The sequence below is a fragment of the Burkholderia sp. F1 genome (genome assembly GCF_050813845.1).
In the GTDB taxonomy this organism is placed as follows: Bacteria; Pseudomonadota; Gammaproteobacteria; order Burkholderiales; family Burkholderiaceae; genus Burkholderia; species Burkholderia ubonensis.
Map to the genome: position 1 here is coordinate 1,336,408 of NZ_CP172421.1, position 56,671 is coordinate 1,393,078.

General features: G+C 68.8%; 47 protein-coding genes, 1 pseudogene and 1 riboswitch (1 of these 49 cut by a window edge). Of the genes and pseudogenes, 24 read left to right on the forward strand and 24 right to left on the reverse strand.

Translation table 11 applies throughout. The features are described from left to right. A protein-coding gene (locus ACFIMZ_RS06510; RefSeq protein WP_431821905.1) for an amino acid permease crosses the window boundary here: on the reverse strand, positions 1-1,323 show its 5' portion. The gene continues 45 nt to the left of window position 1, outside the view; only the first 1,323 of its 1,368 coding nucleotides appear in the window; it begins with the start codon at positions 1,321-1,323; its stop codon lies off the left edge, out of view. A 296-nt stretch (positions 1,324-1,619) separates the two neighbouring features. Further along, positions 1,620-3,911, reverse strand: coding sequence for an FUSC family protein (locus ACFIMZ_RS06515; protein ID WP_431821906.1), 2,292 nt, complete (start codon positions 3,909-3,911; stop codon positions 1,620-1,622). A 180-nt stretch (positions 3,912-4,091) separates the two neighbouring features. On the opposite strand from ACFIMZ_RS06515, the gene recC reads away from it, so the two are divergent. The 4 genes from recC to arfB are packed head-to-tail and all read left to right on the forward strand — an operon-like array spanning position 4,092 to position 13,739. After that, positions 4,092-7,430 (forward strand): exodeoxyribonuclease V subunit gamma, encoded by a 3,339-nt coding sequence (gene recC, locus ACFIMZ_RS06520; protein WP_431821907.1) that lies wholly within the window; start codon positions 4,092-4,094, stop codon positions 7,428-7,430. Continuing rightward, positions 7,427-11,134, forward strand: coding sequence for an exodeoxyribonuclease V subunit beta (gene recB / locus ACFIMZ_RS06525; protein ID WP_431821908.1), 3,708 nt, complete (start codon positions 7,427-7,429; stop codon positions 11,132-11,134). The genes recC and recB overlap by 4 nt, the downstream gene beginning before the upstream one ends. Further along, the gene (locus ACFIMZ_RS06530) at positions 11,131-13,338 is read left to right on the forward strand and encodes an AAA family ATPase (protein WP_431821909.1); all 2,208 of its coding nucleotides are present in this window, start codon (positions 11,131-11,133) and stop codon (positions 13,336-13,338) included. Before recB ends, ACFIMZ_RS06530 begins: the two co-directional genes overlap by 4 nt. After that, on the forward strand, positions 13,335-13,739 hold the full coding sequence (gene arfB, locus ACFIMZ_RS06535) for an alternative ribosome rescue aminoacyl-tRNA hydrolase ArfB (RefSeq protein WP_431821910.1): 405 nt from the start codon (positions 13,335-13,337) through the stop codon (positions 13,737-13,739). Before ACFIMZ_RS06530 ends, arfB begins: the two co-directional genes overlap by 4 nt. A 9-nt stretch (positions 13,740-13,748) precedes the next feature. On the opposite strand, the gene ACFIMZ_RS06540 is transcribed toward arfB, so the two are convergent. The 5 genes from ACFIMZ_RS06540 to thiC form a co-directional block, all read right to left on the reverse strand. Further along, on the reverse strand, positions 13,749-15,029 hold the full coding sequence (locus tag ACFIMZ_RS06540) for an EAL domain-containing protein (RefSeq protein WP_431821911.1): 1,281 nt from the start codon (positions 15,027-15,029) through the stop codon (positions 13,749-13,751). A gap of 346 nt (positions 15,030-15,375) precedes the next feature. Then, positions 15,376-16,290 (reverse strand): DMT family transporter, encoded by a 915-nt coding sequence (locus ACFIMZ_RS06545; protein ID WP_431821912.1) that lies wholly within the window; start codon positions 16,288-16,290, stop codon positions 15,376-15,378. Positions 16,291-16,410: 120 nt separating this feature from the next. Continuing rightward, on the reverse strand, positions 16,411-16,659 hold the full coding sequence (locus ACFIMZ_RS06550) for a hypothetical protein (RefSeq protein WP_431821913.1): 249 nt from the start codon (positions 16,657-16,659) through the stop codon (positions 16,411-16,413). Positions 16,660-16,928: 269 nt separating this feature from the next. Continuing rightward, positions 16,929-17,141 carry a glycine zipper 2TM domain-containing protein gene (locus tag ACFIMZ_RS06555; protein ID WP_084901875.1) on the reverse strand — a complete coding sequence of 71 codons (213 nt, stop codon included), beginning with the start codon at positions 17,139-17,141 and terminating at the stop codon, positions 16,929-16,931. Between the two features lie 217 nt (positions 17,142-17,358). Continuing rightward, positions 17,359-19,290 carry a phosphomethylpyrimidine synthase ThiC gene (thiC, locus tag ACFIMZ_RS06560; protein WP_431821914.1) on the reverse strand — a complete coding sequence of 644 codons (1,932 nt, stop codon included), beginning with the start codon at positions 19,288-19,290 and terminating at the stop codon, positions 17,359-17,361. Between the two features lie 75 nt (positions 19,291-19,365). After that, positions 19,366-19,483, reverse strand: a riboswitch (TPP riboswitch). A 259-nt stretch (positions 19,484-19,742) separates the two neighbouring features. On the opposite strand from thiC, the gene ACFIMZ_RS06565 reads away from it, so the two are divergent. From ACFIMZ_RS06565 to ACFIMZ_RS06575, 3 genes are all read left to right on the forward strand, one after another. Further along, positions 19,743-20,009, forward strand: a complete 267-nt coding sequence (locus ACFIMZ_RS06565) for a pentapeptide MXKDX repeat protein (protein WP_431821915.1) — start codon at positions 19,743-19,745, stop codon at positions 20,007-20,009. 105 nt (positions 20,010-20,114) lie between these two features. After that, entirely contained in the window at positions 20,115-20,747 is a 633-nt protein-coding gene (locus ACFIMZ_RS06570; protein ID WP_431821916.1) for a cytochrome b/b6 domain-containing protein, read from the forward strand. 27 nt (positions 20,748-20,774) lie between these two features. Further along, positions 20,775-21,563, forward strand: a complete 789-nt coding sequence (locus tag ACFIMZ_RS06575; protein ID WP_431821917.1) for a molybdopterin-dependent oxidoreductase — start codon at positions 20,775-20,777, stop codon at positions 21,561-21,563. A gap of 49 nt (positions 21,564-21,612) precedes the next feature. Here ACFIMZ_RS06575 and ACFIMZ_RS06580 read toward each other — a convergent pair whose 3' ends face one another. Further along, positions 21,613-23,334 (reverse strand): methyl-accepting chemotaxis protein, encoded by a 1,722-nt coding sequence (locus ACFIMZ_RS06580; protein WP_431821918.1) that lies wholly within the window; start codon positions 23,332-23,334, stop codon positions 21,613-21,615. A 441-nt stretch (positions 23,335-23,775) separates the two neighbouring features. On the opposite strand from ACFIMZ_RS06580, the gene ACFIMZ_RS06585 reads away from it, so the two are divergent. After that, positions 23,776-24,894 carry an EamA family transporter gene (locus ACFIMZ_RS06585; protein WP_431821919.1) on the forward strand — a complete coding sequence of 373 codons (1,119 nt, stop codon included), beginning with the start codon at positions 23,776-23,778 and terminating at the stop codon, positions 24,892-24,894. A 25-nt stretch (positions 24,895-24,919) separates the two neighbouring features. Here ACFIMZ_RS06585 and ACFIMZ_RS06590 read toward each other — a convergent pair whose 3' ends face one another. The 7 genes from ACFIMZ_RS06590 to ACFIMZ_RS06620 form a co-directional block, all read right to left on the reverse strand. Beyond that, on the reverse strand, positions 24,920-26,122 hold the full coding sequence (locus ACFIMZ_RS06590; protein WP_431821920.1) for an MFS transporter: 1,203 nt from the start codon (positions 26,120-26,122) through the stop codon (positions 24,920-24,922). Between the two features lie 218 nt (positions 26,123-26,340). Beyond that, on the reverse strand, positions 26,341-27,165 hold the full coding sequence (locus ACFIMZ_RS06595) for a phosphodiesterase (protein ID WP_431821921.1): 825 nt from the start codon (positions 27,163-27,165) through the stop codon (positions 26,341-26,343). 41 nt (positions 27,166-27,206) lie between these two features. Beyond that, entirely contained in the window at positions 27,207-28,238 is a 1,032-nt protein-coding gene (locus ACFIMZ_RS06600; RefSeq protein ID WP_431821922.1) for an ABC transporter ATP-binding protein, read from the reverse strand. A gap of 13 nt (positions 28,239-28,251) precedes the next feature. After that, positions 28,252-29,142: an ABC transporter permease gene (locus ACFIMZ_RS06605; RefSeq protein ID WP_431821923.1), complete on the reverse strand. Its 891-nt coding sequence runs from the start codon at positions 29,140-29,142 to the stop codon at positions 28,252-28,254. Positions 29,143-29,152: 10 nt separating this feature from the next. Continuing rightward, a complete protein-coding gene (locus ACFIMZ_RS06610) occupies positions 29,153-29,977 on the reverse strand; it encodes an ABC transporter permease (RefSeq protein ID WP_431821924.1) in 825 nt (274 codons plus the stop codon). Between the two features lie 16 nt (positions 29,978-29,993). After that, positions 29,994-31,022, reverse strand: a complete 1,029-nt coding sequence (locus ACFIMZ_RS06615) for an ABC transporter substrate-binding protein (protein WP_431821925.1) — start codon at positions 31,020-31,022, stop codon at positions 29,994-29,996. 61 nt (positions 31,023-31,083) lie between these two features. Next, on the reverse strand, positions 31,084-32,103 hold the full coding sequence (locus ACFIMZ_RS06620; RefSeq protein ID WP_431821926.1) for a LacI family DNA-binding transcriptional regulator: 1,020 nt from the start codon (positions 32,101-32,103) through the stop codon (positions 31,084-31,086). Between the two features lie 769 nt (positions 32,104-32,872). Here ACFIMZ_RS06620 and ACFIMZ_RS06625 point away from each other — a divergent pair. The 5 genes and pseudogenes from ACFIMZ_RS06625 to ACFIMZ_RS06645 all read left to right on the forward strand — a co-directional run. Continuing rightward, positions 32,873-32,989 (forward strand): annotated as a pseudogene (locus tag ACFIMZ_RS06625) (Arm DNA-binding domain-containing protein); the annotation flags it as partial. 249 nt (positions 32,990-33,238) lie between these two features. Beyond that, entirely contained in the window at positions 33,239-33,649 is a 411-nt protein-coding gene (locus ACFIMZ_RS06630) for a DUF3592 domain-containing protein (RefSeq protein ID WP_431821927.1), read from the forward strand. Next, entirely contained in the window at positions 33,640-33,990 is a 351-nt protein-coding gene (locus tag ACFIMZ_RS06635) for a hypothetical protein (RefSeq protein WP_431821928.1), read from the forward strand. Before ACFIMZ_RS06630 ends, ACFIMZ_RS06635 begins: the two co-directional genes overlap by 10 nt. Positions 33,991-34,040: 50 nt before the next feature. Further along, entirely contained in the window at positions 34,041-34,361 is a 321-nt protein-coding gene (locus ACFIMZ_RS06640; RefSeq protein ID WP_431821929.1) for a hypothetical protein, read from the forward strand. Next, positions 34,358-34,672 carry a hypothetical protein gene (locus ACFIMZ_RS06645; RefSeq protein WP_431821930.1) on the forward strand — a complete coding sequence of 105 codons (315 nt, stop codon included), beginning with the start codon at positions 34,358-34,360 and terminating at the stop codon, positions 34,670-34,672. The genes ACFIMZ_RS06640 and ACFIMZ_RS06645 overlap by 4 nt, the downstream gene beginning before the upstream one ends. 289 nt (positions 34,673-34,961) lie before the next feature. Here the strand turns inward: ACFIMZ_RS06645 and ACFIMZ_RS06650 are convergent, their stop codons facing one another. Both ACFIMZ_RS06650 and ACFIMZ_RS06655 read right to left on the reverse strand, forming a co-directional pair. Then, positions 34,962-35,741, reverse strand: coding sequence for a glycine betaine ABC transporter substrate-binding protein (locus tag ACFIMZ_RS06650; RefSeq protein ID WP_431821931.1), 780 nt, complete (start codon positions 35,739-35,741; stop codon positions 34,962-34,964). A 103-nt stretch (positions 35,742-35,844) separates the two neighbouring features. Then, a complete protein-coding gene (locus ACFIMZ_RS06655; RefSeq protein ID WP_431821932.1) occupies positions 35,845-36,960 on the reverse strand; it encodes an L-dopachrome tautomerase-related protein in 1,116 nt (371 codons plus the stop codon). 243 nt (positions 36,961-37,203) lie between these two features. On the opposite strand from ACFIMZ_RS06655, the gene ACFIMZ_RS06660 reads away from it, so the two are divergent. After that, on the forward strand, positions 37,204-38,103 hold the full coding sequence (locus ACFIMZ_RS06660) for a LysR family transcriptional regulator (RefSeq protein WP_431822437.1): 900 nt from the start codon (positions 37,204-37,206) through the stop codon (positions 38,101-38,103). A gap of 328 nt (positions 38,104-38,431) precedes the next feature. Next, positions 38,432-39,544: a S1/P1 nuclease gene (locus ACFIMZ_RS06665; protein ID WP_431821933.1), complete on the forward strand. Its 1,113-nt coding sequence runs from the start codon at positions 38,432-38,434 to the stop codon at positions 39,542-39,544. A 52-nt stretch (positions 39,545-39,596) separates the two neighbouring features. On the opposite strand, the gene ACFIMZ_RS06670 is transcribed toward ACFIMZ_RS06665, so the two are convergent. Both ACFIMZ_RS06670 and ACFIMZ_RS06675 read right to left on the reverse strand, forming a co-directional pair. Next, the gene (locus ACFIMZ_RS06670; protein ID WP_431821934.1) at positions 39,597-40,238 is read right to left on the reverse strand and encodes an ankyrin repeat domain-containing protein; all 642 of its coding nucleotides are present in this window, start codon (positions 40,236-40,238) and stop codon (positions 39,597-39,599) included. A 98-nt stretch (positions 40,239-40,336) separates the two neighbouring features. Then, entirely contained in the window at positions 40,337-41,872 is a 1,536-nt protein-coding gene (locus ACFIMZ_RS06675; RefSeq protein WP_431821935.1) for a catalase, read from the reverse strand. A 275-nt stretch (positions 41,873-42,147) separates the two neighbouring features. Here ACFIMZ_RS06675 and ACFIMZ_RS06680 point away from each other — a divergent pair, with 275 nt between their 5' ends. Then, positions 42,148-43,716 (forward strand): methyl-accepting chemotaxis protein, encoded by a 1,569-nt coding sequence (locus ACFIMZ_RS06680; RefSeq protein ID WP_431821936.1) that lies wholly within the window; start codon positions 42,148-42,150, stop codon positions 43,714-43,716. A 12-nt stretch (positions 43,717-43,728) separates the two neighbouring features. Here ACFIMZ_RS06680 and ACFIMZ_RS06685 read toward each other — a convergent pair whose 3' ends face one another. Together ACFIMZ_RS06685 and ACFIMZ_RS06690 are read right to left on the reverse strand one after the other, a co-directional pair. Next, on the reverse strand, positions 43,729-44,460 hold the full coding sequence (locus tag ACFIMZ_RS06685; RefSeq protein ID WP_431821937.1) for a GNAT family N-acetyltransferase: 732 nt from the start codon (positions 44,458-44,460) through the stop codon (positions 43,729-43,731). Between the two features lie 162 nt (positions 44,461-44,622). After that, positions 44,623-45,540: a LysR family transcriptional regulator gene (locus tag ACFIMZ_RS06690; RefSeq protein ID WP_431821938.1), complete on the reverse strand. Its 918-nt coding sequence runs from the start codon at positions 45,538-45,540 to the stop codon at positions 44,623-44,625. A 129-nt stretch (positions 45,541-45,669) separates the two neighbouring features. Between ACFIMZ_RS06690 and speB the strand changes: the two genes are divergently transcribed. From speB to ACFIMZ_RS06715, 5 genes are all read left to right on the forward strand, one after another. Continuing rightward, the gene (gene speB / locus ACFIMZ_RS06695; RefSeq protein WP_431821939.1) at positions 45,670-46,629 is read left to right on the forward strand and encodes an agmatinase; all 960 of its coding nucleotides are present in this window, start codon (positions 45,670-45,672) and stop codon (positions 46,627-46,629) included. Between the two features lie 4 nt (positions 46,630-46,633). Beyond that, positions 46,634-47,089 (forward strand): N-acetyltransferase family protein, encoded by a 456-nt coding sequence (locus ACFIMZ_RS06700; protein ID WP_431821940.1) that lies wholly within the window; start codon positions 46,634-46,636, stop codon positions 47,087-47,089. Between the two features lie 108 nt (positions 47,090-47,197). Continuing rightward, positions 47,198-47,860 (forward strand): SOS response-associated peptidase family protein, encoded by a 663-nt coding sequence (locus tag ACFIMZ_RS06705; protein WP_431821941.1) that lies wholly within the window; start codon positions 47,198-47,200, stop codon positions 47,858-47,860. A 287-nt stretch (positions 47,861-48,147) separates the two neighbouring features. Further along, positions 48,148-49,581: a purine-cytosine permease family protein gene (locus ACFIMZ_RS06710; RefSeq protein ID WP_431821942.1), complete on the forward strand. Its 1,434-nt coding sequence runs from the start codon at positions 48,148-48,150 to the stop codon at positions 49,579-49,581. A gap of 157 nt (positions 49,582-49,738) precedes the next feature. Further along, entirely contained in the window at positions 49,739-50,809 is a 1,071-nt protein-coding gene (locus tag ACFIMZ_RS06715; RefSeq protein ID WP_431821943.1) for a porin, read from the forward strand. Between the two features lie 119 nt (positions 50,810-50,928). On the opposite strand, the gene ACFIMZ_RS06720 is transcribed toward ACFIMZ_RS06715, so the two are convergent. Next, a complete protein-coding gene (locus tag ACFIMZ_RS06720; RefSeq protein WP_431821944.1) occupies positions 50,929-52,134 on the reverse strand; it encodes an MFS transporter in 1,206 nt (401 codons plus the stop codon). Positions 52,135-52,444: 310 nt separating this feature from the next. Here ACFIMZ_RS06720 and ACFIMZ_RS06725 point away from each other — a divergent pair, with 310 nt between their 5' ends. After that, entirely contained in the window at positions 52,445-52,612 is a 168-nt protein-coding gene (locus tag ACFIMZ_RS06725; RefSeq protein WP_431821945.1) for a hypothetical protein, read from the forward strand. A 534-nt stretch (positions 52,613-53,146) separates the two neighbouring features. Beyond that, positions 53,147-53,284, forward strand: a complete 138-nt coding sequence (locus tag ACFIMZ_RS06730) for a hypothetical protein (protein ID WP_198386354.1) — start codon at positions 53,147-53,149, stop codon at positions 53,282-53,284. Between the two features lie 37 nt (positions 53,285-53,321). Here ACFIMZ_RS06730 and ACFIMZ_RS06735 read toward each other — a convergent pair whose 3' ends face one another. Next, the gene (locus ACFIMZ_RS06735) at positions 53,322-54,221 is read right to left on the reverse strand and encodes a LysR family transcriptional regulator (protein ID WP_431821946.1); all 900 of its coding nucleotides are present in this window, start codon (positions 54,219-54,221) and stop codon (positions 53,322-53,324) included. 127 nt (positions 54,222-54,348) lie between these two features. Here ACFIMZ_RS06735 and ACFIMZ_RS06740 point away from each other — a divergent pair, with 127 nt between their 5' ends. After that, complete coding sequence (locus ACFIMZ_RS06740) at positions 54,349-55,269, forward strand: pyridoxal-phosphate dependent enzyme (protein ID WP_431821947.1); 921 nt, start codon at positions 54,349-54,351, stop codon at positions 55,267-55,269. 91 nt (positions 55,270-55,360) lie between these two features. Here ACFIMZ_RS06740 and ACFIMZ_RS06745 read toward each other — a convergent pair whose 3' ends face one another. Beyond that, a complete protein-coding gene (locus ACFIMZ_RS06745) occupies positions 55,361-56,497 on the reverse strand; it encodes a DUF2242 domain-containing protein (protein ID WP_431821948.1) in 1,137 nt (378 codons plus the stop codon). Positions 56,498-56,671: the final 174 nt, after the last annotated feature.

Consider the following 56,671-nt stretch of genomic DNA (forward strand, 5'->3'; position numbering starts at 1 on the left):
GACCGCCGCGAGCAGCACGAGCCAGACGGCGCCGACATACAGCGCGATGCGGGTGTCCTCGAACCAGCCGAGCATCGCGATCACGAAGCCCATGAACGCGATCGTCAGCGCCGGCGCGACCGGCCACAGCGGCACCTTGAACTTCAGCGCCGCGACTTCCGCGGCCGACAGGCGCCGCCGCATCGCGACCTGCGACAGCAGGATCATCAGCCACACCCAAACCGTTGCGAACGTCGCGATCGCCGCGACCATCAGGAACACGTCCTTCGGCATCAGGTAGTTGAGCAGCACGCCGACGAACAGCGCGCCGGCCATCACGAGCACCGTGACCCACGGCACCCCGTGCCGCGACGTCTTCGTCAGCACGCGCGGCGCCTGGCCTTGCCGGGCCATCCCGAACATCATGCGGCCCGCGCCGAAGATGTCGCTGTTGATCGCCGAGATCGCCGCGCTGATCACGACGAGGTTGAGGATCGTCGCCGCCGATTTCACGCCGAGCGCGGAGAAGATCTGCACGAACGGGCTGCCGTCGTTGCCGACGGTCGTCCACGGGCTGATCGACATCAGCACGACCATCGTCAGCACGTAGAACAGCAGGATCCGCGCCGGCACCGCGTTGATCGCGCGCGGGATCACGCGCTCCGGGTCCTTCGCCTCGCCGGCGCTCATCCCGATCACCTCGATGCCGCCATACGCGAAGATCACGACCGACAGCGACGCGACGAGCCCGCCGATGCCGTTCGGCAGGAAGCCGCCGTGATTCCACAGGTTCGCGAACGACGGCGCGTCGGCCGCATGGCCGATGCGCATGCCGGTCGCGAGGATCGCGACGCCGCCGCCGATCATCGCGACGATCGCGCCGACCTTGATGATCGACAGCCAGAACTCGAGCTCGCCGAACACCTTCACGTGGCACAGGTTGAGCCCGCAGATGATCGTCACGACCGCGAGCACCCAGATCCACTGCGGCACGCCCGGAAACCAGAAGCCCATGTAGATGCCGAACGCGGTGATGTCCGCGATCGCGACGATCACCATTTCGAGCGTGTAGGTCCAGCCGGTGACGAAGCCCGCGAACGGGCCGAGGTTCTCGGTCGCGTAGTGGCCGAACGAGCCGGCGACGGGCTCGCGCACGGCCATCTCGCCGAGCGCGCGCATCACCATGTAGACGGCCGCGCCGCCGAGGATATAAGCCAGGATCACCGCCGGGCCCGCGAGCTGGATCGCGGACGCCGAGCCGTAGAAGAGGCCGGTGCCGATCGCCGAGCCCAGCGCGAGAAAGCGGATGTGCCGCGCGCTCAGGTGGCGCTGCAAGTTCTTCATCGAGTCTCCGAGATTGTTTATGCGACGAACCGGGCGAGCGGGGCCGGTTCGATCGGAATCAAGTTGTCTATACAACTTGAGGTCGGACGAATGATACCAAGCCGTGCGGGTTGCCCGGAATCGGGAAATCCCTGACTGGCGCGGCGCGCGCAAGCGCCGAGCGGCACGCGCGGCGGCGCGCCGGGCGCGTCGCGCATCGGCGGGCATGGGGCCGGACGGTCACGACGCCGGCAAGCCGCCGGCGGCGCGCCTGTCCTTGCGGCGGTGCGCGGGTGCGTCATCGGCAACCTGGCGCGCTACGCGGGCAGGCGGATGATGCTCGCATCCTTGCGGATCAGCAGCGACGACGCGAGCATCTGCTTGCACTGGTGCGCGAGCACCTTCAGGTCGTGCGTGAGCTCCGCGCCGACCGCGTCGGACTGCTCGGCGGCGACCACCATCGCGTCGAGCTCGCGCGTGATCTGCTTGGAGGCCTCGAGCTGGTGCGCGGGCGGCGGTTCGCCGGCCTCGGCCTTCTCGAGGTTCTCGAGGATCGCGGTGAGCCCGCGCTCGAGCGTGTCGCCGTGGCTTGCGCCCGGCTCGGCCGCGCACGCGTTGCGGATCAGCGGCGCGGCGGCCGTGATCTGCGCGCCGAGCACGTGCGTCTGCACGAGCAGGTCGTTCAGCTCCGGCACGAAGCGCTGGTGCGCCTTCGGCTCGATCATCATCCGCTGGAACGCCTGGCCGAGGTTCGCGAACGCAATGTGCACGTCCTTGCGGGCGAGGCGGTACGGGTAATCGTCGTCGAGGCCGGCGGCCGGCGTCTCGACCGCCGCAGCTACGACCGGCACGACGGCCGCGCCGTCGGCGGTCGGCACCGCCGGCGCGGACGTGCCGCGCCCGGCGCGCCACGCGGCCTGGAAGTACTTGCGGGTGGCCGTCAGCATGTCGGCGACCTGCTTGCCCATCAGCCGGTATTCCCAGTACGGGAACAGCCGGCTCGCGGCGATCGCGATCATGCAGCCGACCACGGTGTCGATCGCGCGCTCGCCGATGATCGCCATGTTGCCCGGCGCGAGCAGGTGGAACATCAGCAGCACGTATGCCGACGTGAACACGACGCTCGCCGCGTAGTTGAACAGCAGCAGGCTGTAGCTCATCACCATCGAGCCGAACATGATCGCGATCAGCAGGTGCGGCGACTGGATCGTGTAGATCAGCGCGAGGCTCGCCGCGCAGCCGATCAGCGTGCCGACGATACGCGCCGTGTTGCGCTGCTTGGTCAGCGAATAGCCGGGCTTCAGGATGATGATGGTCGTCATCACGATCCAGTACGCGTTGGTGAGCGGCAGGAGCCGCCCGAGCCAGAAGCCGACCGCGACCGCGATCGTCACGCGCAGTGCGTGGCGGAAGCTCGGCGAGCGCATGTTCAGGTTCGAGAAGATCAGGAGCGGCGACACCTGGCGGCGCTGCAGGAAGCGCGTGAGCGCCTTGTCGATCCGCAGTTCGGTCTGCTGCGGATCGGCGCGGCCCGACAGGTTGCGGCGCATCCGGTCGATCAGGCGCGTCGCGCTCCAGATGCGCCGGAATGTCGCGAGCACCGCCGCGTAAGCTTCGGCGTTGGTGGTCGGGAAGTTCTTCTTGCGCATCAGCTCGATCTCGTACTCGATCGCGCGCAGTTCGGCCTTCACGCTGATCCGCGAATGCGGTGCGCGGTTCTCGAGCACGGCGAGGCCGATCTGCTCGAGGTCGATGGCCGCCTTGCGGATCAGGTCGCGGTAGAAGATGATCAGGTCCGAGCCGCCGAACGTGTTGCGCACGAGCGGGTAGTCGGTGTGCGCACCGACGAACAGCTCATGCAGGTCGACGCTGTTGATGAACAGGTTGTACATCGTCACGCGGCCCGGGTCGAGCTTGCCGCGCCGCAGCTTCGGCAGGTTGCGCAGCACGATGTCGCGCGCGGTTTCCTGCGTCTCGACCGCGGTGATCTGTTTCGCGACCAGGTTGCGATAGCACTCGTCGAGATCGGCGTCGAGGTCGTAGAATGCCGCGCGCGCGAGCAGGTAGTCGGCGCACGCGAACAGGCTCTCGGCGAGCGCCTGCTGCTCGATCCGGCGCGCCTGCCAGCGCGACACGACGGTGGCCCAATACGTGTACCAGAGGCCGCCCGCGAGAATCCAGCCCGCGTTGACGAACGCCTGCAGCGGCGTGAGCTTCTCCTCGAGCGTCATCACCATCATGAACAGCGTCGCGAAGCTGATCTGCGGCCAGCGGTTGCCGTACACGACGATCAGCGACAGCACGAACGTGAGCGGCACGATCGTCAGCCACAGCGCGAAGATGTTGGGCGTCGCGAGGCCCGTCGCGAGCGCGGCGAGAAAGCCGATCACGCTGCACGCGAGCATTTCGTTGTGCTTGTACTTGAGCGGGCCCGGCATGTCGACGACGCAGGCGCCGAGCGCGCCGGTCGAGATCGTGAAGCCGATCTCGCGGTTGTGGAACACGATCAGGCACAGCACGGCCGGCAGCGACACGCCGATCGCGATTCGCAGGCCACCGAAAAAATACTGGCTGTAAAGAAACTTTCTGATTTCGACGGAATAGCGCATCGATGGGCGGAATGGCTGACGACGACGCCAGGGCGGCATCGGGACTGGCGACGAGTCTATCGTATTTCGCGCGGCCCAAGCCCCTGGCCGTTCGGCAGATACGCTTTGCGGCGCCCCTTTGCTATCCTTGGTGCTTCTGTTCGTCCGGCCCGGCCGGCGCGACGCTCCAATGCTTGCTTGATGCTCCATCTCTTCTATTCGAACCGTCACGAAACGCTGGCCGACGCGCTGCTCGACGACCTGGCCGCGTTCCCGGCCCGCAACGCGCCGTGGGCGCCTCAGCAGATCATCGTGCCGAGCGCGGCGCTGCGCCGCCGTCTCGAGCTCGACATCGCCGAGCGCCACGGCGTGTGCGCGAACGTCGAGTTCACCTATCTCGCGCAGTGGCTGTGGGCGCAGATCGGCCGCGTGATGACGGTGCCGGCGCGTTCGCCGTTCGCGCCCGACCGCCTCGTGTGGCGCTGCTACCGGCTGCTCGCGCAGGCGAGCGGCGATGCGCCGTGGCTCGCGTCGCCGCGGCTCGCCGGGTATCTGTCCGCGTCCGACGACGCGATGCGCTACGAGCTCGCGCAGCGCGTCGCGACGGTCCTCGATCACTACCTGACCTATCGTCCCGAATGGCTCGCCGCGTGGCAGGCGGGCGAGTCGGTGCTCGCGGGTGACGGCGCGCCGCGCGGGATCAGCGACGCGGCGCGCGACGACGAGCGCTGGCAGGCGGCGCTGTGGCGCGCGCTGCTCGCGGAGCTGAGCGACAGCGGCATGCCGCCCGCGCATCGCTTCCTCGGCGACGCGCGGCATCTCGATCTCGACACCGTCGCGCGCGCGGACTGGCCGGAATCGGTCAGCGTGTTCGCGCTGCCGACGATGCCGCCGCTGCACGTCGCGCTGCTGCGCGAGCTGTCGCGGTGGATCGACGTGCGCATCTACGCGCTCAATCCGTGCCGCGAATTCTGGTTCGACATCGTCACCGCCGCGCATGCCGAGGCGCTCGACGCGGCGGGGCGGCTCGACTACCAGGAAGTCGGGCATCCGCTGCTCGCCGAATGGGGCCGCCAGACGCAGGCGCAGCTGCACATGCTGCACGAGCTGACCGAAAGCGCGGCGTCGAGCGACGCGTCGCGCTACGTCGGCAATCCCGCGCCGACGTGGCTCGCGCGGATCCAGAACGCGATCCTCGACCTGCAGTCCGAGGCGGAGCTCGGCGAGCCGCCGGCCGAACATGGCATCGAGGTGCACGTGTGCCACAGTCTCGCGCGCCAGCTCGAAGTGCTGCACGACCGCCTGCTCGCATGGTTCGACGCGGACGACAGCCTGCGGCCGTCCGACGTGCTGGTCGCGGTGGCCGATCTCGCCGCGGCGGGGCCGCTGATCGACGCGGTGTTCGGCACGGCCGGCGCCGGCACCGCGCGCATCCCATACCGGATTTCCGGCCTGCCGCCGTCGCAGGCGAACCCGGTCGCGCGCGTGCTGCTCGACTGGCTCGCGCTGCCCGAACGGCAGGTCGGCGCGCCGGAGCTGGTCGAATGGCTGCGCGTCGATGCGGTGGCCGCGCGCTACGGCATCGACGCGGCCGCGCTCGAAACCGTGCAGACCTGGCTCGCGGCCGCCGGCGCGCGCCGCGGGCTCGCGCCGCAAGCCAGCGACGACGCGATGGTGCCGTCGCCGCGCCATACGTTCTCGGATGCGCTCGCACGCCTGTTTCTCGGCTACGCGATGCCGGACGGCGCGGCGCCGGTCGGCGGCTGGCTGCCGATCGAGGCCGCGACCGGCAGCGAGGCCGAACTGCTCGGCCGTCTCGCGCGCTTCACCGACGATCTCGACGGGTTCGCGCGGCGGGTGTCGGAGCCGCACGCGCCGCGCGCGTGGAGCGAGCTGTTCGCCGACACGCTCGCGCGCTTCTTCGATTCCGGCGCCGCTTACGCCGACGCGCTCGCGGGCGTGCGTGACGCGCTCGACGCGATGCTCGCGGCGATGGCGGAGGGCGCGCCCGAACAACGGCTGCCCGCTGCCGTCGTGCGTGCGGGGCTGGCCGCCGCGCTCGACGATCCCGCCCGCGGCGGGGTGCCGTGGGGCGGCGTGACGTTCTCGTCGCTGACGAGCCTGCGCGGGCTGCCGTACCGGATCGTGTGCCTGCTCGGGATGGACGACGGCGTGTTGCCGAGCCTCGCGCGTGCGGACGAGTTCGACCTGATGGGGGTGCGGCCGAAGCTCGGCGACCGGCAGCGGCGCGACGACGAACGCAACCTGTTCCTCGACCTGGTGCTCGGCGCGCGCGACCGGCTGATGATCGCCTACACGGGGCGCAGCATCCGCGACAACGCGCCGTTGCCGCCGGCCGCGCTCGTCGACGAGCTGCTCGACCATCTCGCGCTCGTCGCGGCCGGTCCCGACGCCGCGCCGGACGCGGTCGACGCCGCGCGCCGCGCGTTCCTCGTCGAGCATCCGCTGCAGCCGTTCGCCGCCGCGTATTTCCGGCCGGAAGGCCCGCTGTTTTCCTATGACGCGGAACGGGCGTCGCTCGCCGCGCTGCTGGCCGCCGAGCCGTCGCGCGACGGCGCGCGCGCCACGGCGTTCTTTGCGCAGCCGCTGCCGGCCGAGCCCGTCGAGCCGGTCGCGTTCGCGGACTTCGAGCGCTTCTGGCGTCACCCGGCGCGCGCGCTGCTGCGCGAGCGCCTCGGCATCGTGCTCGCGGACGCGCAGGCCGAACTGCTCGACACCGAGCCGTTCGCGCTCGACTACGCGGGCAGCGACGCGCTCGCCGAGCGCGTGCTGCCGCTCTTGATCGAATCGGGCGACGCGCGCGCGCACGACCATGCGGTGCGGATCGCGGACGCGAGCCCGGAGCTGCCGGGCGGCGCGACCGGGGCCGTGTGGCGCGACCAGGCGCTCGGCTCGCTGACGCAACTGGCGACGAACGTGCGGCAGGCGCTCGCCGACGGCGCCGAACGCCTGCCGTTCTCGATCGAGGTCGCGCCGGCGTGGCCCGCGACGGAGCAGGCGCTGTTCGGCCCGTTCGACGCGGCGCTGTCGCGCGACGCGGCGGCCGCGCCGCTCGCGCTGCACGGCACGCTGAATCGCGTGACGGCCGCGGGGCAGGTCATCTTCCGCTATGCGCGGCCGAGCGCGCGGGATTATCTGTCCGCATGGCTCGCGCATCTCGTCTACTGCGCGGCCGTACCGGACGGGCCGCGCCGCACGCTGTGGTTCGGCAGCGGCGGCGCGTTCGAGCTGACGCCCGTCGCGGCGCCGCTCGAGCGCCTCGCGCCGCTCGCCGCGCTGTTCAGGGCCGGCCGGCGCATGCCGCTGCGCTTCTTTCCGCGCAGCGCGTGGGCCCGGGTGACCGATAGCGAAGCGAAGGCGGCAAGCGTCTGGATCAACGACCGGGTCGTGAGCGAAGCCGACGATCCCGCGCTCGCGATCGCCTGGCGCGGCGCGAACCCGTCGCTCGACGAGCCGTTCGGCACGCTCGCGCGGCTCGTGTTCGAGCCGCTCGTCGAACACCTGAGGGAGGCGGCATGAGCGGCGCATCGCATCCGCACGCGTCGCTCGAGCTCGACGTGTTCGCATGTCCGCTGGACGGCGTCAACCAGATCGAGGCGTCGGCGGGCACCGGCAAGACCTGGAACATCTGCGCGCTGTACGTGCGCCTGCTGCTCGAGAAGGATCTCGGCGCGGACCAGATTCTCGTCGTGACCTTCACGAAGGCCGCGACCGCGGAACTGCACGAGCGCATCCGCGGCCGGCTCGCGCAGCTCGCGCATGCGCTCGACACCGGCGACGACGGCGGCGATCCGTTCGTCGCGCGGCTCGTCGACACGACGCTCGGCGACGGCGGCTTGCTCGATCCCGAGACGGCGGCGAAGCGGATCCGGCGCGCGCTGCGCGCATTCGACCAGGCGGCGATTCACACGATTCACGCGTTCTGCCAGCGCGCGCTGCAGGAAGCGCCGTTCGCGGCCGCGATGCCGTTCGCGTTCGAGATGCAGGCCGACGATGCGGCGCTGCGCTTCGAGCTCGCGGCGGATTTCTGGCGCACCCGCGTCGAACCGATGGCGGCGCGCTGGCCGGGCTTCGCCGCATGGCTCGTCGAATCGGGCGCGGGGCCGGCCGCGCTCGACGCGCAGCTCGCGCGCCGGCTGAAGAAGCCGCTCGCCGCGTTGCGCTGGGACGGCGTCGCGGAGCCGGACGAAACGGCGGAAGCGGCCGCGGCGGAATGTTTCGCGGAGGCGGCCCGGATGTGGGCGGCCGAGCGCGACGCGCTCGACGCATTGCTGCGCGCCGCGCAGCCGGCGCTCAACCAGCGCTCGCACAAGCCGGAGGCGATCGCCGATGCGCTCGACGCATGGGCCGCGCATTTCGCGCAGGCCGATGCGACGGCCGCGCTGCCGAAGGCCGCGCTGAAGCTGACGCGCACGGCGCTCGTCAAGGCGACGAAGAAGGGCGGCGCGACGCCCGAGCATCCGTTCTTCGAGATCGCGGACGCGCTCGACGCGGCGGTGGCTGCGGCCGAGGCCGTGCAGCGCGCGCGCTGGCTCGCGCTCATCGCCGCCTGGCTCGACGATGCGCCGCGCGAGCTGGCCGAGCGCAAGCGCACGCGGCGCATCGTGTCGTTCGACGATCTGCTCGCGAACCTGTATCACGCGCTGCACGAGCATCCGTGGCTCGCCGACACGCTGCGCGCGCGCTATCCGGCCGCGCTGATCGACGAGTTCCAGGATACCGATCCGCTGCAGTTCGCGATCTTCGACCGGATCTTCGCGCCCGGCGGGCCGCTGTTCCTGGTGGGCGATCCGAAGCAGGCGATCTACAGTTTCCGCGCGGCGGATCTGCATACGTATCTGGCCGCGCGCGCGCGGGCGAGCGCGTGCTACACGCTCGCGGTCAACCAGCGCTCGACGCCGGCGATCGTCGATGCGTGCAACCGCTTCTTCCTGTCGAACCCGCGCGCGTTCGTGCTCGACGGGCTCGACTACTACCCGGTGCGCGCGGGCACGCGCGTGCGCGCGCCGCTGGCCGACGAGACGGATGCGGGCCCGGCGGGCGACTTCCGGATCTGGACGCTGCCGGGCGGCGACGACGTGTGGGTGAAGCGCGACGCGCAAGCGTATGCCGCGCAGGCGTGCGCGGCCGAGATCGCCCGGTTGATGCGCGGCGCGCGCGACGGCCGCGTGCGGCTCGGCGACACGCCGCTGTCGCCGGGCGACATCGCGGTGCTGGTGCAGACGCACAAGCAGGGCAGCCTCGTGAAGCGCGAGCTCGCGAGATGGGGGATCGGCAGCGTCGAGCTCGCGCAGGCATCGGTGTTCTCGACCGGCGACGCCGAGCAGCTCGAGCGCGTGCTCGCGGCGATCGATGCGCCGGGCGACCTGCGGCGGCTGCGCGCGGCGCTGGCGTCGGACTGGTTCGGCCTCGACGCGGACGCGCTGTGGCGGATGGAGCAGGGCGGCGATGACGCGCCCGGCGCGGATGCCGCCGCGGGCGGCGCCGATGCGATGAGCTGGGTCGAGCGCTTTTCGCGCTACCGCCTGCTATGGCGCGAACGCGGCTTCGCGGTGATGTGGCGCACGTTCACGCGCGAGCTGCGGATCGCCGAGCGGCTGATGGCGGGCGCCGACGGCGAGCGCCGCGTGACGGACGTGAACCATCTGGCCGAGCTGACGCAGGCGCGCGCGACGGCGCAGCCGGGCATCGCGCCGACGCTGCGCTGGCTGGCCGCGCAACGGCTCGACGGCGGCGGCGAGGACGCGCAGCTGCGCCTCGAATCCGACCGCAACCTCGTCCAGATCGTGACCGTGCACAAATCGAAGGGGCTCGAATACGCGATCGTGTTCTGCCCGTTCCTGAACGACGGCGCGCTGCGCGAACCGTTCGCGTCCGGGTTGCCGGACGCGCGCGAATATCATGACGAAGCGGGCGATGCGGTGCTGCACTACGGCTGCGACGACGAGGCCGCCGAGCATGCGGCGCGACAGGCGTTGCGCGAGCAGGCGGCGGAGCGCGCGCGGCTCGTCTACGTGGCGCTTACGCGTGCGGTCTATCGCTGCTATCTCGTCGCGGGGCCGTACCTGTCGTCGCGCTCGACGCGCGAATCGCGGCGCAGCGTGCTCAATTGGCTCGTGGCCGGCGGCGGCGGGTCGTTCGACGCGTGGCTCGACGAGCCGCCCGACGATGCGGCGCTCGAACAGGCGTGGCGCGCGCTCGCGGACGGCTCCGTGAGCGTCGCGCCGCTGCCGGTGCCCGAGCGCCGCGAGCGGCTTGCGGCCGGTCACGACGCGAACGAGGCGCTGGCGGCGCGCCTGGCGTCGCGCTTGCTGCGGGACGCGTGGCGGATGGCGAGCTTCAGTTCGCTGACGGCGTCGATGGCGCGCGAGGAGGCGGGCGTCGCGGCCGTGCCGGAAGACGACCTGCGGCCCGATCACGATGCGCTCGCGGCGCTGGCGCCGGATGACGATCCGGGCGATGCGTGGCCGGAGGCCGCGCCGCCCGACGACGACATCCTCGTGTTTCCGCGTGGCGCGGCGGCCGGCGAGTGCCTGCACCGCCTGTTCGAACTGAGCGATTTCACCGATCCGGGATCGTGGCACGCGGCCGCGCTCGGCGCGCTGCACGACCGGCCCGTCGAGGCCGAGCCCGAGCTCGGCGGGCGGCTGCCTGCAATGATGGCGCGGCTCGTCGACGACGTCGTGCGCACGGAGCTCGTGCCGGGCATGCGGCTGGCCGAGCTCGATCCGGCCAGGCGGCTCAACGAGATGGGCTTCCTGTTCGCTGCGCCGTCGCTGGACCTGACCGCGCTGCGCCGGCTGCTGGTCGCGCACGGGTATCCGGACGTCGCGCTGGATGCGAGCGTGCTCGCCGGCTATATCAAGGGTTTCATCGACATGATCGTCGAACATGACGGCCGATTCTGGATCGTCGACTGGAAGTCGAACCATCTCGGCAATACGCCGGATGCCTACGGCTCGCGCGCGCTCGAAGCGGCGATGGCCGATCACGCGTATCACCTGCAGGCGCTGCTCTACACGGTCGCGCTGCATCGCTACCTGCGCGGCCGGCTGCGCGACTACGACTACGACACGCATATCGCGGGCTACCTGTACCTGTTCGTGCGCGGCGTGCGGCCCGGCTGGCGCAGCGGCGGCGCGCCGGCCGGCGTGCATGCGCGGCGGCCCGCGCGCGAGCTCGTCGACGCGCTCGACCGGATGATGGAAGGAGGCCGCGCATGAGCACGCCCGACGATACGCTCGAGTTCACCGGCGGCCTCGTCGCGCGCCTGCCCGAGCCCGCGGATTTCGGCATTGCGCTCGCGGAAGGGTTCGCGCGCCGGATCGGCGATCTCGCGCGCCGCGCGGGCGCGCCGGCCGTGGCGGCGCGCTGGGCCGCGCGCGCCGCGTTCGCGGCCAGCCGCGCGACCGCGGGCGGACACGTGTGCGTGTCGCTCGGCGCGCTCGCGCAGCGTTACGACGAACCGCTCGCCGACGTGCGCGCCGCGCTCGCGGCGAGCGGCGTCGCCGCGTTCGGCGCGCTCGAGCGCGGCGAGGAGCGCCCGCTGATCGTCGATCGGCACGACCGTCTCTACCTCGCGCGCTATTTCGCGTACGAACGGCGGCTCGCCGAAGCGCTCGTCGCGCAGGCGGGCGCGGTGGCGGCCGACGATGCGCCGGCGCCCGACGTGCTGCGCGAGCGCCTCGCCCGCTACTTCGGGCCGGCGACCGGCGAAACCGACTGGCAGCGCGTCGCGGCGATCGTTGCGCTGACGGGCCGCGTAACGATCGTCAGCGGCGGTCCCGGCACCGGCAAGACGACCACCGTCGTCGGCGTGCTCGCGTGCCTGCTCGACGCGCATCCCGGCCTGCGCATCGCGCTGGCCGCGCCGACCGGCAAGGCCGCGCAACGGATGCAGGAAGCGCTGCACGCACGGGCCGGCGACCTGCCGCCCGAACTCGCCGCGCGCCTGCCGAACACGTCGTACACGCTGCACCGCCTGCTGGGCGGCGGCGGGGCGGCAGGGTTCCGCCATCATCGCGACAACCCGCTGCCCTACGACCTGATCGTCGTCGACGAAGCGTCGATGATCGACGTCGCGCTGGCCGCGCATCTGCTCGACGCGCTCGCACCGGGCGCGCGGCTCGTGCTGCTCGGCGACAAGGACCAGCTTGCCGCGGTCGAGGCGGGCGCCGTGTTCGCCGAACTGAGCGCGCGGCCGTCGTTCAGTGCGGCAGCGTGCGCGCGCATCGCGCAGGCGCTCGGCATCGACGAAGCGGTGTTCGTCGCGGCGCTGCCGACGCCGGCCGATGCCGAGCCGGACGCAGCCACGGCGGCGGTTGCGATCCGGCGCACGCCGGTCGCGCCACCCCCGGCCGCCCCCCGCCAGGCGTCGCTGTTCGATGACGAAGCCCCCGCGGTTGCGGCGGCGCCTCCGGCCGACGAAGCCGCAGGCGCCGCCGATGACGACGGGCCCGCGTGGATCGAGGCTGACGAACTGTTGTGGCTCGATGCGGCCGCGTTGCCGCCGCTCGATGCCGGGGCCGCGCAGCGCGCGATCCCTGTTGCGCCGGAGGACGTCGAGGCCGCTGAAGCAACCACACCGGCGCCGCTCGCGGATTGCGTCGTGTGGCTCGAGCGCAATTACCGTTTCGGGCTCGATTCGCCGATCGGCCGCCTGTCGCTGGCGATACGTCGCGGCGCCGTGCAGGAGGCGCTCGACGCGCTGCCGGCGAGCGACGCGGCCGCCGCATCGTTCCACGAAGATGCCGGCGACGCGCTCGCCGCGATGACCGTCGAGCGGCTCGCGCGGCGCTTTTCCGCCTATCTGGACGCGTTGCAGGATGCGCTCGCCGCCGCCGCGCCGGACCCGTTGCCGCTGTTCGACGCGCTCAACCGCTTCCGGATCCTGTGCGCGACGCGTGGCGGGGCGCGCGGCGCCGAACACGTCAATGCGCTCGTGGCGTCGCACGTGCGCCGCGCCGCGCGCGTGCCGCTCGCGGTCGGCGCGCACTGGTTCACCGGGCGGCCGATCATGGTGACGCGCAACGACTATGCGCTCGGGCTGTTCAACGGCGACATCGGCATCGCGCTGCCCGACGCGCAGGGCGTGCTGCGCGTGTGGTTCAAGCGGGCGGACGGCACCGCGCGCGCCGTGTCGCCGGCCGCGCTGCCGCCGCACGAGACCGCGTTCGCGCTGACCGTTCACAAGTCGCAAGGCTCGGAATTCGACGAAGCCGCGCTCGTGCTGCCGGCGACGTTCGGCCGCGTGCTGACGCGCGAGCTGGTCTACACGGCGGTGACGCGGGCGCGCACGCGCGTGCAGGTGATCGGCGGGCGCCGCATGCTCGCGCAGGCGATCGCGACGCGCACGCAGCGCGATTCGGGGCTGTCGGCGCGCATCGCCGAGGCGCTCGCGCGGCGCGCCAGGGAGGCGTCGCGATGATGATCCGCTATACGCTCGATCCGGCCGGGATCGAATGGACCGCGGTGCGTGCGCAGGGCGCGGGCGGACAGAACGTCAACAAGGTGTCGAGCGCGATTCACCTGCGCTTCGACATCCGCGCGTCGTCGCTGCCGCCGCTGCTCAAGGAGCGGCTGCTCGCGCTGTCGGACCAGCGCATCACGCGCGACGGCGTCGTCGTGATCAAGTCGCAGGAGCACCGGACCCAGGAGCGGAACCGGGAAGCCGCGCTGGCGCGGCTCGACGCGTTGATTCGCAGCGTCGCCGTCACGCCGCGCGCGCGCGTCGCGACCCGGCCGACGCGCGCGTCGAAAGAGCGGCGGCTGGAGCACAAGGCGCGCCGCAGCGTCGTGAAGTCCGGGCGGGGGAAGATCGAGGATTGACGCGCGCCGTCAGCGCATGATCGTGCCCGCGCTGTCGAGCACGAAGTCGACGCAGAACACGACGAGCCGATCGTGCACGCGGGTCGCGACGGCGGCCGTATAGCAATCGCGGCCTTCCGTCAGCGAGAAGTGCGGCCCCATCAGCGCGACGCGGCCCGGTGCGGCGATCGCGCGCTGGAAGTACGGGCGCCGCGACCAGTTGCTGTGCGTTTCCGGGAAGAGCGGCGCAAGGCGTGTGGTGACCGGATTGCGCTCGTCGGGCTGCGCGCTGACCGACGGCAGGAACTGTTCGCCGATCTCGTTCGTGACGAACACGCGGCGCGCCGACGGCATCACGAGCACGCGCTGTGCGGCGGTGCGCAGGTCGTCGCTCGCCGCGAACGCGGCCGCGCCGGCGAGCACGAGCCGCTCGATCGCATCGAAGCCCGGCTGCGGGGCGCTCGGCTGCGCGTGGCGGCGGGCGATGAAGCGCTTCCACGCGGCATCGAGCAACGCGGGCGCCGCCGCGCTCGCGCGGGCGATCGACGGGTCGGGCTGGCCGAACTGGAAGCCCTGCACGAAATCGATATCCGCTTCCATCAGCGCCTGCAGCGCGTCGTCGCTCTCGACGCCTTCCGCGAGAACCATCGCACCGGCCTGGTGCAGCATCGACACGAGGTGATGCATGATGCGGCGGTCCTCGGCGGACCAGGTCGCGCGCTCGACGAGCGAGCGGTCGAGCTTGACGATGTCGGGCTTCGCGCGCCACACCCGGTCGAAATTCGAGAAGCCGGTGCCGAAATCGTCGATCGCGATCAGGAAGTCGCGGTGCTGGATCATGTCGATCGTGCGGGCGAGCGCGGCTTCGTCGCGCGACGGCTGCTCGACGACCTCGAGCACGACGCGGTTCGGCGGCAACGCGAAATGCGTGCACAGCAACTCGACGAACTCGCGCTGCACGAGGCCCGAATCGAGTACGCGCGGCGTCACGTTCAGGAACAGCCAGCCGTCGCCGATGCCTTGCGCGACGAAATTGGCGGTGTGCAGGCAGCGGGCGAGCCGGTCGAGCAGCAGCGCGTCGGCATCGTCGCGCGCCTTGTCGAACAGGGCGCCGGGCGACAGCGTCTCGCCGTTCGCATCGGCGCCGCGCAGCAGCGCCTCATAGCCGACGACGCGCTTGTGCGTGATCGACAGCACCGGCTGGAACGCGCTGCGCAGCGTCACGCCGCGATAGTCGGTCACCCAGCCGCTGGGCGTCGGCGTAAGGCGCTCGAGCACGGATTCGAGTGAAAGGGCATGGGTCTGCGGCATGTCAGCGGCGCCCGGGGACGAATGGCAACGCAGTGTCGCGGCGCGCCGCCGAAGCGGCCGCGCGCGCAGGCAGGCGCGGTAGAGCGAGGTCCATCTTGGCCGCCTCCTGCGGATAGGTGTTCTGAGTGTAGCGGGATACGCCCGGTCGGCGTATCAGGGTAACTCCACACGCTCGCCGCGTACAGCCCGGTCCGGTGGGGAGGCGCGCGGAGGCATCGACGTGGATCAACGAAAGCGCGTGATGCGGGAGATGCGGCGCAAACGCCCCAAAAAAAAGCGCGCCCATGCGGGCGCGTCCGGTTCGCGTCCGGGCGGGCATCGCGCCAGGCCGACGCCCGCGCGCTCGTCAGGTCGCCGGTCGCATGCCCGGCAGCCGCTTGATCACGCCGGTCGCGAGCGCCGTGCCGGCGAGCACGATCGCGCAGCCCTCGAGCATCACGGCCGACACGTGTTCGCCGAGGAACAGCGCGCCCCACAACAGGCCGAACACCGGGATCACGAACGTCACGGTGATCGCGCGGGCCGGCCCGACGTGCGCGATCAGGTAGAAGAAGATGAAATACGCGATGCCCGTGCACGCGATGCCGAGGCCGAGGACGGCGCCCCACGCGTGCGCGCCGACCGGCGCGGCCGGCCAGGTCGCGATCGCGAACGGCAGCAGCAGCACCGTCGAGCCGATCATGCTGCCGGTCGCGTTGACGAGCGGGTCGACGCCGCTCAGCTTGCGCTTCGTGTAGTTGGCCGCGATGCCGTACAGCAGCGTCGCGCCGAGCGCCGCGGCCGCGGCGAGCGCGGTCGCGCTCGCGCCGGCGCCGCCGTGCGCGCTCGCAACCTGGTCCCAGACGAGCGTGAGCACGCCGGCGAAGCCGATCACGAGGCCGAGCGCGCGCGGCAGCGACAGCTTGTCCTTCAGCCACACGTACGCGACGAGCGCGCCCCACAGCGGCGTCGTCGCATTGATCACCGACGTCACGCCGGCCGACAGCGTGAGCTCGGCGAACGCGAACAGGCAAAACGGCGCGCCGGAGTTGAGCGCGCCGACGACGAACAGCGGCCACGCATGGCGGCGCAGTTGCGCGCCGAGCGTGGCGGGCGCAAGACGCGTCAGCGCGAGCCCGAGCAGGAACAGCGCGCCGATGCCGACACGCAGCACCATCAGCGGCGCGACGCCGAACTCGGTGACGCCGATTCGGATGAACAGGAACGACGCGCCCCACAGGGCGGCGAGCACGGTCAGCAGGCAGGCATTTTTGGGTGACATCGGTCGTGACGCGGAGGGCAGGGAGGGGGATGCGCTGCATCTTACACCGCGCATCCCGGCCGACGTTTCACGATCGGATGAAATGACAAGAAACGGTAGATCGGCGGCGGAATGCGGCCGTCAGTGGTGATGCCAGCCGCCGCGCCCGCCGAAGCCGAAATTGAGCGACACCGCCGGCCCCCACCAGCCGCCCCAGGCCGGCGCATAGGCAGGCGCCGGATAATAGTAGGCGGGCGCGGGCTCGACATACACCGGCGCGGTCTGGACGGGCGCCGCCGCGTAATAGCCGGACGGATAGTAGCCGTACGGGTAATAGCAGCCGGCGAGAGACGCGCACGCGAGCGCCGCTGCGACGAAGGTTCTGGTCATGATGTCTCCCCGGCGAGGCGGGTGAAGCGCCGATGCTTTAGCTTAGGCTGCATGTCCGTGACACGGTGTGCAAAACGGTAACGGATCATTTCGGGGACCGCTACGGGGACCGCCGCGGCCGTCGCATTGCGCAAGATGCTACGTACTCCGCATCGGACCGTCTTCCACGCGGCACCCGTCGCCGGCGCACATGCGAAAACGGCGCTTCCCGTCTGCGGATAGCGCCGTCTGTCTGGTTCGGCCTCGCGTCCCGCGAGGACGCCGCCGGATTACTTGCCGACCTGGTTGCCGATGATGCCGCCGACCGCCGCGCCGCCGAGGGTCGACAGTGCATTGCCGCCGATCGCCGCACCGGCGACGCCGCCGACGCCTGCGCCGATTGCCGTGTTGCGCTGACGGGTGGTCATCGAGTCGCACGCCGACAGGCTGGCCATCGTCGCGACCAGCAGTGCGCACACCCCAATACGCCGGATCGAGTTCATGATCGTTGTCCTTGATGTTGTGAACGGAGGACGCGCGACCGATCGGTGGCCACGCATGAACCCAATCTACGCGCTGGCCTGTCCGGCTGCTGTAAGGACTTGTTAGAGCGTTCGCGCTTTCGTAATGATTTGTTTCCCCGGGTTCCGGCACGCATGCGGCAGACGCAAAAAAGCCCGCTCGAAAGCGGGCTTTGTGCATCGTGAAGCGATCTGACGCTTATTGCCGGTGATAGATCTCGGCACCGGTCTTGACGAACTCGACGGCCTTGACCTCCATCCCTTTCTTCAGCGCTTCGGTTTCGGACACGCCTTGCTGCGCTGCAAACTCGCGCACGTCCTGCGTGATCTTCATCGAGCAGAAGTGCGGGCCGCACATCGAGCAGAAGTGCGCGACCTTCGCCGAATCCTTCGGCAGCGTTTCGTCGTGGAATTCGCGCGCCTTGTCCGGATCGAGGCCGAGGTTGAACTGGTCTTCCCAGCGGAACTCGAAGCGCGCCTTCGACAGCGCGTTGTCGCGCACCTGCGCGCCCGGGTGGCCCTTCGCGAGATCCGCGGCGTGCGCGGCGAGCTTGTACGTGATGATGCCTTCCTTCACGTCGTCCTTGTTCGGCAGGCCGAGGTGCTCCTTCGGCGTCACGTAGCACAGCATCGCGGTGCCGAACCAGCCGATCATCGCGGCGCCGATGCCCGACGTGATGTGGTCGTAGCCCGGCGCGATGTCGGTCGTCAGCGGCCCGAGCGTGTAGAACGGCGCTTCCTTGCACCAGTCGAGCTGCAGATCCATGTTTTCCTTGATCAGCTGCATCGGCACGTGGCCCGGACCTTCGATCATCACCTGCACGTCATGCTTCCACGCGATCTGCGTGAGCTCGCCGAGCGTCTTCAGCTCGCCGAGCTGCGCTTCGTCGTTCGCGTCGTAGATCGAGCCGGGGCGCAGGCCGTCGCCGAGCGAGAAGCTCACGTCGTACGCCTTCATGATTTCGCAGATCTCTTCGAAGTGCTCGTACAGGAAGCTTTCCTTGTGATGCGCGAGGCACCACTTCGCCATGATCGAGCCGCCGCGCGACACGATGCCCGTCATCCGGTTCGCGGTGAGCGGCACGTACTGCAGGCGCACGCCCGCGTGGATCGTGAAGTAGTCGACGCCTTGCTCTGCCTGCTCGATCAGCGTGTCGCGGAAGATTTCCCAGGTCAGGTCCTCGGCCTTGCCGTTGACCTTTTCCAGCGCCTGGTAGATCGGCACCGTGCCGATCGGCACCGGGCTGTTGCGGATGATCCACTCGCGCGTTTCGTGGATGTGCTTGCCGGTCGACAGGTCCATCACCGTGTCGCCGCCCCAGCGGATCGCCCACGTCATCTTGTCGACTTCCTCGCCGATCGACGACGTGACGGCCGAGTTGCCGATGTTCGCGTTGATCTTCACGAGGAAGTTGCGGCCGATGATCATCGGCTCGGATTCCGGGTGGTTGATGTTCGCGGGGATGATCGCGCGGCCGCACGCCACTTCCGAGCGCACGAATTCCGGCGTGATCTCGGTGAGCGCATTGGGGCCGAATGCCGCGGCGCCGAACGCCTGGCCCGGGTGCTGGCGGCCCATCATCGCGGCGAGCTTCGCGCCGTTCGGGCCGCTCGCCTTCAGGCTTTCGAGGTACTCGGCGCGGCGCTGGTTCTCGCGGATCGCGATGTATTCCATTTCCGGCGTGATGATGCCCCGGCGCGCATAGTGCATCTGCGTGACGTTCTTGCCGACTTGCGCGCGGCGCGGATGGCGATGCAGGCCCGGGAAGCGCAGGTCGGCCGTGGCCGGGTCGGCCGCGCGTTCGCGGCCGTAGTCGCTCGTGAGGCCCGACAGCGTCTCGGTGTCGCCGCGCGCTTCGATCCAGCGCTGGCGCAGCGCGGGCAGGCCCGCGCGGATGTCGATCTTTGCTTCTGGATCCGTGTACGGACCCGACGTATCGTAAACGTAGATCGGCGGATTCTTTTCGCCGCCGAAGCCGGTCGGCGTGTCGGACTGCGTGATCTCGCGCATCGGCACGCGGATGTCGGGCTGCGACCCCGTCACGTAAATCTTGCGCGAATTCGGCAGCGGCGCGACGGCAGCAGCGTCGACGTGCGCGTCGGCGGACAGAAACTTCGGATTGGCGTTCATGCGATCTCCTGATGTGGGGCGCTAGCTAAGCAGGAGACGAGATTCGTGAGGCGGCGGGTTTCGTCAGAAGGATGGCGGCGAAGCCCGTACGCTTCCCTGCGCTGGCATTATCCAGATCAGGTTCAAAGGGTATTTCTCACCCGCAATTGCCGGTTTCTTGACCGAGCGCATTGCAGGACCCCCGCGTTAGCAAGCGCACACGATACACCGGCTTCGCGGCGGTTTCAACCGGGGACAGATCCGTGCCGGATAGACGGCCGCAGCATCGTGCGGCGCGTACCGGCGGCACGGCGCGCGCCGCGCACGGGGCGACGGCCGCGCGGACACGACGGCGCAGCGCAGCATCGCGCGGCTGCGCGCGTCGCGAAAAAAAAAATTTCGCGACGGCCTGTCATATGGCGCCGCGTCGTCCGTCTATTCGGCTCCTTAAACCCATGTACTGGAGTGATGTCATGAAAAAAGCACTGATGGCAGCCTGCGTCGCCGGCCTCGCGTTCGCGGTGACGGGCGCTTATGCGCAGAACGATGCGATGTCGAAGGATCAGGCGCCGATGTCGAAGGACGCGATGGGCCACGAAGCGATGTCGAAGGACGAAGGGATGCAAAAGGACGGCATGAAGAAGCACGCGATGAAGAAAGACGCGATGAAGAAGGGCGGCATGTCGCACAACGAGATGGGCAAGCAGAAGCAGGACGACAAGATGAGCCCGTCCAACTGACGGGATGGTTCGCGCGCGGCTTGTGCCGCCCGCCCGGTCATGCGTTCGCGACAGCGGACGCCGCCCGGTCGGCGCGGCAGCCGCGCCACTGGAGGAGTCGTCATCATGCAAACCGTTCGCGCCACCGGGCCCGCGGCCGCGACGCCGCCCGCGCGCTCGATCCACCCGCGGTGGGTGCGCGTGAGCCACTGGCTCAACGCGCTCGCTGCGATCGTGATGGTGCTGTCCGGCTGGCGCATCTACGATGCGTCGCCGATCTATCCGCCGTTCGTGTTCCCGCACGGCATCACGCTGGGCGGCTGGCTCGGCGGTGCGTTGCAATGGCATTTCGCGGCGATGTGGCTGCTCGCGGGCAACGGGGTTTTCTACCTGACGATGGCGATCGCGACCGGACGCATCGCGCGCAAGTTCTGGCCGGTCACGCCGGCCGACGTGTGGCGCGACTTGCGCGCCGCGCTGCACGGCAAGCTGTCGCACGACGACCTGAGCGTCTACAACGCGGTGCAGCGCGCGGCCTATCTGACCGCGATCATCGATCTCGTGGTGCTGGTGCTGTCCGGTCTCGTGATCTGGAAATCGGTGCAGTTTCCGCTGCTGCGCACGCTGCTCGGCGGCTACGACAACGCGCGCGTCGTGCATTTCTGGGCGATGTCGGTGCTGGTCGCGTTCGTCGTCGTGCACGTCGCGATGGCGCTGCTGGTGCCGCGTTCGCTGCTCGCGATGCTGCGCGGCCGCTGAGCGACCCGCGCGTCCAAGGAGATCATCATGTCCGAACCCGAAGACACGCGCGCGCGTGCGCGCTGGACGCTCGACCGGCAGTCGCTCGCGCTCGACGTGCGGCGTGAGCTCGCGATGCCGTCGCGGCGCCTGTTCAATCGCCGCATCCTGACGCTCGGCGGCCTCGCGATGCTGTCCGGCTGCACGCTGCAGGACGATGCGTCGGTCAACACGTTTCTCGAGAAGGTGTCGCGGATGAACGACCGCGTGCAGGCATGGCTGTTCAGCCCGGACCGGCTCGCGCCGACCTATACCGAAGCGGACCTGACGCGGCCGTTCCCGTTCAACGCGTACTACGGGATCGACGAGGTGCCGCACGTCGATGCGGCGACATACCGGCTCGCGCTGTCCGGCCGCGTGAGCGGCAAGCGCGTGTGGACGCTCGACGAACTCTATGCGCTGCCGCATGCGGAGCAGATCACGCGGCACATCTGCGTCGAAGGATGGAGCGCGATCGGGCGCTGGGGCGGCACGCCGTTCGGCGCGTTCCTCGCGCGCGTCGGCGCGGATACGAGCGCGAAGTACGTCGGCTTCAAATGCGCGGACGATTACTACGAGAGCATCGACATGCCGACCGCGCTGCATCCGCAGACGCTGCTGACGTTCGAGTACGACGGACGTCGCCTGCCGCCCGAATTCGGCTTTCCGATGAAGCTGCGGATGCCGACCAAGCTCGGCTACAAGAACCCGAAGCACATCATGGAAATCTTCGTGACCAACACGTATCCGGGCGGGTACTGGGTCGACCAGGGGTACAACTGGTTCGGCGGGTCGTAAGCGCCGCGCGCCGGCCGGCGCACGGCGCGCGGGGCGCGACGTGCGCGGGTCAGAAGGTTTCCCAGTCGTCCGCGCCGCCTGCCGAGGCGAGCGCCGGTGCGGCTGACGCAGCCATGGGTGCGGGCGCCGGGCGGGTGACGACGCGCGGCGCGACCGGACGCGGAGCCGGTGCGCGCGGTGCGGGAGCGGGCGTCTTGATTGCCGCGGCCGGCGCGGCCACGCCGCGGTCGGCGAGCTTGAACACCGCGACCGCGCGCTTCTGCTGCCCGGCCTGCTGTTCGAGCGATTGCGCGGCGGCGGACGCCTGTTCAACGAGCGCCGCGTTCTGCTGCGTGACTTCGTCCATCTGGCTGACCGCGATGTTGACCTGCTCGATCCCGCGGCTCTGCTCGTCGGACGCGGCCGAGATCTCCGCGTTGATGTCGGCGACGCGGCGGATCGCCTGCTGCACGTTGCCCATCGTGCGGCCGACCGCTTCCGCCTGCGCCGAGCCGTCGCGGACCGTCTCGACCGAGTGCTGGATCAGCTCCTTGATTTCCTTCGCGGCGCTCGACGCGCGCTGCGCGAGGCTGCGCACCTCGCCCGCGACGACCGCGAAGCCGCGGCCCTGTTCGCCGGCGCGCGCGGCCTCGACCGCGGCGTTCAGCGCGAGGATGTTGGTCTGGAATGCGATGCTTTCGATCAGCCCCGTGATGTCGGCGATTTTCGACGAGCTCGCGCTGATCTCGGTCATCGTCACGAGCATCCGCTGCACGACCTCGCTGCCGTTGTCGGCGACCTCCGACGCATTGGTCGCGAGCGTCGTCGCCTGGCGCGCGTTTTCCGAGTTCTGCTTGACCGTCGCGGTCAGCTCTTCCATGCTCGCGGCGGTTTCCTCGAGCGACGCGGCCTGTTCCTCGGTGCGCGACGACAGGTCCATGTTGCCGGCCGCGATCTCGCCCGACGCGACCGAGATCGATTCGCTCGACGCCTTGATCCCGCGCACGATGTCAGCGAGATGCGTGTCCATCTGGCGCAGCGCGACCAGCAGGCGGCCGAACTCGTCGTTCGAGCGGATCTCGATCGCGTTCTCGAGATGGCCTTCGGCGATGCGCTGCGCGGTGTTCATCGCGGCGCCGAGCGGCTGCGTGATCGCGCGCTGCAGATACAGCCAGGCGCCGATCGCGGCAGCCACGCCGATCGCGAGGGTGCCGAGCGACGCCCACATCAGCGTATGGGACGTGTCGTTGCCCTGGTCGGCCGCGTCCTTGACCTGCTTCGCGTTGATCGTGATGTCCTCGTCGATGCTGTCGGCGAGCGCGGTGCCGAGCGGGCGGAGCTTGTCGACCGCCGCCGCCGTCGCGTCGGCGTTGCCCGATTCGGCCGCGCCGAGCGCGGTCGACGCGAGCGCGCGGAAATCGCCGAGCTGGCCGGCGATGCGGTCCGCGAGCCTGCGCTCGTCGGCGGCCGTCACCTTCGCCGGGTAGTAGTCGTTCCACGCGGCCAGCACCTTCTTCTCGCGCTCGCGCATGCGCTCGGCGATGGTCTTCACCTCGGCCGCGTCATGCGTCGCGACCAGCCGCTCCAGGTTCAGGCGCATCTGCAGCGCACCCGCCTGGGTGCTCGCCAGGTCCTCGATCGGCACCGTGCTGTCCGTGTACATCGAACTCATGTCGGAACTCAGCGTCGCGAGCCCCCGTATTCCTTCCAGCCCGATCGCGATCATCACGATCACGCAAGCGCCGAATGCAATCGCGATCTTGAGCTTGATGGTGCCTGTCAGCTTGTTCATACCCGCTACCCATGTGAGAGAAAACCCGTCAAGTCCCATGCCCGCATCGGTGTATTCTTCAGACTATTAAGCTGAAATCCCATCACGCAGGCAGGGTTGATGGCCGGGTATACGGCAGCGCGAATCGGTACATTAGGAAAAATGAACCAACGGGATCAAATAATCGATGTCGCGAGAAAACGTCAGTCAACCGCCTTTCAGACAGCACCCAAACGGCTTTCGAATCCTTGGTGCCATAATGCCGAACGTGCGCGGCCGCAGCGGTGCGCACGTTTTTTTGTCCCTCTGTCGCCGGCTCGTCCGGTCCACTTCGTCGCCGTTCGCACTGTCATGTCGTTCCGCACGTTTTCGTCCGCCGTCCCGGTATCGCCCGGGCCGTTTGCCGGTTGTCCCGGCGTCTTTCAACGGAGCACGCGGCACGGCGTGCGGGCAGGCTGAACGATGACGCCGCTCGACCGCCTCCTCGATTTCTTCGCCCGCCACCCGATCCGCCTGCCGCAAAGCCGCGGCGGACGCGTCGCGCTCGCGCTCGTGTTCATCTACTTCGTGTGGGGCTCGACCTACAGCGGCCTGCACTTCGCGCTGCAGTCGTTCCCGCCGTTGCTGCTGTCGGGGCTGCGCAACCTGCTCGGCGGCATCGGCCTGTTCATCTTCGCGCTGCGGCGCAAGCCGGAATGGCCGACGCTCGTCGAGATCCGCAACACCGCGATCGTCGGCACGATGCTCGTCGCGCTGTCGTCCGGCACGATCGCGCTCGGGATGCAGACCGTCAGCAGCGGCTCGGCCGCGGTGATGGTCGCCACGGTGCCGCTGTTCGCGACCGTGATCGCGGCCGTCGCGGGGCGGCCCGTGACGAAGGGCGAATGGGTGGCCGTCGCGCTCGGGATGGTCGGCATCGTCGTGCTGAATTCGGGCGGCGCGGCGGCCACGAATTCGGCGCTCGGCACGATCTGCGTGCTGGCCGGCGCGCTGTTCTGGGCGGGCGGCGCGCATCTGTCGACGCGGCTCAAGCTGCCGTCCGACCTGTTCCTGTCCACGTCGCTGCAGATCGGCCTCGGCGGCCTGATGTCGACGCTCGCCGCGTGGCTGCTCGGCGAGCGCATCGAGCACCTCGCGGTGGGGCCGGCGTTCGCGTTCCTGTACCTGATGGTGTTCTGCACGATGGCCGCGTACGTCGCATACGGCTACCTGATTCGTCACACGAGCCCGATCATCGCGAGCAGCTGCATGTACGTGAACCCGATCGTCGCGGTCGCGATCGGTGCGCTGATGCTCGGCGAGCCCGTGACGATCGCGACCGTGATCGCGACGGTCGCGATCCTCGGCAGCGTCGGGCTGTCGTTCGTGTTCGACCCGGCGCGGCGGCGCGTGTCGCAAACGGCTTCGGCGAGCGTCTCGACGCCCGTGACCGCATCCGCGCCGGCGCCCGCCGCGGCGCCTGCAACGACCCAGGCACCGACGCCGACGTCCGCACCCGAGCCGACGCCGGTGACGACCTATGCGTCAGCGCCCGCGTCGACCGCCAAGCCGGTACCCGGCGCGCCGGCATTCGACGCCTGACGGCGGCGCGCGGCGCTGCCGGCGTTCAGCCGCCGCGCTTGCCGCCCCGGTAGTGGCACGCGAGCGCGAGCACGGCGAACACCAGCCCCGTCGCGCACATGCCGGTCCAGCCGAACGCGCGCCACGCGGCGACGCCGGCCGACGAGCCGAGCGCGCCGCCGATGAAATAGCACACCATGTACACCGTGTTGACGCGGCTGCGCGCGTCGGGCTTCAGCGCATAGATGCGCGACTGGTTCGAGATCTGCGCGGCCTGCACGCCGACGTCGAGCACGATCACGCCGATCACGAGCCCGACGATGCTCGCGCCGGACAGCGCGAAGATCACGAACGACAGCGCGACCAGCGCAATCGCGAGCGAGATGATCGCGCGTGGCCCGCGCTTGTCGGCGACGCGGCCCGCATAGGGCGCGGCGAGCGCGCCCGCCGCGCCGACAATGCCGAACAGGCCCGCCGCCTGCGGCCCGAGATGGAACGGCGGGCCGGCGAGCAGCAGCGTGAGCACCGGCCAGAACGCGCTGAACGCCGCGAAGATCGCGGCGCCCGTCAGCGACGCTTCGCGCAGCCCGCGCAATTCGGCCGCGAGATGCCACATCGAGCCGAGCAGCTTGCCGTACGGCAGCGTCGACGTCGGCGAGCTCTTCGGCAGGCGCAGCACGATCACCGCGGCGAGCGCGACGAGCGCCGCGACCGACGCGCCGAACACCGCGCGCCAGCCGAAGTATTCGGCGACGAAGCCGGCGGCCGTGCGCGCGAGCAGGATTCCGAGCAACAGGCCGCTCATCACCACGCCGACCGCCTGCCCGCGCGCGGCGGGCGGCGCAATTTCCGCAGCGAACGGCACCGCCTGCTGCGCGATGGTCGCGAGCACGCCGATCGCGAGGCTCGCCGCGGCGAGCACCGTGAGCGATGGCGCGGTGGCCGCCGCGATCAGCGCGACCGACAGGCCGGCGATCTGCAGCAGGATCAGCAGGCGGCGGTCGAAGCGGTCGCCGAGCGGCGCGAGCAGGAACATTCCGGCCGCGTAGCCGAGCTGCGTGGCGGTCGGCACCGCGCCGATCCACGACGCGTGGTCCGGAAACGCCGCGCGGAAGCTGTCGAGCAGCGGCTGGTTGTAGTAGATGTTCGCGACCGATACGCCGGCAATCGTCGCGAGCAGCAACAGCAGGCTGCGCGAATAGTGGGGCGAGGCGGCGTCGGTCGGACGGTCGGGGGCGACGGAAGACATGGCGATTCGGGGCGCTCGGGTATGACGTGACCCGCGCGGGCGCGGCGGCTGGCGCCCGCGCGCGCCGGGCATCGGTCGGGGGAGCCGATGATACCGGAGCCGTGCGAAACGTGCCGGTCGAGGCCTCGCCCGGCCGAGCGCGCAGGCCCGGCGGAGCAGGTGGGGTGCGGGCAGCGGTCAGGGTTGCCGCGGCACCGGAAAGGCTGCCGCGGCCGCGATCAATCGACGAGCTCGCCCGTCGGCTCGTAGAACGGATACGGGCCGTCGCCTTCGTCGACGTACACGTGATGCGTGATCACGCCGGCATCCGGCGTATGGCGATGCACGGCGAACGCGGGCGGCTCGAGCCGGAACGCCGACGGCGCGTTGTCGCGCAGGTCGAACGCGACCTGGTGCGCGGGCGCCGGCACGGCCGACGCGATCGTGCCGCCGAAGCGCGCGAACATCGTCCGGTGCACGTGGCCGCACAGCACGCGCTCGACGTTCGGATGGCCGCGCAGCAGCGCGTCGAGCTTCGCGGCGGCGGCGGGCGCGAGCCGCAGCGCATCCATGTGGCCGATTCCCGACGCGAACGGCGGATGATGCAGCGCGACGATCACGGGCCGATCGCGCGCGGCGTCGAGTTGGCCGGCGAGCCACGCGAGGCGCGCGTCGCACAGGTCGCCGGCGCTCGTGCCGGGCACCTGCGAATCGAGCGCGAGCACGCGCACCGCGCCGACGTCGAGCGCGTACTGCACGAACTCGCCGTCCTGCCATTCGCGGCGATCGGCGAACGCGCGGCGCAATGCCGCGCGGTCGTCGTGGTTGCCGACCATCAGGTAGTACGGGATCTCGAGCGGTGCGAGCAGGGCGCGCAGTTGCGCGTATTCGTCGTCGTGGCCGAAATCGACCAGGTCGCCGGTGACGAGCACCGCGTCGGGGCGCGGCTCGAGCGCGTTCAGGCGCGCGATGCAGCGCGCGAGCGCGGCGGCCGTGTCGACGCGCCGGTACGCGAGCTGACCGGGCCGCTTGATGTGGAGATCGCTGATTTGGGCAAGCAACATCGTCGTTCCTCGGATCGATTTTTTGTCGTAAGTGGGGTGCGTCACGCGCCGAGCGCGATCAGCCCGTCGGCCGCGATCGCGATGCCGACGGCCGTGCCGCGCGCGAGCTCGATGCGGCCCGGCACGTCGATCACGAGCGCGTCGGGCGCCGCGTGCTCGATCGTGAGCCGGGTGCGCTCGCCGAGGAACGCGCAGCCGCTGATCGCGCCGCGCAGAGGCGCATGCGCGGGATCGGCGAGTTGCGCGTCCTCCGGCCGGAAGAACCATTCGTCGGCGGCGTGCGGCGTGACGAGCGCGCCGCCCGTCGTCACGAGCGCACCGTCTCGCCATTCTCCCGCAATACGGTTCAGCGTGCCGATGAACTGCGCGACCGCGCGGTTCGCGGGCCGGTAGTAGATGTCGCGCGGCGTGCCGATCTGCTCGATGCGGCCCGCGCTCATCACGACGATGCGGTCGCCGAGCTCCATCGCCTCGGCCTGGTCGTGCGTCACGTAGACGGTCGTCACGCCCAGCTCGCGCAGCAGCGCGTTCATCTCGCGGCGCAGCGCGTCGCGCAGCTTCGCGTCGAGCGCGGTCAGCGGCTCGTCGAGCAGCAGCACGCGCGGTCGCACCGCCAGCGCGCGCGCCAGCGCGACCCGCTGGCGCTGGCCGCCGGACAGCTGGTCGATCGGTTTCTCCGCGTGCGCGTCGAGCCGCATCATCGCGAGCAGGTCGTCGACGCGCTCGCGCAGCGCGCGCGGCTCGGTGTTGCGGATCCTGAGTCCGTAGCCGACGTTGCCGCGCACCGTCAGGTTCGGAAACAGCGCGTAGTTCTGGAACACCATGCCGACCTGGCGACGCTCGATCGGAAGCCGGGTGACGTCGTCGCCGCCGAACAGGATCGCGCCGCCGGCGTCCGGCGTGTCGAGGCCGGCGATCAGGCGCAGCGTCGTGGTCTTGCCGCAGCCGGAGGGCCCGAGCAGCACGAGCGTCTCGCCCGCGCCGATCGACAGGTCGAGCGGCTCGAGCACGCGGGTGCCGCGGAAGGTCTTCGCGCAGCGGGTCAGGGTGATCGGGATCGAATCGAGTTTCATATGCAAACAGGCCCTAACGCCGTGCGCGCTTGACCGCGCGCGTGCCGGACGGATCGACGCCGAGCCACTGCATCGCGACGAGGAGCGGCAGCGTCATCAGCAGGAACAGGATCGTGTACGCGCTGCCGACTTCGAGGCGCAGCGACGCGTAGGTGTCGGCGAGCCCGACCGGCAGCGTCTTCGTGTCGGGCGTGTGCAGCATCCACGTGAGGTTGAACTCGCCGATCGACAGCGTGAGCACCGCGAGCGCGCCCGCGACGATGCCGGGCCGCAGGTTCGGCAGCACGATCGTGACGAAGCGCGTGACGAACGACGCGCCGAGACTCGCCGCGCCTTCCTCGAGCGTGCGCAGGTCGGCGCCCGCCGCGACGGCCGCGACCGCGCGCACCATGAACGGCAGCGTGAACACGACGTGGCCGGCGACGATGAACCACAGGCTCGTCCGGAACGCGCTGAAGCCGCCGTAGACGACGAGCAGCGCGAGCGCGGACGCGAGCCCCGGCAGTGCGACCGGCAGCACCAGCGCTTCCTCGATCACGCGCGCGAAGCGGCCCTTGCTGCGCGCGAGCGCGTAGCCGGCCGGCACGCCGACGGCGAGCACGATCGCGAGCGTCGCGAACGCGACGATGAGCGACAGCGCGACCGACCCGTGATACTGCTGCCACACCTGTTCGAGCCAGCGCAGCGTGAGGCCGCTCGACAGGCCGCGGAAGTAGTTGACGGTCAGCCCCGCGAGCACCGACATCACGACGGGGACGATCAGGAACGCGCACAGCAGCAGCGTGACGAGCCATTGCAGCGCGGCGATCGCGCGTGCGCCGGTCACGCGCGGCGCGCGCCGCGCGGCGCCGTTCGCGCGGGCAGGGGCGGGCGACGGCGCGGAGGAATCGGAAATCGAATGCATCGAATGGACCTCAGGCGGCCGCGGCCGCGGTGTGGCCGGTGAACTGGCGCGCGAGCGCGAGCACGGCCCACGTGACGACGCCGAGCACGATCGACAGGCCGGCGGCCGTCGCGATGTTCGCGTTCAGCGTGAACTCGGTATAGATCGTCATCGGCAGCACGTTCAGGTCGGTCGCGAGCGTGAACGCGGTGCCGAATGCGCCCATCGCGGTCGCGAAGCAGATCGCGCCGGCCGCGATCAGGCCTGGCGCGAGCGCCGGCAGCACGATGTCGCACAGGATCCGCCACGGCGACGCGCCGAGCGAGCGCGCCGCTTCCTCGAGCGACGGATCGAGCTTCGCCGCCGCCGCGATCACGGTGACGATCACGCGCGGAATCGAGAAGTACAGGTAGCCCGCGAACAGGCCCGCGACCGAATACGCGAACACCCACTTGTCGCCGGTGAGCTTCGCGGACAGCATGCCGATCAGCCCTTGCCGGCCCGCGAGCATGATCACCATGAAGCCGACGACCACGCCCGGAAACGCGAGCGGGAAGGTGAGCAGCGCGAGCAGCACGCGCTTGCCGGCGAACTCGCGGCGCGCCAGCAAGAGGCCTGCGATCGTCGACAGCACGAGCGTCGCGAGCGTGACGGCCGCCGACAGCGCGACCGTCTCGCCGAGACTCCTCAGGTAGCGCGCGTTGCCGAGCAGCGCCGCGTATTGCGTGAAGAACGCGCCGTTGGCCGACACCTGCGCGAGCGACGCCATCGGCAGCAGCCAGAACGCGGCGAACACCGCGAGCGCGGGCGCGACGAGCGCGATGCGCCAGCGCAGCGGGAAAGTCAGGTCGAGCATCGGTCGCGTTCCGCCGTCACTGCATGACCTGCAGGTATTGCTGGCCGAACGCCTGCTGGCCGGCGGCCATCTTGCCGAAGTCGACGGCCTTCGCGCGCGCATAGTCGCTCGCCGGCAGGAACTTCGACGCGACGTCGGCGCTCATCGCCTGCGCGCGCACCGGGCGCAGATACGCGTTCGCCCACAGCTTCTGGCCTTCGTCGGACAGCACGAAATCCAGCACCTTCCTGCCGTTCGCGTCATGCGGCGCGCCCTTCACGAGGCTCATCACGTACGGCACCGCGATCGTGCCTTCCTGCGGAATCACGAACTCGACGTTCGCGTGATCCTTGTACTTCGCGCGGTATGCGTCGAAGTCGTAGTCGAGCAGGATCGGAATCTCGCCCGACAGCACGCGCGCGTACGCGGTCTGCTTCGGCACGATCGGCGCGTTCGCCTTCAGCTTGCGGAACCAGTCGAGCGCCGGCTTGAAGTTGTCGAGGCTGCCGCCGAGCGCCTGGTTGACGGCGACCGCGCCCGCGTAGCCGACGAACGCGCTCGACGGATCGAGATAGCCGACCATGCCCTTGTATTCGGGCTTCAGCAGGTCCGCCCACGAGCGCGGCACCGGCTTGCCTTCGAGCGCGTCCTTGTTGACGAAGAAGCCGAGCGTGCCCGAGTGGATCGCGAACCAGTAGCCCTGCGGGTCCTTCAGGTTCGCCGGGACGTCGTTCCAGTGCGCGGGCTTGTACGGCGCGATCACGCCCTTGTCCTTCGCCTGGAACGCCGACGCCACGCCGAGATAGACGACGTCCGCGACCGGGCTCTTCTGTTCGGCGATCAGTTGCGCGATCGCCTGGCCCGAGTTCTTGTTGTCGAACGGCACGCGCACGCCGGTCTTCTGCTTGATCGCCGCGATTTGCGCGGCCCAGTCGGCCCATTCGGGCGGGCAGTTGTAGCAGATCGCGGTGTCTTCCGCGTGCGCGGCGGGGGCGCCTGCGAGGAGCGCGGCGCAGGCGAGCGGCGCGGCGAGCGCGCGCAGCAGGGACGGCAGTCGAAATGTCACGGTCTGGTCTCCGGGTGAGCGGGTGGGGAGCGGCGGGGCGCGTGTCGTGTGGTCGGTGCGATCAGGCTTCGCGCACGTGCCGATCGGCCGGCGTGACCGTCGCGCCTTCGCGGACCGCGTGCGGCAGGATCCGCGACGTGCGCTCGATGGCCGCGCCGCCGATGCTTTCGACGAGGCGCAGCCACGCATGACGGCCGATGTCGCGGTTCGGCGTCGCGACGCTCGCGAGCGGCGGCGCGAGCAGCTCGCCGATCGCGATGCCGTCGAAGCCGAGCACCGAGATGTCGTCGGGCACCGAGAAGCCGGCGCGCCTGAGGCCGCGCATCACGACCATCGCGAGCAGGTCGTTGCTGCAGAAGAGGGCCGTCGGACGCGTCGCGCGCGCGGTCAGGTGCGCGAGCACCGCGTCGGGCAGCTCGGGCGCGTTGAAGTCGACCTCGACGGGCGGCAGCGGCGCGACGCCGCTTTCCTCGAGCGCCTGCGCATAGCCGAGATGACGCTGCCGCGCGCGATCCGACGCGGCGAGCGAGCCGGCGAGCATCAGCACGCGGCGATGGCCGCGGGCCGTCAGCATGCGCACCCCGTCGTAGGCGGCGCGGCGGTTGTCGACCGACACCGACGGCCGGCGCTGCGTGTCGTTGTGCATCAGCACGTAATGCGGGCCGTCGTGGTCGAGCATGTCGAGGAGCGGATGCGTGTCGGCATCGGCGACGGTCAGGATCAGACCTTCGACGCGCTGTTCGCGCAGCGTTTCGATCGCGTGGCGCTCGCGCGCCGCGTCGTACTCGGTCGTCATCAGGATCAGCTTGAAGCCGGCCGCGGTCGCGAGTTCGTCGATTCCTTGCAGGCAGTCGGCGAACACCGGATTCGCGAGCGTCGGCAGCACGACGCCGATCAACCGCGTGCGCTCGCCGCGCAACTGGCGGCCGAGCGGGCTCGGGCGGAATTTCAGCGTGTCGATGGCCGTGCGGATCGCGGCGAGCGTCGCGGGGCTGACGGTATGCGGCGCGTTGAGCGCGCGCGACACGGTGGCGATCGAGAAGCCGGCGAGTGCGGCGACATCCTTGATGGTCGGGGTCATGAGGAAAGCGCGATGTAAACGTTTTCGGCGAGGGCATTATCGAGAACGTTTATGACCGTCCGATGACGCGCGATCGGGGGCAAATCGGCGGGCGGGCGTGCGCAATCGTGTGAAGGATGCGGCGGGGGGGCAGCGCACGTATTGTATCGGCGGATGGCGTTGAAGTCGCGGGAGCGGGCGTGTTCGACAGGGTCAAATGCGGACCGCACGCGCGAGCAGTGGTAGAATCCCGTCCGCCCTTGCCGGGGTGATGAAATTGGTAAACATAGCGGACTTAAAAGATTGAGTGCCCGGCCGGAAACGGCCGGTGCAGAACCCTTCAAATTCGGCGAAACCCCTGATGCGCAGCATCGAGGCAACGCCGAGCCAAGCCTCGCGGCGCACGCGAGGAAGGTGTAGAGACTAGACGGGGGGCGCCTAAGGCGCACGGGCAACCATGCGAGCCCGCGCGCGATGGCGAAGGCATAGTCCAGCGCACGAACGGCATCGCCCAGACGAGGCCGGCTTTGAAAGAAGCAGTGTGACGAAAATCCGCCGCCTTAACTGGCTTGCCGGTTCGAGTCCGGTCCCCGGCACCAAATGTGATTCCAGTCTCGTCCTTGGAAATCCAGAAACCCGTGATAGCAAAAGGCTTCACGGGTTTTTTTATTCCTGGCTTGTCCAGTTCGGTCCGTGTGAATCCGGGGGCATGTGGGGGCACCTTTGGGGGAATTTCGATTGATGGTTGATGCCCCTAACAAAAATTCCCCCTTGGGCTGTAAGGTGCACCATGCCGCTGACCGACGTCACTATACGAAAGGCCGCTCCCCGCGAAAAACCGTACCGCCTCGCAGATGGCGGCGGAATGTATCTCGAAGTGTCTCCAGCGGGCGGGAAATACTGGCGATTTGACCCTGACCCAGAATTAGTCTCGGTCCGAAGTGGAGATTTTCGGCTTGGTTGAGTTGTCAGGCGAGGTGGATTTCCTTGCAATGACCACCAACTCAAAGACGATTCGCAAACGCCGTCATCTTCCGGTAAATACCAGAAGCAGATTGGAACGAGCGTAGAATGGACGTCATTCTTGGCAAACCGCGCAAGGTTCTGTGACGCATGTCAGGAAGTTTGAGGGCAACATTCAATATCAGGAAAAACGGTGACCAGTAAAGCATACAAGTTTAATTGCGTTGCGCTGGTGATCGGTCTGTGCGTAGCGGTCTGGACGCTGATTTCGCTCAGCGACAGACTGGCCTTCATCAAATCTTCGGTTGCAACGCAAGGTACCGTTGTTCAGCTGAACTATGGCAAGCGCCACCCGAAGATTTCCTTTGTGACACAAACTGGCGAGCAAGTATCGTTTCCTGCGAGCTTTGTCTCGGTGGCAGTTGGGGATTCTGTTCCTGTTCGCTACGATCCGAACAAGCCGCGGGAAACAGCAGAAGTTGACACGTTTACCAACATGTGGCTTGAGACCCTTATATCAGCCGCCTTCACGATCGCGTTCCTTTATGCTGGGTTGACAGGCCAGTCATTCCGGCCGAGGTATGGGGATAACCCATGTGGATAAAGACACCGAGAGAAAGCGAGTGGAAATACGATGCTGGAGCAGGGGGAGGCGGTGTTGAGCTGCTTCTTGCTTCAGGCGGCGTCATCATGTTTGATCCACCATCGGGCCAGCCTGAGCAGTTCAAATACGCGGGCATGGGGGGCGGATTGTCTCTTCCCGTTCTCAAATGGCTCAAGCTAGGTAAGCTCGAGCTACCGAAACTCAATGCCCGTGGACGCAGCGTCGGTGGAACCGGTGCGACAAAAGGCTTTGATAGTGGTGGCACGGTGTACATGACCGAGGCATTCCGTGGTCAAGAATTGCAATGCAAGAACTTTGAAGCGGTTTTGAGGAAGATTTAGCGAACTTCGAGCCGGGATATAAATTGCAATCTGGGCCGCTCGAGGAAGATATGACTTTCGTGTCTTATCATGCTGACACGCCACTCGGTCAGGGTCGAAGCGCAAAGTGGTGGACTTCCCTGGAGCAAGGTAATGAATTCTCGACCATCAAAGATGTACACCAAGGATTGGCCTTGCCTCCGGAGTGGGGCTCGCGTGAGGTGGTAACGGTAATGCGAGTTCCAAAAGGCACGGACATTACTGCTTACGTCGGTCATGCGGCCGAGCAGGTTGGCAAAACTGGCGAGCGCTTCTTGGGGCAGGGCTTGCAATATCGTTTCAAGGACTTTGATCCGTCTTGGATCGTTGAGACACGGAAGATTCCGCAATGACTATCGATACAAATTTGCAAGAGTTTGTTCGCCGAATTGAAGAGCTGATTTCGGTGGCGAACAAAAAGCGGCAGGAAGTGGTTTCTGCTGGAGGTGGAGAATGGTTAGTGAAGTCATACGACACGCTAATCGAAAATCTTGTTGATTTGCGTAGTACTGCGAGCGCCGATAAATTGCCTCGTCCGTCACGCGGAGAAACGCGGCCGGGGGCTGGGTTGGGTTTGAGCCGCGCTGTGGGCGAGTGGTGTGAAGATGACGAGTTGCTTGATCGGGTGCGAAGCGTTGAAGACTACTTTCGTCATACTCTCTAAGTCTCTATCGGGACGGAAGAGCGAATTTGTCGCGCCATTCATCTAGCCCTGAAAGTTGCTTTGCAACAAGCTCGTGAGAACAGCGATGGGCAACGCTTAGAAAGACTGAGGCCCGGCCCGCAGATAGCGGGCTTTTTCGGACGTGTCAGCAATTCGAGGCGACCCGGAGCGTCATCAAGGATTTCTGCAATTCGTCAGATGATGCGGTGGGGCGTCATTAGGCTTTCCCCGCACCCAAGTACAACCGAGCCGGTTCGCCGTTGCCGGTGCGCAAGGCCTCCATCTCCGCTTAGCCGACCCTGCACGGCAGCGTCAGCGCCGCGTCCAGCGGATCAAGATGGTCCCGCGAGATCAGGTAGTCCAGACGCGAGACTTCCGCATTGCCGATGGTTGCATTCCGCAGGTCGCGCACGGCGCCGTCGGGCAGCTTTCGCATCAGGCTGTGCCGAGCGACGAGCGTAGCCTCGTCCGCGCCGCCGAGGATGCCTAGCGGATCCTCCAGACGCCGGATCTCATGCTTCTCGTGCAGGAACTGCGGCTCCCAAAGCGGGACCACGACCCATTTGCCGAGCCGGACCGCTTCCTCGAACACGCCGACGCACTCGTCGAGCGTGCCGTTCTCGAAGTGATAGCCCAACTCCGCGAGGCCGTAGCGGGCAACCGCGGTTCGCGAAAACCGGCTGATCCCGGCGCCAGGCCCGATGCCCTGGATGCGCTTTTCCATTTGCGCGACTGCATCGGGTTTGCGCAGGTCGTCGATCGTCGCGACGACGTCGCCCGGGATATAGGACGGCACACCCCAATATGCGTATGGCCGGTACAGCACCGTGACCTTCTCGAACTGTTCGGCCATCGGGGCGAAATAGACGCCATGGCTGTCCGGCAGCCACGCGCTGCACAGCATGTCCGCCGTGCCGTCGCGCAGGTATTCGAACGCCTTCTCATGCGGTGCGACGATCTCGACCACGGGTACGCCGTGACGCGCGAGTATCGAGCGAACAACGCCCGATGCCGCGCGATGAAAGGAGAGATCGATCGTGGCGAGACGTACTTCTGCTTGCGTTGTCATCGTAGGTATCTCCGATATGACGCCCGGCACGGCTTGCCTGCCGGGACGTCGGGTGGATCGCGCCGTGCCGCCTCATCAGGGCAGGGGGGCATGTTCATCGTGCTTACCTCAATCCGTCGGGAAGGTTGAGCCGGTAGAGCGCAACCGGAAAACGGACGGTCGACTGGCCGTGATTGAACGCAGGGGCGCCGTCGATTTGCGGCACCGGGAGATAGATATGCCCGTTGCCGTCGAGGAACGGCGCATCGGTCCAGCGCAGGCGCTGGTCGCGCGCGAGCATCGAAATCGTGCCGTCCGGCGCACGCCGCATCAGCGAGTTGTCGGCGAGCGGCGTGTAGTACAGGCTGCCGTCCGCACCCATCGCGGTGCCGCCAACCGGCGGATTGTCGAACCATGTCGTGACGTGCCGGGCCAGTTCGTCGTCGCCGAGCGCATCGTCGTCGAGCAAGCGCGTCTCGATCCGGGACATCGGCCCCGTCAGGGGACCAAAATAAAAGTACCGGCCGTCGGGACTGAGTTCGAGAGGGTCGGCGTTCACCGTCAGCGCCTGACCGCCTTCGGACGTGAGCGCCTTGCCGTTGACGACGATCCGGTCGCCGGCGCGAGCGCGAGTAAACGATCGCCCGTCGAAGCGCCGCCGCACGCCGCCGTCGTCCAGGTCGAGCACGAGGATCGCGCCTTCGCCGGCGTCGGTCAGATACGCGTGACGTCCGTTGGTACGGATATCGTCGACGTAGGTATGGGCGCGGATTGCTTCCGTCGGAAACGGGTAGACCCGTATCACCGTGTCGGTGCGCGGATCGATGTGAACGACCTTGGCGCCGCCCGCGACCGGGGTGCCGCCGAAATCGGGCGAGCCGGTGTCCACGATCCACAGATCCCCATGCGCGTCGCGGTGAATCGCGTTCACGCTGACGAACGTGCGCGCAGCGTCGCCACCTGGCGTCCAGCTGTTCCACTCGTGATTGGGGTACGGTGTCAGCGTCCCGTCTTTCCCGACCGTGGCGACCGCCGGTCCCGTATTGCCGGTCCAGCGCGGCGCGCTGACGATGACGCGGCCGCGCGCGTCGACAGCGACCGCATTCCATGGCATCTGCGTGCTTTGCCGGACAGTGACGAGTGTCGACTGGGGCGCTGCCGCCTGGGCGCGCGTGGAGATGGTCGCGGCATGGGCGATCGGGGCACTGCCGCTCAATACGGCGGCGACAAGCGTGGCCAATGCGCGGCTTCTGAAGAGGCGAGGCATTTTCTTTCCGGAGAATAGGTGAAATCGCGTGATGCGATGCGGCGGATGCACGGTTGCGGCGAATTATGATCGTGCGCGACGAGCTGAAACAGGCGCGGGCTGCACAATCAGCTTCGTGATAATTTTGAAAATGACCGCTATCCCGGTCCGGCGCGCGCGCATGTGCGATCCGGAGTAGCGGTCTGGATAAAGCAGGAAGCGAGACCCGTCACCAAGATGATCAAACTGGAAGACTTGCAGATTTTTCTTTCCGCAGTGGACAACGGCAGCCTTTCGGCCGCGGCGCGCCAGCTGGATCTGACGCCGGCCGTCGCCAGCGCGGGACTCAAGCGGCTTGAAGGCGAGCTTGGCACGCGCTTGCTGGCCCGCTCGACCCGAAGCTTGCGGCTCACGCCGGACGGCGAGCGCTATGTGCAATACGCCCGCACGATCGTGGAGCAGGTCGAGGCGGGGCACAACGCAATGGCGCATGGTCGCAAGACGATCGGCGGCGCGGTCTCGCTTTCCATGCCGTCCGATCTCGGCCGCAGCGTCCTGCTCGAATGGCTCGACGAATTCCAGGCGCAATATCCGGGCGTGTCGTTGCAGGTCCGCATCGGAGACCACGTGACCGACATGTTCCGCGCGCCGATCGCCCTCGCGATACGCTACGGCGTACCCGAGGATTCGACGCTGGTGGCGCTTCCACTCGCACCGGACAACCGGCGCGTGCTGTGCGCATCACCCGCGTATTTCGCGCGCCACGGCCGCCCCGAAACGGTAGCCGATCTGGCGACGCACAACTGTCTCCGGTTCGCGCTGAGCGACGCGCTGCACGATCGCTGGACGTTCTTCCGCGACAATGACGCGAGCGTGGTCAGCGTTCACGGCAACCGCAGCAGCGACGACGGGGAACTGGTCCGGCGCTGGGCAGTGGCAGGGCGCGGGATTGCATACAAGTCCAGGCTCGATGTGCTGGAGGATCTTCGCGCCGGCCGGCTCGAAGCGGCGCTGACGGAATTCGACGGGGAAGGGGCGCCGCTGCATCTCGTCTGCGCGCATCGGACGATGCTGTCGCCGACGGTCAATGCAATGCGCGATTTTCTGCAATCCCGGATCGCCTCTTATCTCGCGTAAGCAACGGATTCGAGGTTGGCCGGAATGCGATGACGGCTCACTCCTCGAAAGTCGGCTTTGTTCTCCCATAGGAAGAAGCGGGACGCGGCTACTGTCACGTTCCCGGCGTATATTGCTGCGTTGGCTGTACACCGGCTCGCCGTTGCCGGTGCGTAGGGACGGACAGTGCGCGTCGGTCGAGGCTGCGTTGCGCTGCTGCGTGTCGGTCATGCCATTGATGCAGGCATACAGGCGGGACCACGCCGACCCGCGTTCTGGTCGTCATGACGATGACGGTCGCCCGCATCGGGCGCCGTTTCTCAATCCAGGAACTCCGGAGAAACGCACAATGACAATGCATCAACCGAGGGCCCATGCCGCACCGACCGAGCAACCGGACCGCCAGCCGCGCCGCCGCCGTTTCGACCGCGCGCGCCGTTACCTGGCGTGCGGCGCGCTGCTCCTGACGATCGCTCCGCGCGCGTTCGCGTGGGGCGACGAAGGGCATCAGATCGTCGCGACGATCGCCGATCACTACCTGACCACCACGACGCGCGCCGCGGTCAACGCGATGCTCGCGAACGACGCGACCGGCCTGACCGCGACGGACATCGCGAGCGAGGCGACCTGGGCCGACCGCTATCGCACCACGCATGCCGACACCGCCAACTGGCACTTCGTCGACACCGAGATCAGCAACGGCGACATCGACGCCGCGTGCAACGGGCATCCGCCGCTGCCGGTCGGCACGCCGGCGTCGGCCGGCCCCGCGAACGCATGCGTGGTCGACAAGATCGACCAGTTCACGAAGGAGCTCGCATCGCCGCAGACCAGCGATGCCGAGCGTCTGCTCGCGCTGCAGTTCCTGCTGCATTTCGTCGGCGACCTGCACCAGCCGCTGCACTCGAGCGACGACAACGACCGCGGCGGCAACGACAAGACGGCGTCGGCGCCGGGCATCGCGTCAGGGAAGCTGCACAGCTACTGGGACACGGCGTTCCTCAAGGGGCTGGGCAGCGACGCCGGCACGATCGCGACGCAACTGATCGGCAACATCACGTCGGGCCAGCTCGCGACCTGGCAGTCGCAGACGCCGCGCGACTGGTCGCTCGAGGCGTTCGACGTCGCGAAGCGGGATGCATACGGCAAGCTGCCGGCGCCGGACGGTTCGGGCACCTATGCGCTGTCCGCCGACTACGTCGCGACCGCGCAGCAGGACGTCGCGCTGCAGTTGAGCCGTGCCGGCGTGCGGCTCGCGATGGTGCTGAACGCAGCCAACCTGCAGGCGCCGGGCTCGTCGGGCGGCGGCGGGGCACAGGTGTGGGTGAACACGAGTTCCGGCGTGTATCACTGTCCCGGCTCGCCGTACTACGGCAACACGAGGAGCGGCGTCTACATGTCCGAAGCTCAGGCGAAGGCGGACGGCTATCGCGCGGCGGGCGGCAAGGCCTGCTCGGGCTGACGCGCAGCCGACGCGCGATCGCAGGGCGGGCGCCGCGCGCATGCGTCGGCCATCAAGGCCGCATCCGCAGCGTCACGTCGGCATTCGGCGTCGCGCCGACCGCTTCCAGCGCCGCGACGGCCGCATCGTTGCCCTGCAGGATCGCATTCTGCAGCGCGGTGCGGCCGAGCGCATCGACGTGGTCCGGATTCGCGCCGCGCGCGACGAGCACCGGCAGCAGATCGAGCCGGCCGAACAGCGCGGCGAACGACAGCGCGGTTTCGCCGGCATGGTTGGTCTGGTCGATCGGGCAGCGGGTATCGACCAGCCGCTTCGCGATCGCGGTTTCGCCCTTGAACAGCGCGCCCATCAGCGCGGTGTTGCCGTGGCGGTCGCCGACGCACGGGTCCGCGCCGGCCCGCAGCAGGTAGTCGAGCGTTTGCGGCTGGTCGCGGTAGGTCGCGAGGATCACGGCGGTGTAGCCTTCGCGCGTCGTCGCGTCGAGCGGATAATGCGCGTCGACGAGCGCCTGCAGGATGTCGATGCGGCCGAGGCGCGCGGCGGCGAACCATGCGTCGTCGTAGCGGCGCAGGTCGGCGTGCGCGTCCGGGTGCGGAACGGCCGCGGGCGGCGCGGTCTGCGCGCACGCGGCGAGCACGGCTGTGCACGCGATCGCGAGCGTGCGAAAGAGGGCGGTTCGGAATCGGTCGTTCATCGGCAATAGGCGCCGCGTGTCGCCACGCGGCGCGATCGGACGGATTGGAAAAGCGAAGGCCGCCTCGCGGCCTTCGCTGCTTCGCATTGATCGGTCGATCAGTTCTCGACGAGCTTGTCGGCGAGCGACTTCACGCGCGTCACGTCCGCGTGCGTCGCACGCGCGAGGCGCGTGCCGTAGTCCGCATCGGCCTTGTAGAAGTACGACAGCATCGCGTATTTGTTCGCATCGTTCGTCACGTGATCCAGGTCGCCCGACAGCGCGGTCACGAGATCCTGCCGGCTCTGCGCGGACAGCGCGCGGTAGTACTCGCCTGCCTGCCGGAAGTTCAGCGTCTTGTGGATCGCGGCCTGCTGCGTCGCACCCGACAGCGGCGTCGCGGCGTACTTGTAGCGCGGGTTCTGCGCGAGCTCGTTCAGCGTCGACGGCTCGTAGTTCACTTCACCCTTGCGGTCGCCGAAGTTCATCGCGCCGTCCTGGTTGTTGTTCGTGACCGGCACGCGCGGGCGATTGACCGGCAACTGGTTGAAGTTCGCGCCGAGACGATACATCTGCGTGTCGGCATACGAGAACATCCGGCCCTGCAGCATCCGGTCTTCCGACGGCTCGATGCCGGGCACCATCCGCGACGGCGCGAACGCCGATTCCTCGGTCGACTCGAAGTAGTTGTCCGGCACGCGGTTCAGCGTCAGCGTGCCGATCGTGCGTTCGGGGATGCCGGCCCACACCTTCGTGTCGTCGAGCGGGTTGTAGTCGAACTTGCCGAGGTCGGACGGCTTCAGCACCTGGATCGTGAGATCCCACTTCGGATACTTGCCGGCCTTCAGCGCGCCGTACAGGTCGTTCGTCATCAGGTTCCAGTCCGCGCCGATCGAGCCCGGAATGTCCTGCGGACGGAACCCGTGCATGCCCTGCTGGCTCTTCCAGCGGAACTTCACGTAGGTCGTCTTGCCGTCGGCATTGACGAGCTTGAACGCGTGCACGCCGTAGCCGTCCATGTGCCGGTACGAGTCGGGCATGCCTTCGTCCGTATACAGCCGGGTCAGCATGCTGGTCGCTTCGGGCGCGTGCGCGAAGAAGTCGAACGCGAGGTTCGGGTCCTGCACGCCGGTCACCGCGCTCGGCTTGTTCGCATGGACGAAGTCGGGGAACTTGATCGCGTCGCGGATGAAGAAGATCGGCAGGTTGATGCCGACGAGATCCCAGTTGCCCTGCTCGGTATAGAACTTCACCGCGAAGCCGCGCGGATCGCGCGCCTGCTCGGGCGAGCCGCGATAGCCCATCACGGTCGAGAAGCGCACGAACACGGGCGTCTTCGTGCCGGGCGTGAAGACCTTGGCCGTCGTCAGGTCGCTGAGGTCGGCGCTCGGCACGAATTCGCCGAACGCGCCGGTGCCGCGCGCGTGCACGACGCGCTCGGGGATGCGCTCGCGATCGAAGCGCTGGAGTTTCTCGATGAGATGCGAGTCCTGCAGCAGCGTGGGACCGTTCGGTCCGGCCGTCTGCGAGTTCTGGTTGTCGCCGACGGGCGAGCCGTTGTCGCGCGTGAGTTCGGCGGCATACGGAGAGGCGCTCAGCGCGACGCAGGTCGCGGCGAGCACGCTTTGCAGAAGCCGGTTCGCGGAGTGTGACATGTCGTTGATGTTCCTTGACTGAGGTGGGTTGCGAAGCAACGCCGCCAATGTAAAAGGTTCATCAGATGATTCGCCAATTGAATCTCGTTAAGGACGCGATAGGCAAAAGTCGCAATCGGGCAGAACGGCGTCGCATCTGCATTGCAGACACGCGACCGGGCGACCGATAGCCCCTTTAACGGCGTGCCGTGGCACGACCGGTCATCGAGTCTGTTCCGATTCCTCCTGAGACGCTTCGCGCGTGCCGATGCCGCGCGCGAGCCTGATTGGCGAACATGTTCAGAAACGTCACGATTCGCGGCGGACTCGCCGCCACCATCGCCGGCTGCACGTTCCTGCTGATGTCGGTCATTGCGGCGGCCGTGCTTGCGCTCGTCACGAGCAACGCGGCGATCGACGCGATGTACCGCGACGACACGGCCGCCGTCGTGCACCTGAAGACGAGCTCCGAGCGATTGCTGATGTTCCGGGTGGGCATGGCCGACGTCGAGCAGCTGATCAGCGCGGGCAAGCCGGCCGTCACCGAGATCAAGCGGCTCCACGCGCTGCTCGACGCGAGCAACCGCGAGCTGGCGGCATACCGGTCGCTTCACGAGCCGGATACAGCGGAGCGCAAGCTGCTCGATGCGCTGGCCGGCAAGCGCGACCGGCTGTTGTCGCACGCGTTCGCGAAGGGCCTCGGGCAGCTCGACGACGAGAACTTCGTCGATTTCCTGAGCACCCAGCGCGAGATGCCGGCCGCGTGGTTCGACGAGTATCAGCAGGCCCTCACCGCGCTGGAGGAATTCCAGGTGCAGCGCCAGCGCGCGCGTTTCGAGCACGCGGCCGATCGCTTTCGCATGACGCTGTGGGCATTCGGCGCGGCCGGGCTGATCGCGCTGGTCGCGGGCGTCTTCGCCCATCGCACGCTGACGCGGGCGATCGTGACGCCGATCGATTCCGCCGTCGAGTCGTTCGCGAAGATCGCGGCGGGCGATCTCACCGGGCGGGCCGCGGCCAGACGCGGCAACGAGATGGATCGCCTGCTCGATGCGCTGAACGAGATGCGGCAGGGACTCGTGGCGGTGGTGCGCCAGGTCAGGACCGGAACCGATGCGATCAGGCTGGATGCGCGCGCGATCGCGCTCGGCAACCGCGACCTGTCGATGCGCGCCGGCGATCAGGCCGAGTCGTTGCAGCAGGCCGCCGCGAGCATCGAGCAGCTGACGGCGACCGTGCGCCAGAACGCGGACAACGCACACGATGCGAGCACGCTGGCGACGCGCGCGTCGGACATCGCGACGCGCGGCGGCGACGTCGTGCGTCAGGTCATCCGGACGATGGACGCGATCGCCGACAGCTCGACGCGCGTCGTCGGCATCGTCGGCGTGATCGAGAGCATCGCGTTCCAGACCAACATCCTGGCGCTGAATGCGGCGGTGGAAGCCGCCCGCGCGGGCGAGCAGGGCAGAGGCTTCGCGGTGGTCGCGAGCGAAGTGCGGCTGCTCGCGCAGCGCTCGGCCGCCGCGGCGAAGGAAATCAACGAGCTGATTGCCGCGTCGACCCGCAATGTCCACGACGGAAGCGCACTGGTGGTGCGCGCCGGCACGACGATGGACGAGATCCTGAAAGCCGTCGGCAGCGTGAACGCGATCATGGGCGACATCAGTCTCGCGTCGCGCGAGCAGACGACCGGCATCGAGCTGGTGAACGCGAGCGTCACGCAGATGGAGGCGACGACCCAGCACAATGCCGCGCTCGTCGAGTCGGCGTCGACGGCGGCTGCCTCGCTCGAAACGCAAAGCGAGCGCCTGTACGCGGCCGTGTCGCTGTTCCGCGTCGATGATGCCGTGCCCGCCGGCTGACGGCGTCGCGCGTCACTGCGCGGAATCCGGCGACACGACTTCCCACGTGCCGAACAGCGTCAGGCCGGCCGCCGCGGCGAGCGCCGCCGATGCCGGGTTGTCGAGCTGGCAGCGGTACTGCGGCTCCGCGCCCCGGGCAACCGCATGGCGGGCGATCGCGCGCACCACGTCGCGGGCATGGCCCTTGCCGCGGAACGGCGGCAGCGTGAGCACGCCGAGATCCATCAGGCGCGCGTCGTCGTCCCACGCGTACATGCTGGCGGCGGTAACGAGGCGGCTTTGGTCGAACGCGCCGAATGCGGCCGTGTGATCAAGGGCGACATAGGCGTCGTCGAGATCCTGCGCCGACGCGGCGGCTTCGAATGCCGCGAACGCCGCCGCGTCGGCATCGGTCAGCCGGCGCACGGATGGCGCGTCGCGGTCCCGCAGCAATGCGTCCCGGCCGGATTCCGAAAAGTAGAACAGGTAGTCCGCGCCGTGCAGCGTGACGCTCGCGTCCTGCAGCCGCCGGCGAAAGACCGGCTCGGCGAGGTTCGGCAACTGACGGAGGCCGAGGCGGTCGGCGAGGGCCGGCGTCAGGACCGCGTCGCAGCGCCGGTCGGCGTGCTGCAGCACCATGACCCGGGAGTCTTCGTCGAGGTCGGGATCGACCGTGACGGTGAACCGGTCGTCGCGATGGAGGCAGTCTCCGCGTGAAAACGACGCTTGCCAGAAACCGGTGATCGTCGTTGAGAAATGGGACATGCTGATCGACTCGATGAGTACCGGCCGAGCGAGCACGCGAGCGCTTCATCCGGGGGCGGCTGGAACGGCGAACGAACCATGCGTTGCCGCGAAGCCGTCATCATAGGTTTTCTCCTGAAAGCTTGCCGACAGGTTTGGGCCTGAGCGCCGCGCGTCCACGGCCTATCTCGACGCTCGCTTGACCGGCGTCCTGAACTGATCGGCCAGCTCGCGCCGGAAGACGTCGAGCACCTCGTTGTCGTCGGCGTTCTTCGACGTCGCGAGCTGGAACTCGATCGCGTAGCTCATCCGGCTCGCGAGGAGCCTGCGCATCTTCCCGGCCGACTCCCACGGCGCCGCGATATGGTCGGGAAGAAAGCCGAGGTGCGCGCCGGACAGGACGAAGACGATGTCGGCGTCGACGTTCTCGGAGAACGCGGTGGGCGGCCGGCCGCGCAGCCGCGAGGCCGGCGTGCTCATCCTGTACAGGCGCGCGACCGTGCTCGCCTGCGCGATGTCGTCGACGCCGACCGTTGGCTTCGTGAAGAGCGGATGCGCGGCGCCGCAGAACAGCGCCTGCTGCTCGACGAACAGCGGCGCGTAGTTCAGCCCGGCGTGGCGCCCCGAGAAATAGCCGATCGCGAGCTGGACCTCGTCCTTGACCAGCTTGCTTTCGAGCTCGTCGGGCGGCAGCGCGGCCATTTCGATCAGCACGTCGGGCGCGCGCTCGCGGAAGCGGCCGATGGCCCGCGCGATCGATTCGACGACGTCCGGCGCGAGCCGCTCGGACATCCCGATGCGCAGTTCGCCGAGCAGCGTGTCGGACACGTCCTGCGTGTCGCGCGTGAAGGTATCGAGCGCCTGCAGCAGCCGGCGCGTGGACTGCAGCACGCGCTCGCCCTTGGGCGTCAGCCGGAACCCGCTCTTGCCCCGTTCGCACAGCCGAAACCCGACGCGCGTCTCGAGCTTCGCCATCTGCGTGCTGATCGTCGACTGCGCCATGCCGAGCCGGCCTTGCGCCGCGCTGAACCCGCCGCTCTCGACGATCGTCACGAACAGCCTGAGCAACTGCAGGTCCATGTCTCTCAATTGGGTGAGCATGGTGATACATCGCGATTCGTTAAAGTCAACTTATGATAGTTCATGTTTTTCGTTGGATGGCGGCGCTGCAGAATCCGGGTTGACGTCGCATGCGCGACCCGCCTCCCTCTGATGAAAGGACCCCGCCCGATGAGCAGCAACGATCTCGCCTTTACCCGTTCGAGCCTGTACGGCACCCAGGTCGAAGCCAATTTCGCCGGCGCGACGAGCTTCATGCGCCGCCGCTACAGCCGCGATCTCGCGGGCGTCGACCTGGCCTTCACCGGCGTGCCGTTCGATGCGGCCGTCACGCACCGGCCCGGTACGCGCTTCGGCCCGCGCGGGCTGCGCGTCGCGTCGACGGGGATTGCGTGGGAGCGTCCGTGGCCGTGGGAATTCGATCCGTTCGACGTGCTGGCGGCGGTCGACTATGGCGACTGCGCGTTCGACGCCGGGCGGCCCGAATCGGTGCCGGACGCGATCGAGCGGCACGCGGACGAGATCCTGAAGCACGGCTGCGGGATGCTCACGCTCGGCGGCGACCACTTCATCACCTATCCGCTGCTGAAGGCGCATGCGAAGCTCCACGGGCCGCTGTCGCTCGTGCATTTCGACGCGCATACCGACACCTGGCCCGATCCGGACGGGAAACGGATCGATCACGGGACGATGTTCTTCCACGCGGCCAACGAGGGACTGGTGGAGCCCGGGCGATCGGTGCAGGTCGGCATCCGGACGACCAACGACGAGCCGATGGGGTTCGACATCGTGGACGCGCGGCAGGTGCATCGCGCGACGCCCGAGGCGGTGGCCGCGCGCATTCGCGAACGCGTCGGCGATCATCCGGTCTACCTGACGTTCGACATCGACTGCCTCGATCCGGCCTTTGCGCCAGGCACGGGAACGCCGGTGTCGGGCGGCCTGTCGAGCCATCAGGCGCTCGAGATCCTGCGTCACCTGCGCGGCATCAACCTGGTCGGCATGGACGTGGTCGAAGTGTCGCCGCCGTACGATCATGCCGAGATCACGTCGCTCGCGGGGGCGACGATCGCGATGGAGATGGTGTGTCTCTATGCGTGGCGGCGTCGGCAAGCGCGGCCGCAAGGTTGAGGACATGACGGACATCACGTATCGCAAGGCCGTGCCGCAAGACGCGGCCGCCTGCATCGCGATCCGCGGGCGGACCCGCGAGAACGCGTTTTCCGAAGCGCAGCTGCGGGCGCTGGGCATTACCGTCGACACCTGGGGCGCCGGGATTGCGGACGGCAGCTTCCCCGGCTACGTGTGCTGCGCGGGCGGCGCGATGGCCGGCTATTGCTTCGGCGAACGCGACACCGGCGAGATCGTCGTGCTTGCGCTGTTGCCCGAGTACGAGGGCGCGGGTGTCGGCAAGACGCTGCTGCGGCTCGTGGTCGACGACTTCCGGGCGCGCGGGTTCGCGAAGCTCTTCCTCGGCTGCTCGACCGATCCGGCGGCGCGCTCCCACGGCTTCTACCGCCATCTGGGCTGGATGCCGACGGGCGCGCGGGATGCCGCCGGCGACGACATCCTCGAGCTTCGGCTCGATTGAGCCGGCCCGGCGTGGCGCGGCATGCCGCGTATGACGAAAGACGGGGCGCGACGACCGCTGCGCGGCGTCCTAAGATGAATGCATTCCCCTCCGCGACAGGCCCCTTCCGTGTGCACCAACTACCGCGCGCCGGACGAAGATCCGGGCATCAGCGAACTGAAGATCGGCATCGGCGACCTGTTTCGCGATGACCCGTGGGCGCCCGACGTGTATCCGGACTACGCGGCGCCGATCGTGTGCGCCGACGGCGACGGCGTCGCGGCCGTGAAGGCGGTGTTCGGCTTCTGGCCGAAGTTCATGCAGCCGGAGCGCGTCGACGACGACGGCCGGAAACAGAAGAAGCTCGACACGATGAACGCGCGCGCCGAGACGGTCGGGACGTCGCGGCTGTACGGCAAGGCATGGCGCGACGGCCAGCGCTGCCTGATCCCGGCGCGCTGGGTCTGCGAGCCGTGCTATGAAACGGGCCGCAACGTCTGGCACCGGATCGGCCTTGCCGGCTGGCAGGCGTACTGCGTCGCCGGCATCTGGCGGCGCTATGCGCGCGACGACGACCGGCCGGTGATCGGCATGGCGATGCTCACGGTCAACGCCGACGATCACCCGGTGTTCGCGCGGATGCACCGGCCCGGCGACGAGAAGCGGGGCGTCGTGATCCTGCGCGGCGACGACTACGACGAATGGCTGCACACGACGAACGCCGACGCCGCGCGGCTGATGCTGCAATTGCTGCCGGCCGGCGAGATGGCGGCGGAGCCGAATCCGACCTAGCGGCGGCGTTCCGAGGGGCTGGCAAGAAGCGTTCGGACGATTTCGATATTTGACCGATTTCGGGTAATTCCGGATTCCCCCTAAGTTGTATATACAAGATGATCCGCAGGCAATATCGGCACGCGTGCGTGTCGACGCGCCAGCGCGCTGACCGTGCGCGCGTGGCGCAGGCCGGCGATCCACGGCGTTCGACCAAGTTCCACCGCGACGAGTCGTTAAAGACGGCCCGGAAGGTGCGTTGTATCGATGGATGTGTTTGTGATCCTAAGTAATTTGGAGATAACTCCGTGTCAACCCATTCCAGCGGTAAAGCCGGCGGCAGCCTGATCGAAGTCCGTTCGATCGATTTCATCCCCGACGCCGAGCGCCACGGCGGGCTGCTCAGCCAGTTCACGCTCTGGCTGTCCGCCAACATGCAGATCACGGCGATCGTGACGGGCGCGCTCGCCGTCGTGCTCGGCGGCGACGTGTTCTGGTCCCTGGTCGCGCTGCTGCTCGGGCAGCTGATCGGCGGCGCGGTGATGGCGCTGCACGGCGCGCAGGGGCCGCAACTCGGCCTGCCGCAGATGATCTCGAGCCGCGTGCAGTTCGGCGTGTATGGCGCGATGATCCCGATCGTGCTCGTGTGCCTGATGTACGTCGGCTTTTCCGCGAGCGGCTCGGTGCTGGCGGGGCAGGCGGTCGCGCAGCTGCTGCACGTCGACGACGCGACCGGCATCCTGCTGTTCGCCGCCGTGATCGTCTGCCTGACCGTGTGCGGCTATCGGGCGATCCACTTCGTCGGCCGCATCGCGAGCGTGATCGGCATCGTCGCGTTCGTGTACATGTTTGCGCAGCTGTTCGCGAATCACGACATCGGCGCGCTGCTCGCGAACCGGCATTTCTCGCTCGCGAGCTTCCTGCTGTCGATGTCGTTGTCCGCGTCGTGGCAGATCGCGTTCGGGCCGTACGTCGCCGACTATTCGCGCTATCTGCCGCGCTCGACGTCGTCGGTGCGCACGTTCCTCGCGGTGGGGCTCGGTTCGGTGCTCGGCGCGCAGGCGGCGATGGTGTTCGGCGTGTTCGCCGCGGCGCTGGCCGGCAGCCGGTTCGCGCATCACGAGGTCGCCTATATCGTCGGGCTCGGCTCGACGGGCGCCGTCGCGGCGCTGCTGTACTTCAGCATCGCGTTCGGCAAGGTGACCGTGACGGCGCTCAACGCGTACGGCAGCTTCATGTCGATGGCGACGATCGTCAGCGGCTTTCGCGGCAAGGGCGCGGTGTCGTCGAAGAGCCGCCTCGTGTACATCTTCGCGATGATCTGCGCGTCGACGATGCTCGCGCTCGCCGGCCGCCACTCGTTCCTGAAGGAATTCACCGCGTTCATCCTGTTCCTGCTCGCTTTCTTCACGCCGTGGAGCGCGATCAACCTCGTCGACTACTACTGCTTCACGAAGTCGCGCTACGACGTGCCCGCGCTGTCCAATCCGGACGGCCGTTACGGGCGCTGGAACGTGATGGCGATCACGATCTACGTGGTCGGCGTGCTCGTGCAGCTGCCGTTCATGTCGACGCACATCTACACGGGGCCGCTGGTCGATGCGCTGGGCGGCACCGACATCTCGTGGATCCTCGGGCTGCTCGTGCCTGCCGTCCTGTACTACATCGGTGCGCGCGTGTCGCGCCGCCAGATTCCCGAACGGCTGATCCTCCCGCTCGAACGCGGCGAGATCCAGCACTGACGCGCCGGCGTCCGGTTCCGGCCGGACGCCCGCGTTCCCCGGTCCGGCCGCGCCGCGCGATGCGGCAATCTGCTGGCCGGTTCTCCCTGCTCATCCGATGACAGCACGGTGCGCTGATCGCGTTCCGCATCGGCTTGCATTCCGTTCGATAGATAGCATGACTAAATTGATGAAACATCGCGCGGCCTCGCTGCGCCTGCCGCCGGCGCGCGCTGGCCTCCATGCCGCGTGCGCGGCCGCAACCTTCGCATGCTCGGGCGCGGCGCTGGCCCGGGACGGCGTCACGCTGTACGGCGTGATCGACGAGTTCGCGCAATACGTGAACACCGGGAACGGCTACACGGCGGCGATCGGTTCGGGCGGCCAGTGGGGCAGCCGGTTCGGCGTGAAGGGCGCGGAGGACATCGGCGGCGGGCAGACGATCGAGTTCGATCTGGAAAACGGCTTCAATCCGAACGACGGCACGCTCGCGGATTCGGGCCGCATGTTCAACCGGCAGGCGTGGGTCGGCGTCGCGGGGCAATGGGGCAAGCTGCGCGCGGGCCGGCAGAATTCGCCGCTCTTCAACGACCAGGGTGGCCAGGACGCGTTCGGCGGCGTGACCCAGGCGTCCGGCATGGACAACCTGACGGTCTTCGCGTTCCGCACGAGCAATACCGTGTCGTACCAGAGCCCGGAGATCGCCGGCTTTCGGGCGGGCGCGTATTTCGGCTTCGGCGACGCGGGCGGCGTGCGCTCGGCCGGATCGAGCCGGCAGTTCGACGTGACCTACGAGCACGGGCCGTTCGCGGCGTTCGTCGCGGGCCAATGGCTCAGGAACGCCACGGCGGCGACCACGGATCGCACGATCATGGCCGGCGCGTCGTACGCGATCGGCAAGGCGACCGTCTACGGCGGCTTCTCGGCGGTGAAGTGGGACGACATCGGCATCGATTCGCGCGTCTACGGGCTGTCGGTCAAGTATCAGCTGAATCCGGCGAACGTCGTGGCGCTCGGCTATGCGTATCTGCACGACCAGTCGTCGCAGGGCAACAACGCGGACCAGGTCGGCCTGATGTACGAGTACGACCTGTCGAAGCGCACCAGTTTCTACGGCGCGCTGTCGTACCTGCGCAACCGCAACCAGGCGGGCTACACGCTCGCCGGCGCGGCGAATCCGGGCTTGCCGCTCGCATATCCGGGCGCGAATGCGCGCGGCGTGCAACTCGGCATCGTGCATCGGTTCTGAGGTCGCCGAGCGCCGGGGCGGCGCGTAAACGAACAGCGGGCCGCCCTGGTCAGGCGGCCCGCGTGTCGGCGAGAGGGAAGGGCGTCAGGCCGAGGCGCAGCCGGACGCGGCGTTACGCATTACGCGTTCGTCGCGAGCGACGCGCGCCGACGTTGCGCGACCTGCAGCACGACGAGCGCAAGCCCGGCGACCGCGATCAGCGCGCCGGCCAGCGGCACCGCCGCATAGCCGAACCCGCCCGAGATCGCCGCGCCGCCGGCCGCCGCGCCGAGCGCATTGCCGAGGTTGAACGCGCCGACGTTGACCGATGACGCGAGCCCCGGCGCTTCGGACGCGGCGCGCATCACGCGCATCTGCAGCGGCGGCACGACCGCGAACGTCGCGACGCCCCACACGAGCAGCGCGACCGCCACGCCCGCATGCGTCGCGGCGAGCGCCGGGAACGCGAGCATCACGGCGATCAGCAGCAGCAGGAAGCCGATCAGGCTGCCGTCGAGCGAGCGGTCCGCAAGCCGGCCGCCCGCGATGTTGCCGATCGAGAAGCCGATGCCGATCAGCACCAGCATCGCGGTCACGAAGCCGGGCGTCGCGCCCGTCAGGTTCGTGAGCGTCGGCGCGACATAGGTGTACAGCGTGAACATCGCGCCGGCGCCGAGCACCGTCGTCGCGAGCGCGCCGAGCACGACCGGGCGCGTGAGCACCGCGAGTTCGGCGCGCAGGTTCGGCATCTTGCCGGCCTCACCCTTGGGCAGCGCGGCGAACAGGCCCGCGATCGCGATCAGGCCGAGGCCCGCGGTCGCCGCGAACGACATCCGCCAGCCGATCGCCTGGCCGAGCCACGTCGCGGCCGGCACGCCGCCGACGTTCGCGATCGTGAGGCCCATGAACATCGTCGCGACCGCGCTTGCCTGCTTTTCGCGCGGCACGAGGCTCGCGGCGACTACCGAGCCGAGCCCGAAGAACGCGCCGTGATTCAGGCTCGTGACGAGTCGCGCGAGCAGCAGCGTCGTGTAGTTCGGCGCGACCGCCGACAGCAGGTTGCCGATCGTGAAGATGGTCATCAGCGCGATCAGCGCGGCGCGCCGCGGCCAGCGCGCGAGCAGCAGCGTCATCAGCGGCGCGCCGGCCATCACGCCGATCGCATATGCGCTGATCAGCATGCCGGCGGTCGGAATCGACACGTGGACGCCGTCGGCAATCACGGGCAGCAGGCCCATCGGCGAAAACTCGGTGGTGCCGATGCCGAACGCGCCGGCGGCGAGTGCCAAGAGCGGCAGCGCGGCGCTGCCGGCCGTGCGTGACGCAGGGGAGGTCGGGTGGTTCACGTAAGGGGCTCCTGGGTGCGGGCGGCAGCGGGGCGGGCATCGCCTGGTCCGGCCGGCCGTTGATGACAGGACGGAGTGTGCCCGCTTTACTTTTGCGGAAAAAGCGGCCTTCGATCGAAATTATTTTGATTTTGAATCAACAATGAAGGCCGGGCCCGCGCCCGCAAAAAAGCCTCGGACACGGGCGGACCGTGACCGAGGCGTCAAGGCATCCTCTCATAGGCACGAGGAATGGATGTGCGCGCAGTATATTTCGAGATGTAATAATTTGAAATAGCGCCCGATGACCGATTTTCGGCGGATATTTCAAATGTCTGACAACAAGGTTGCCGGCGTCGTGAAACTGCAAATCGGACGATATCGCGGCGGCGGCCGGCTGAGCGGATCGATCCGCGGCGGGTACTTGCCAGACGACCGGGCCGGATGCCGCCAACGCCACACGCGACGCGCCCGCCGCGCCTGCGTGTTTCGTTTTTGAAACATTCCGGCGGCGCAGCGAGGGGCGGGCCGCATTGCGCCGGGTCGTAAGAAAAATGACGGCTTTGTCAGCTTGGCGCGGTGCCTGGCCGGGATGGACGAACGCGCGACGCTGACGGCAGCGCGCCGTCTTTCGCCTCTTTCGAGCGTGCGCCTGTTTCATCCCCGCAACCGATCGCGTGGGCCGCCGGCACATGGCGCCGCCGCCGCGCGCCCGCGGCGCATGCGGCGCGCGGTTGCCGATCCGGTGGCATGGAACGTGCTGCCTCATCGGGCGTAGTAAGGCACATTGAACGGAGAACCGCAACGGAGCGACATCCCGCTGACGACACCGGCTTCCGGCGAGATGAACGCGGAGGCAGGCGAACGACGGGCGCGAGCATCAACGAGGAGCTGTCGGAACGGCCATCCGCCCGCGAGAGGCGATGCCGTGCGATGGCGGGCGATCGATCAACGCGCAATTCCTGCGCTCGGGGCGGGTGCGGCGGCGACGCGCTGTCGGGCAGCGCGTCGTCCGGCCGGTCGGAGAAAGGCAATGAGGGATTTCGTGGTCGCAGTGCTGTGGCTTGGCCCGCTGTCGGTGCTGCTTTACCTGTCAGATATTGACGTCCGACAGGTCGTTGCGCAGATCCCGGACTACCTGCGGCATCTGGTGGCGATGTTCTTCAGCTGACGAAGGCCGGGACGGATCGGCCGCGGCTCCGACGCGTTCACGCGTCGGCCGTCGCTTGCAGCGCCGCGAGGAACTGCCGCACGACCGGCGAGACCGTGTGGCCGTCGTACGCGAATTCGACGTCGAAGCGGTCGGCGAGCGTGTCGAGCGCGACCAGCCGCACGGTGTTCGGGCACGACGGCGCCGCGCTTTCCGGCACGAACGCGCAGCCCATCCCGGCCGCGACGAGCCCGATCAGCGTCGGGATGTCGCTGCCGACCTGCGTGATCCGCGGTGTGAAGCCCGCCCGCCGGCACTGTTCGATCAGGAACCGGTGATGCGCGGCGGAGCGTTGCGGATCGAACCAGACGAACGGCGCGTCGGCGAGCTCGGCCAGCCGGCTCGGCGCGCGCACGCGGCGGCCCGGCGCGGACGGCATCGCGAGCACGAACCGGTCGCTCAGCAGCCGCACGCCCGCCAGTTGCGGCGCCTCGTCCCGGCGCCACGCCATGATTCCGCCGTCGAGCTCGCCGCGCGCGATCGCGGCCGCCTGTTCGGCCGACAGCATCGGCGCGATCGACAGCTTCACGTGCGGACATGCATCCCGGAACGCCTTGAGCACGTTCGACACCACCGGCAGCGGGAAATAGTTCGGCAGCACGCCGAGCCGCAGCTCGCCGAGTTCGCCGGCCGCGCTGCGCAGCGCGCGTTCGCGGCTGTCGCGCAGTTCGGCGAGCAGGCGCGTCGCATCCCGCAGGAAGCTCGCACCGGCCGCCGTGAGCGCGACGCCGGTCGCGCGGCGGACCAGCAGCGGGGTGCCGATCGCGTCCTCGAGCTCGCGAATCTGCCGGGACAGCGCGGGCTGCACGATCCCGACCGCGCGGGCGCCGGCCATCACGCTGCCGGCTTCCGCGACCGCGACGAAGTAGCGGAGATGGCGTAATTCGACCTGTCGCATGCGGCTCCTGTCCGGTGATGAAGATATGCCTGTCAAGCATAGCAGTCGGCATTCGATGGTATTGGAAAGCATGACGCGCGCGACGTAGCATGGACGGCGTCATTTCACCGGTGCGCGCCTCATTCCCATGCCGCTTCATATCCAGACCCCCTATCTTCGTTCGCAGGCCGCGTCCCGCCGGCTCGGCAAGGACGTGCTGCTCAAGGTCGAGGCGATGCAGCCGTCCGGCTCGTTCAAGCTGCGCGGCGTCGGCGCGGTCTGCGACGCGCGGCGCGCCGCCGGCGCCCGGCGGTTCGTGTCGTCGTCGGGGGGCAACGCGGGCATCGCGGTTGCGTATGCGGGCCGCGAACTCGGCGTGCCCGTGCTCGTGGTGGTGCCGGAAAGCACGTCCGCGCGCGCACGCGAGCTGATCCGCGTCGAAGGCGCGGAGCTGGTCGTGCACGGCGCATCCTGGGCGGAGGCGAATGCGTTTGCGCAGTCCGTGCTCGGCCCGCACGACGCGTTCGTGCACCCGTTCGACGATCCGGTGCTGTGGCAGGGCCACGCGACGATGATCGACGAGATGGCGGCGGCCGGGCCGAAGCCCGACGCAGTCGTGCTGGCGGTCGGCGGCGGCGGGCTGCTGTGCGGCGTGCTCGAGGGGCTCGCGCGCAACGGCTGGCACGACGTGCCGGTCGTCGCGGTGGAGACCGAAGGCGCGGACTGCTATGCGCGCTCGGTCGCGCTGGGGCGGCCCGTCGAATTGACGGAAATCACCAGCGTCGCGACGTCGCTCGGCGCGAAGCGGCCCTGCGACGCCGCGCTCGAGTGGGCGACGCGGCACGCGATCGACACTGTCGTCGTGTCCGATGCGGCGGCGGTGGCGGCGGCGCTGCGGTTTCTCGACGAACACCGGATCGTGGTGGAGCCGGCGTGCGGGGCCGCGCTGGCCGCGCTCGACACGGCAACGCCCGCGCTGGCCGCCGCGTCGCGCATCGCGGTGATCGTCTGCGGCGGGGTGACGGCGACGGTCGAGCACCTGCACGCGTTGAACTGCCGGGGGCGATGACGGGCGGGGCGCGCGAAACGGAAAGGGGCGGTGAAGGGTGTCTGCGTGACGCCGCGCCGCGCGAGCGGCGGCGCGGGCGGCCATCGGTGACTCAGCTTGCGCGGCGCGCGCCCGCCGACACCGGCGCAGCGGCCTCGATGGTCGTGACGGGCGAGGGGGCGGGCGCCTTGTCGGCCGGCGTGGTCGAGACCGGTGCGGGGACGGGGGCCTGAGCGGGCGCCGAGGCGGGAGCGGACGCAGGGGCGGCAGCCGATGCGGGAGCCGGCGTAGACGCCGGTGCAGCCGCGGATGCGGGCGCCGGCGCGGACGCTGGTGCAGAAGCCGGCCTGGACGTAGGCGTGACTGCCGATGCGGAAGCGGGGGGCGACGCGGGCACGGCCGTAGCCGCCGACGCGGAAACCGGGGCCGACGCGGGCGAGCCGGCAGAGGCCGGCGCGACTGCCGAAGCCGCCGCGGCCGCCGCACCGGATGCCTGCACTGGAGCGGCCGCCCGCGCCGCCGGAACCGCCGCCGCGGAACCCGGCGCGCCGGACGCCGGCACCGGCGGCGCGGCCGGCGTCGGCACGGCCGGCGTCGGCACGGCCGGCGTCGTCATCTTGATCGGTTCGCCCTGCGGCGTCGGCGCGGGCTCGGGCAGCGGCGCGACGTGCTCCTTCTCCGCGGCCTTGACGGTCGCACGGTCGCGGCGGGTCGGATCGACCTTCAGGAAATGGTCGACGAGGTTGAAGAAGCGCTCGTAGAACACACCGGCCGGAATCGTCTCGCTCGCGGTCTTCACGAGCGCGTCGTCGCTCGAGCCGATCGGCAGCGACAGCGAGCCGAACACGCTGAGGCCGACGCTCGCGGACGTGTTGGACTTCTTGAGCGTGTAGCGGTCCTGCACCGCGTTCACGTACGCGATGCTCGACGTGCCGTCCGCGTTCGCGTCCGCGCACACGACGTGGAATTCGATCACGACGTGCATGTCGTTGTTCGGCTGGAAATTCTTGCTGCCGTCGATCGCGTCGGAACGGGACGACGATGCGACATAGCCCTGGCTCAGCAGCGCGCGGCGCGCGGCTTCGCAGGTCGCGTCGGATTTCGCGTGAAACGTGTGCGAGTACGGGCTGCTCGTCGCGTCGAACTGCTCTTGCTGATAGATCGGCTTGGGCGGCGACGAGCACGCCGTCAGCACGGTCGCAGCCGCGAGCGCGCACGAAACGGAGAACAGGCGAATTCGGTTGTGCATGGCGTCTTTCAAAAGGCTCGGCCGGTTGCCGCGCCGGGACTGCGCGCGTTGCGCGAAGGTCGGATGGTTGCCGCCGCGCAAGCGCGCGGCCGGCGGAAGGTGCACGGCAGGCGCGAGGCAATGTCGTGGGGCCGGGGCGCTATTATAGTTTCGTTTGACGTCACGCTTGCGTTA

What these genes read in the sequence shown, in the direction of transcription:
- ACFIMZ_RS06555 (WP_084901875.1), bottom strand. Translation starts at nt 17,141, where the DNA reads ATGAACTCGATCCGGCGTATTGGGGTGTGCGCACTGCTGGTCGCGACG.
- speB (WP_431821939.1), top strand. Translation starts at nt 45,670, where the DNA reads ATGAGCAGCAACGATCTCGCCTTTACCCGTTCGAGCCTGTACGGCACC.
- ACFIMZ_RS06610 (WP_431821924.1), bottom strand. Translation starts at nt 29,977, where the DNA reads ATGCTCGACCTGACTTTCCCGCTGCGCTGGCGCATCGCGCTCGTCGCG.
- ACFIMZ_RS06675 (WP_431821935.1), bottom strand. Translation starts at nt 41,872, where the DNA reads ATGTCACACTCCGCGAACCGGCTTCTGCAAAGCGTGCTCGCCGCGACC.
- ACFIMZ_RS06745 (WP_431821948.1), bottom strand. Translation starts at nt 56,497, where the DNA reads ATGCACAACCGAATTCGCCTGTTCTCCGTTTCGTGCGCGCTCGCGGCT.
- ACFIMZ_RS06685 (WP_431821937.1), bottom strand. Translation starts at nt 44,460, where the DNA reads ATGTCCCATTTCTCAACGACGATCACCGGTTTCTGGCAAGCGTCGTTT.
- ACFIMZ_RS06690 (WP_431821938.1), bottom strand. Translation starts at nt 45,540, where the DNA reads ATGCTCACCCAATTGAGAGACATGGACCTGCAGTTGCTCAGGCTGTTC.
- ACFIMZ_RS06670 (WP_431821934.1), bottom strand. Translation starts at nt 40,238, where the DNA reads ATGAACGACCGATTCCGAACCGCCCTCTTTCGCACGCTCGCGATCGCG.
- ACFIMZ_RS06585 (WP_431821919.1), top strand. Translation starts at nt 23,776, where the DNA reads ATGACGCCGCTCGACCGCCTCCTCGATTTCTTCGCCCGCCACCCGATC.
- ACFIMZ_RS06540 (WP_431821911.1), bottom strand. Translation starts at nt 15,029, where the DNA reads ATGCCGCAGACCCATGCCCTTTCACTCGAATCCGTGCTCGAGCGCCTT.
- ACFIMZ_RS06680 (WP_431821936.1), top strand. Translation starts at nt 42,148, where the DNA reads ATGTTCAGAAACGTCACGATTCGCGGCGGACTCGCCGCCACCATCGCC.
- ACFIMZ_RS06620 (WP_431821926.1), bottom strand. Translation starts at nt 32,103, where the DNA reads ATGACCCCGACCATCAAGGATGTCGCCGCACTCGCCGGCTTCTCGATC.
- ACFIMZ_RS06700 (WP_431821940.1), top strand. Translation starts at nt 46,634, where the DNA reads ATGACGGACATCACGTATCGCAAGGCCGTGCCGCAAGACGCGGCCGCC.
- ACFIMZ_RS06570 (WP_431821916.1), top strand. Translation starts at nt 20,115, where the DNA reads ATGCAAACCGTTCGCGCCACCGGGCCCGCGGCCGCGACGCCGCCCGCG.
- ACFIMZ_RS06660 (WP_431822437.1), top strand. Translation starts at nt 37,204, where the DNA reads ATGATCAAACTGGAAGACTTGCAGATTTTTCTTTCCGCAGTGGACAAC.
- ACFIMZ_RS06605 (WP_431821923.1), bottom strand. Translation starts at nt 29,142, where the DNA reads ATGCATTCGATTTCCGATTCCTCCGCGCCGTCGCCCGCCCCTGCCCGC.
- ACFIMZ_RS06730 (WP_198386354.1), top strand. Translation starts at nt 53,147, where the DNA reads ATGAGGGATTTCGTGGTCGCAGTGCTGTGGCTTGGCCCGCTGTCGGTG.
- ACFIMZ_RS06580 (WP_431821918.1), bottom strand. Translation starts at nt 23,334, where the DNA reads ATGAACAAGCTGACAGGCACCATCAAGCTCAAGATCGCGATTGCATTC.
- ACFIMZ_RS06725 (WP_431821945.1), top strand. Translation starts at nt 52,445, where the DNA reads ATGTCTGACAACAAGGTTGCCGGCGTCGTGAAACTGCAAATCGGACGA.
- thiC (WP_431821914.1), bottom strand. Translation starts at nt 19,290, where the DNA reads ATGAACGCCAATCCGAAGTTTCTGTCCGCCGACGCGCACGTCGACGCT.
- ACFIMZ_RS06650 (WP_431821931.1), bottom strand. Translation starts at nt 35,741, where the DNA reads ATGACAACGCAAGCAGAAGTACGTCTCGCCACGATCGATCTCTCCTTT.
- ACFIMZ_RS06740 (WP_431821947.1), top strand. Translation starts at nt 54,349, where the DNA reads ATGCCGCTTCATATCCAGACCCCCTATCTTCGTTCGCAGGCCGCGTCC.
- ACFIMZ_RS06565 (WP_431821915.1), top strand. Translation starts at nt 19,743, where the DNA reads ATGAAAAAAGCACTGATGGCAGCCTGCGTCGCCGGCCTCGCGTTCGCG.
- recB (WP_431821908.1), top strand. Translation starts at nt 7,427, where the DNA reads ATGAGCGGCGCATCGCATCCGCACGCGTCGCTCGAGCTCGACGTGTTC.
- ACFIMZ_RS06645 (WP_431821930.1), top strand. Translation starts at nt 34,358, where the DNA reads ATGACTATCGATACAAATTTGCAAGAGTTTGTTCGCCGAATTGAAGAG.
- ACFIMZ_RS06530 (WP_431821909.1), top strand. Translation starts at nt 11,131, where the DNA reads ATGAGCACGCCCGACGATACGCTCGAGTTCACCGGCGGCCTCGTCGCG.
- ACFIMZ_RS06590 (WP_431821920.1), bottom strand. Translation starts at nt 26,122, where the DNA reads ATGTCTTCCGTCGCCCCCGACCGTCCGACCGACGCCGCCTCGCCCCAC.
- ACFIMZ_RS06575 (WP_431821917.1), top strand. Translation starts at nt 20,775, where the DNA reads ATGTCCGAACCCGAAGACACGCGCGCGCGTGCGCGCTGGACGCTCGAC.
- ACFIMZ_RS06635 (WP_431821928.1), top strand. Translation starts at nt 33,640, where the DNA reads ATGTGGATAAAGACACCGAGAGAAAGCGAGTGGAAATACGATGCTGGA.
- ACFIMZ_RS06715 (WP_431821943.1), top strand. Translation starts at nt 49,739, where the DNA reads ATGACTAAATTGATGAAACATCGCGCGGCCTCGCTGCGCCTGCCGCCG.
- ACFIMZ_RS06600 (WP_431821922.1), bottom strand. Translation starts at nt 28,238, where the DNA reads ATGAAACTCGATTCGATCCCGATCACCCTGACCCGCTGCGCGAAGACC.
- arfB (WP_431821910.1), top strand. Translation starts at nt 13,335, where the DNA reads ATGATGATCCGCTATACGCTCGATCCGGCCGGGATCGAATGGACCGCG.
- ACFIMZ_RS06515 (WP_431821906.1), bottom strand. Translation starts at nt 3,911, where the DNA reads ATGCGCTATTCCGTCGAAATCAGAAAGTTTCTTTACAGCCAGTATTTT.
- ACFIMZ_RS06595 (WP_431821921.1), bottom strand. Translation starts at nt 27,165, where the DNA reads ATGTTGCTTGCCCAAATCAGCGATCTCCACATCAAGCGGCCCGGTCAG.
- ACFIMZ_RS06550 (WP_431821913.1), bottom strand. Translation starts at nt 16,659, where the DNA reads ATGACCAGAACCTTCGTCGCAGCGGCGCTCGCGTGCGCGTCTCTCGCC.
- ACFIMZ_RS06545 (WP_431821912.1), bottom strand. Translation starts at nt 16,290, where the DNA reads ATGTCACCCAAAAATGCCTGCCTGCTGACCGTGCTCGCCGCCCTGTGG.
- ACFIMZ_RS06735 (WP_431821946.1), bottom strand. Translation starts at nt 54,221, where the DNA reads ATGCGACAGGTCGAATTACGCCATCTCCGCTACTTCGTCGCGGTCGCG.
- ACFIMZ_RS06665 (WP_431821933.1), top strand. Translation starts at nt 38,432, where the DNA reads ATGACAATGCATCAACCGAGGGCCCATGCCGCACCGACCGAGCAACCG.
- recC (WP_431821907.1), top strand. Translation starts at nt 4,092, where the DNA reads ATGCTCCATCTCTTCTATTCGAACCGTCACGAAACGCTGGCCGACGCG.
- ACFIMZ_RS06640 (WP_431821929.1), top strand. Translation starts at nt 34,041, where the DNA reads ATGACTTTCGTGTCTTATCATGCTGACACGCCACTCGGTCAGGGTCGA.